We start from the raw sequence: 57,421 nt of genomic DNA on the forward strand, positions 1-57,421 counted from the left end.
GTTGCGTCGGGGGAGGAAAAGTATGGCTGCAAACCCGCCGCTTGGGAAGGGGGTGTGAAAGATTTTTTCACTGCGCCGTCGCAGTTACCTGTTAATGCGAGGCGTATCACTAAACAAGCACGCAGCTCGCAGCACAGGCTCTACGACCAAGAAGCTGTCAGCGCCGGCGGTGGCGGCGCTCAGCCGCCATCCTGCTCAGGCCGAGACCAGGCGCACCCGCGCGAAGGTACGCTTGCCGACCTGCAACACGCCTTCAAATCCGGGCACGAAGCTGTGCTGCGGGTCTTCCACCACTTCGCCTTCCACGCGTACCGCGCGCTCCTTGAGCTTGCGGCTGGCTTCGGAGTTGCTGGCGGTCAGCCCGGCGGCGGTCAGCAGCGCGGCGATGCGCAGCCCTTCCGCCGGCACCGCCACGTCCTGCAGCGGCAATGCACTGGTGTCGCCCTGCCCGGTCACCACCGCATGCCAGCCGACGATGGCCTGCTCGGCCGCCGCGGCGTCGTGGAAGCGCGTGGTCAGCTCGCGCGCCAGGCGCAGCTTCACGTCGCGCGGGTGCAATGCGCCGGCCTGCACCTGTCGCTTCAGTTCCTGCGCCTCGTTCATGCTTATATCGAAGGACAGCAGCTCGATCCAGCGCCACATCAGCTCGTCGCCGATCTTCATGGTCTTGGTGACGATGTCGATCGCCGGCTCGCTGATGCCGATGTAGTTGCCCAGCGACTTGGACATCTTGTTGCCCCCGTCCAGCCCCTCCAGCAGCGGCATGGTCAGCACGATCTGCGCCGGCTGCCCGTAATGCTCCTGCAGGCCACGCCCCATCAGCAGGTTGAATTTTTGGTCGGTGCCGCCCAGCTCGACGTCGGCCTTCAAGGCCACCGAATCGTAGCCCTGCACCAGCGGATACAGGAATTCGTGGATGGCGATGGACTGCTGCGCGGCATAGCGCTTGGCGAAGTCGTCGCGCTCGAGCATGCGCGCCACCGTGTGCTGGCCAGCCAGGCGAATCATGTCCGCCGCGCCCATCTGCCCGAACCACTCGGAGTTGAAGCGTACTTCGGTGCGCTCGCGGTCCAGCACCTTGAACACCTGCTCCTCATAGGTGCGCGCATTGGCGAGCACGTCCTCGCGGGTCAGCGGCTTGCGGGTGACGTTCTTGCCGGTGGGGTCGCCGATCATGCCGGTGAAGTCGCCGATCAGGAAAATCGCCTGGTGGCCCAGCTGCTGGAATTGACGCATCTTGTTCAGCAACACGGTATGGCCAATGTGCAGGTCGGGCGCGGTCGGATCGAAACCGGCCTTGACCCGCAGCGGGCGGCCCGTGCGCAACCGCGCTTCCAGTTCCTCGCGCTTGAGGATTTCGTCGGCACCGCGGCCGATCAGGGCAAGAGACTCTTCAATCGTGGACAAAACGGAACTCCGACGGGTTGCCGCCAGGCAACATGAATGGCGTTAAATGCGAGTTAACCGCGCGTCCGGCGAAAACCTGAGCCGGTTCAATGGTTTGACGCGCTGTAGATCGATGTTTATGGTAGCCGAGTTTTGAGCTCGCGCTTCGAGCTCATGAGGAAGCATTGATGCAGAACAGCGAAACCGAACAGGAACGCGCGCGCAAGCAGCGCTTCCAGCAGCGTCTCCATGTGCTTCACGACACCGCACTGCATCGGCAGCTGACGCAACATTTCCCCGCCGGGCGCTGGACCCGCCGCCACTGGATCCACGCCAGCCTGTTCGCCACCATCGGCGCGCTGGTGTCCACGATCGTGCCCGGCTTCTCCAGTGCCATCGACGTGCCGCTGCAGACCACGCACGCGACCCTGGCGCTGCCGTTGCCGCCGATCTCGCTGGCCCAGCAGCAGGGCGTGGCCGGCGACAGCTGGCAAGTGGTGCGGATCCAACCCGGGCAGACCCTGGGCGCGGCGTTCGAACAGCTCGACATCCCGGCCACGGTGATGCAGCAGGTACTGGATCACCCCGGCACGCGCGAGGCGCTGACCAAGCTGCGCCCCGGCGCCGAGATCGGCTTCGACCTGCCGGTAGCCGGCAGCCTACGCGGGATCCGCTTCGACCGCGACGCCACCCACCGCGTGGAACTGTCGCTGCTTGGCGACGGTATCCGCGAGAAGGTGACCGAGCGCGAGACCAGCACCCGCACCGCGGTCATCAGCGGCGAAATCACCAGCTCGCTGTACGTGGCCGCGCGCAAGGCCGGGCTGTCGCCGGCGGCGATCACGACGATGACCGACGATATCTTCAAGTACGACATCGACTTCGACAAGGATCTGCAGCCGGGCGACCGTTTCAGCGTGGTGATGGACGAAACCTGGCGCGAAGGCGAGCGGATCGACACCAGCAAGATCCTGGCGGCGACCTTCACCACCCGCGGCAAGACCTACAGCGGCTTCCGCTTCGAGCGCGACGGCAGGCCGGCCGAGTACTTCGATGTCAACGGGCGGCCGCTGAAGAAGAGCTTCATCCGCATGCCGGTGTCCTACAGCAGGATCAGCTCGACCTTCGGCGCGCGCAAGCATCCGGTGCTGGGCACCATGCGCATGCACAAGGGCATCGACTACGCGGCGCCGTCGGGCACGCCGATCATGGCCGCAGGCGATGCGCGGGTGCAGTTCGTCGGCACCCAGCGCGGCTACGGCAACGTGGTGATCCTGGATCACGGCAAGGGCTACAGCACGCTGTACGGGCACATGTCGCGCTTCGGCGGGATCAAGCCCGGCCAGCGTATCAACCAGGGCACGGTGATCGGCTTCGTCGGCATGACTGGCATGGCCACCGGCCCGCACCTGCACTACGAATTCCGCGTGGACGGCGTGCAGCGCAATCCGGCGTCGGTGACGATGCCGCCGCCGACGCCGCTGGCCGGCACCGAGCTGGCCGCGTTCCGTGCGCAGACCTCGCCCGCACTGGCGCGGATCCAGCGCGTGGAGAAGCTGATCTACGCCGACGCCGCGCCGGCGAAGAGCGACGCCCCGGCGAAGAAGAAGAAGGCGGTCGCCTCGGCCAAGTGGGCGCAGTCCAACGACGCCGGCTGAGCCGCTTACCGGCCCCGGCCCCGCCACGGCGGCGCGGATTGACGCGCCGCCGCCCCTCGCCCACGCTGCGACACTGACGCTGCCTGGTGCTCCGCAATGCCCGCTCCGATCGCACTCGATGACGAGGCCCTGTTCCTCGGCCTGATGTCCGGCACCAGCGCCGATGGCATCGATGCCGCGCTGGTGCGCTTCGACGCCGATGGTCAGGCGCAGCTGCGCATCGGCCGCACCTACGCCTGGGCGCCACGCCAGCGCGAGGCGCTGATCGCGCTGGGCGAAGGCGGCGAGATCGATTCGCTGGATGCGCTGGGCCGGCTCGATGCGGAGGTGGCGATCGCCTTCGCCGCGGCCGCGCTGCGCCTGCTCGAGGAAGCGGGCGTCGCGCCTGCGCAGGTCCGCGCGATCGGGTCGCACGGGCAGACCGTGCGCCACCGGCCGCTGGCCGACCCCGCCTTCACCTGGCAACTGGGCGACGGCAACCGCATCGCCGAGCTGACCGGCATCGCCACGGTGTGCGACTTCCGCCGCCGCGATGTCGCCGCTGGCGGCCATGGCGCGCCGCTGATGCCGGCCTTCCATGCGGCGATGCTGGGCGCGGCGCACGAGGACCGCGCGGTGCTGAACCTGGGCGGGATCGGCAACCTGACCTTGCTGCCGGCGCACGGCGACGTGCGCGGATTTGACACCGGCCCGGCCAACGCGCTGCTCGATGCCTGGTGCCAGCGCCATCTGGGCCAGCCCTACGATGCCGGCGGCGCCTTCGCCGCAAGCGGCCAGGTTGACGAAGGCCTGCTGCGGCGCTTGCTGGCCGACCCCTGGTTCGCGCTGACCCCACCCAAGAGTACCGGCCGCGAGCAGTTCCACCTACGCTGGGTGGATGCGCTGCTGGAGCCGGCCGCGCATCCGGCCGCGGCGGTACAGGCAACCTTGCTGGAGCTGACCGCGGCCACCGTGGCCGACGCGCTGCTGGCGCAGCAGCCGGCGACACGGCAACTGCTGGTCTGCGGCGGCGGCGTGCACAACCCGCTGTTGCTGGCACGGCTGCGGGCGCGGCTGCCGGGCGTGCAAGTGCTGTCCACGCAGTCGCTGGGCCTGGATCCGGACTACGTGGAAGCGATGGGCTTCGCCTGGCTGGCGCGGCAGACCCTGGCCGGATTGCCCGGCAACCTGCCTTCGGTCAGCGGCGCGCGCGGGCCGCGCATCCTGGGCGCGATCCACCCGGCCTGACGGCGGCGGCACCGCTCAGCGCCATGGGCGCCGATGCGCGGCTCAGAAGCCGGCGCCGGCCGGCAGTTCGCGCAACGCGGCGATCGCCTCGGACAAGGCATCCACTTCCGGATTCTCGAAGCCGCTGCGCACTTCGTACTCGCTGGAGAACAGGCCCTTCTCGATCAGGTTGAGCACGGTCTGGTGCTGGGTCCAGCCGCGGGCCACGGCGATGCGGCGAATCCGGTCGACCAGGATCGGGTCGATGTCGCGCAGCAGCAGATCAGTCATGCGTACTCCCCAACGGACGGCGGCGCACCTCTGCGCCGCCGAGCATCATCCGCAAGTCAGCGCGGGCTTTCAATCCGCCTGCGGCGCGGCGGGCGCCGATTGTTCGCGGATCCGCGGCCACAGCCAGGCCAGCAGCAGCATGGTCGGGATCACCGTGAACGCGCTGAGCACGAAGAAGGTGCTGTAGGAGGTGGCCTCGACGATGTAGCCGGAGGCGCCGCCGACGAACTTGCCGGGCAGATTGGCCAGCGACACCAGCAGCGCGTACTGGGTGGCGGTGAAGTTGCGGTCGGTGAGCGACGACATGAACGCGACCAGCACGGTGCCGGCGAAGCCCTGGAACAGGTTGTCGGCGCTGAGCGCGGCGTAGAACGACCACAGCTGCCCGGGATGGTGGGCCATCAGCAGGAACGCCAGGTTGGACAGCGCCACGCCCAGCGCGGCGACGAACAGCATGCGCCGGAAGCCGAACGCCGCCACCGCCAGGCCGCCGGCAAAGGCGCCGGCAATGCCCATCCACACCCCGAACAGCTTGGACACGGTGGCGATGTCGGCCTTGCTGAAACCCGAATCCAGATAGAACGGCCCGGACATCACCCCGATCACCTGGTCGGGAAACTTGAACAGGCCCACGAACAACAGCAGCCCCAGGCCCAGCGCCAGGCCGTTGCTGCTGAAGAAGCTGGAGATCGGCTGCCAGAACGCGCCGACCACATCGATCTTGCGCACCACCGTGGCCACCGGCACCTCCGGTTCGCGGCACAGCAAGGTGGTGGCGATCGGCAGCAGCATCAGCCCGGCCATGACCAGATAGGCCAGGGTCCAGTCGCCGAACTGGGCCAGGTACAGCGCACCGGCGCCGGACAGGATCAGGCCGATGCGGTAGCCGAAGGTGTAGGTCGCGGCGAGCGCGGCCTGTGCGGAGGCCGGGGCGATCTCGATCCGGTACGCATCGACCACAGAATCCTGGGTAGCCCCGGCGAAGGAGGCGATCAGCACCCACAGCACCAGGCCACCGATGCTCAGCTCCGGGCGCATCAAGGCCAGCGCGGCCAGGCCGATCGTGACCCCCAGCTGCGACACCAGCAGCCACGAGCGGCGCCGGCCCAGGAAGGCGACCAGCGGGAACGGATAGCGGTCCAGCAGCGGCGCCCACAGGAACTTGAGCAGGTAGAAGAAGCTGGCCAGGCTGATCAGGCCGATGCTGCCCAGGTCCAGGCCGACGTCGCGCAGGCGCGTGGACAGGGTCTGCGAGGCGATCAGCAGGAACGGCAGGCCGCTGCCGAAGCCGAGCAGCGCCATCGTCGCCGCCGACGGCGTGGCGAAGGCGCGCCTGATCCCGGCCCAGCCCTTGTAGGACGCCGGCGCGGACGCGGTTCCGCTCATTCGCGGTAGTCCACCACGAACGGCGCGTGGTCGGAGAAGCGCTGCGCGGTGTAGATCGCGCAGCCCTGCAGGCGCTCGCGCAGCGACGGCGTGAAGAACTGGTAGTCGATACGCCAACCCACGTCGTTGGCGCGCGCGGCGCCGCGGTTGCTCCACCAGGTGTAGTCCTGGCCATCTGGGTGCAGCGCGCGGTAGGCGTCGACCCAGCCGCGGCCGCTGGCCGGGTCGGCGTCTTCGGCGCGGTCGGCGCACAGGCCGTTGAGCCAGTCGCGCTCGGCCGGCAGGCAGCCGGAATTCTTCTGGTTGGACTTCCAGTTCTTGATGTCCAGCGCCGAGCGCACGATGTTCCAGTCGCCGCACAGCACGTAGTCGCGGCCGCTGGCCAGCCATTCGGCCAGGATCGGCCGCAGCCAGTCCATGACCTGGAATTTGTAGCCCTGGCGCAGTTCGCCGGACGAGCCGGAGGGGATGTAGAACGAGACCACGCTGAGGTTGCCGAAGCGCGCTTCCAGGTAGCGGCCCTCCTCGTCGAACTCGGGCCAGCCCAGCGCGGTACGCACCTCGTCGGGCTTGCGCTTGCTGTAGATGGCCACGCCGCTGTAGCCCTTCTTGGTGCTGGCATCGCGGAACCAGACCCGATACCCCTGCGGCAGGAACGCCGGCCCGGCCAGCTGATGTTCCTGCGCCTTGGTTTCCTGCACGCACAGCACGTCGGCGTGCTGGCTGGAGAACCACTCGAAGAAGCCCTTGGTGGCGGCCGAACGCAGGCCGTTGGCGTTGAAACTGATGATGCGCATGGAGAGCCGGGAATGGAAAAGGGGAATAGGGAATCGGCAAAGCGTACCCCAGCAAGGCCGCGAAGACGGAACAACCGGCTATGCTTTTGACCATTCCCTATTCCCCATTCGCTACTCCCAGCCCCCCATGACCGACTACCGGCAACGTTTCCTGCAATTGGCCCTGGATGCGCAGGCGCTGCGCTTCGGCGAGTTCACGCTGAAGTCCGGGCGCATCAGCCCCTATTTCTTCAATGCCGGGCGCTTCGATTCCGGGAGCACGGTGGCGCGCCTGACGGCGTGCTACGCCGATGCGGCCGACGCCGCCGGGCTCGACTTCGACCTGCTGTTCGGCCCGGCCTACAAAGGCATCCCGCTGGCGACTGCGCTGGCCTGCGAGTACGCGCAGCGCGACCGCAACCTGCCGCTGGCGTTCAACCGCAAGGAAACCAAGACCCATGGCGAAGGCGGCAGCCTGATCGGCGCGCCGCTGGCCGGGCGCCGGGTGCTGATCGTGGACGACGTGATCACCGCCGGCACCGCGATCCGCGAGGCGCTGACGACCATCCGCGCGGCCGGCGGCATCCCGGCGGCGATCCTGGTCGCGCTGGACCGCCAGGAGATCGCCGGCGAGCACGACCGGCGCTCGGCGGCGCAGGCGGTGGCGGCGGAGGCCGGGGTTCCTGTGGTGTCGGTCGCGCACCTGGGCGATCTGCTTGCATTCATCGATGGAAACGCGGACCTTGTCGGCTTCCGCGAACCGCTGCTGGCCTACCGGGCACGCTACGGCTGCGATCCATCAGGCTGACAGCAGGGGGCTGCCATGATGCCGATCCAACCACCATGGGCCCGGGCCGCGTTGCCGGTCCTGCTCGCACTGATTGCGCTACCGGCCGCAGCGCAGCCGGCGTCATCCAAGAAACTGTACTGCTGGAACCAAGGCGGGCAGCGCGTGTGCAGCGATGCGCTGCCGCAGGAAGCGGTGAACCAGGCGCGCGACGAATTCAATGCCAGGAGCGGGATGCGCAGCGGCGCGGTCGGCCGCGCGCTGAATGCCGAGGAGCGCGCCGCGGCCGCCGCCGATGCCGCGCAGCAACGTGCCGATCAGGCGGCACTGGAGACGCGCAAGCGCACCGACCAGGCGATGCTGCTGTCGTTCCAGACCGAAGAGGAACTGCGCCGGGTGTTCTCCGAGCGCATCGGTATTGTCGACAACAACATCAACACTGCGCGCTACAACGTCAACAGCCTGCGCGAGAGCCTGGTCGGCCTGCTCGCCAGCGGCGGCGCGCGCGAGCTGGCCGGGCAGAAGGTGACAGGCAAGATCGTCGAGGACGTGCAGCAGCGGCATCGCGCGCTGCTGTGGCAGCTGCGCATGCAGAAGAATTTCGAGCAGCAGCGGCTCGGCCTGAACCAGGAAATCGACGACGCCCTGCAACGCTATCGTGCGGCGAAGCGGCCAGACACCGGAACGGCGCCGGCTGCGCCGACGAACAGCGGTTGAGCGCAGCGCGCGGCCAGCGACGGTCACCAGAGTGCCGCGGCAGGGGGGATGTCGGGACTGAAGTCCCTCCCACAGTGCACCCAGTGAGTACGCCGCGCGTCCCTTGTGGGAGCGACTTCAGTCGCGACGAGCGAAGCGCGGATGGCTGGCGGTTTCGGATGCTGTCGGGGCTGAAGCCCCTCCTACAGTGCAGACCGCGCTTCCTGTAGGAGCGGTTTCAACCGCGACGAGCGCCGCCCGGAATCGCTGCGCGCTCGGCAACTCTGTCGCGGGCTGACGCCCCTCCATCACTCCGCGTGCCGGCGGCGCTACGTCGCCTTGCCCGGCGCCGCCGGACGCATACGGCGCGCGCCTCAGAATCCCGCCGCCAGCGACGGCGACAGGGCCTGCAGCTGGCTGCGGAACAGGTCCTTGATCCGCTCCAGCGCGGCACTGGTGTCGGCCTCGAAACGCAGCACCAGCACCGGCGTGGTGTTGGACGCGCGCAGCAGACCCCAGCCATCGGCGAAGTCGGCGCGCAGGCCATCGAGGGTGAGCAGGCGTGCGCCGGCGAACGCCGAATCTTCCTGCTGCGCGGCGGCGACCAACTGCGCGACCAGCGCATGCGCGTCCTGGCCGTCGGCCAGCGGCAGCTTGATCTCCGGCGTGGACACGCTGTCGGGCAACTCGGCCAAGACCTCGGACGGACTCTCCTGGCGCTGCGCCAGGATCTCCAGCAGCCGCGCCGCCGCGTACAGGCCGTCGTCGAAGCCGTACCAGCGTTCCTTGAAGAAGAAGTGGCCGCTCATCTCGCCGGCCAGCTCGGCATCGGTCTCGCGCATCTTCGCCTTGATCAGCGAATGCCCGGTCTTCCACACCATCGGGCTGCCGCCGTTGCGCAGCACGTAGTCCGACAGCTTGCCGGTGCACTTGACGTCGTAGATCACCAGCGCGCCGGGATTGCGTTGCAGCACATCGGCGGCGAACAACATCAGCAAGCGATCTGGGTAGATCACCGCGCCTTCCTTGGTGACCACGCCGAGCCGGTCGGCATCGCCGTCGAAGGCGATGCCCAGGTCGGCGTCGAAACGCTTCACGGTCTGGATCAGGTCTTGCAGGTTGTGCGGTTCGCTGGGATCGGGGTGGTGGTTGGGGAAGGTGCCGTCGACATCGCAGTACAGCGGGACGACTTCCGCGCCGATCGCCTCCAGCAGCCGCGGCGCCAGTTCGCCGCCGACGCCGTTGCCAGCATCGGCCACCACCTTGAGCGGGCGGTCCAGCTGCACGTCGTCGGCGATGCGCTGGATGTAGTCGTTGCCGACGTCGCGCTGCTCCAGCCGCCCCGGTTCGGCGGCGCTCGGCAGGCGGCCTTCGCTGATGCGGGCGTACAGGTCGGCGATCGCCGCGCCGGACAGCGTCTCGCCGCCGACCACGATCTTGAAGCCGTTGTAGTCCGGCGGGTTGTGGCTGCCGGTGACCGCCACGCAGCTGCCGGCACGCAGGTGGAAGCTGGCGAAGTACACCACCGGGGTCGGCGCCAGGCCGATGTCGGTGACGTGGCAGCCGGCGCGGCGCAGGCCTTCGATCAGCGCCGCCGACAATTCCGGACCGGACAGGCGGCCGTCGCGGCCGACCACCACGTCGTTCAGCCCCTGCTCCTGCATCACCGCGCCGATCGCCTGGCCGATCAGCGTGGCGACCTGCGGGCTGAGGTCGCGGCCGACCACACCGCGGATGTCGTAGGCGCGGAAGATGGCGGCAGGCACCGTCTGTGCCGGCACCGTCCTGGCCGGCGCGGACTCGCCCTCGGGCGACGGCGGCGACGGCGGCGGCGGCTCCTGGTGTTGCAGGCTCTGCCGCAGGGTGAGTTCGTGCTCGGTGCCGGCGGTGCCGGCGGTAGCGGCCTTGGCGCGACGCGGCCGCGGCAGGCGGCCGCGCGCGGCCAGCAGCACCACCAGGGCCAGGACGCCGAGCAGGCCGGCGACGATCAGGCACGGCAACGCGCCCAGACCGAGCGGTCCGACATCGGCATCGGGCAACGCCGCGACCAAACGCAGCCCGGACGTGCCGATCGGGCGCGACAACGCATCGCCATGGTCGGCCAGGCCGGTATCGCCGGCGCCGATCACGTCGTAGCCGCCCTGACGCAGCGCCAGGTAGCCGCTGGCCGGGACCGCGGCCTGCGCCACCGGCGCGGTCAGCACGCGCAACGGCAAGCGCAGGTAAGCCACCCCGACGCCGGTGTCCAGGGTCACCGGCGCCGCCAATCCCAACCGCGGCCCGCCGCCGTCGCGCACCACCGCGCTGGCGACCGCGTTCGTCAGCAAGGCCTTTTCCAGCAGCGCCAGGCGCCCGTAGCCGAAGCCGCCCACATCGGCATAGCCGGCGCCCAGGTCGCCGGGCAGCACCTGCGCGTCTTCCGCCTCCTTCCAGCCCTCGCGCAACGCCTGCGCGGCCGTCGCCGCGTCACCGCGCGCCAATGCGGCCTGCACCGCGGGCTGCTGCAACTGCGCAGCCAAGCGCCTGGCGGCAGCGGCCAGCGCCTGCGAGGTCTGCGCCACCGCCGCGTCGCGCGCCTGCTCCAGCGCGGTGGCGCTATCTGCGTGGCGCCATTGCTGCGCGCCGCTCCAGCCGAACCACGCGGCCAGCACCACCAGCAGCAACGCCAGCAGCGGCGCCGCCTTGCGCAAACCTTCCGGCGCAGGCCGCCGTTGTATTGCCTCGCTCATGCACACAATCCCCTGTCAGCGCACTCCGGTATGGCCGAATCCACCCGTTCCCCTGGCGCTGTCGGCGAAAGTATCCACCACCTGCAGGGCAACGCGCACGACCGGCATCACCACCAGCTGCGCGATGCGGTCGCCGGGGGCGATGGTGAACGGCTCGCGGCCGCGGTTCCAGACGCTGATCAGCAGCGGCCCCTGATAGTCGGCGTCGATCAGGCCGGTGCCGTTGCCGAGCACGATGCCGTGGCGATGGCCCAGCCCGGAACGCGGCAGCACCACTGCGCACAACTGCGGATCGGCAATGTAGATGGACAGCCCGCTGGGGATCAGCGCGGTATCGCCCGGCGCCAAGGTCAGCGGCGCCTCGGTGGCCGCGCGCAGATCGAGTCCGGCGCTGGCGTCGGTGGCGTAGTCCGGCAGCGGCCAGCTGTCGCCGAAGCGCGGGTCGAGCAGTTTGACCTGCAGCGGGTACGGGGTCGGGATGGTCATGCGTGCAGTCGCTCCGCGATCAGGGCCAGCAATTGTTCGGCCAGTTGCGTCTTGGACACGGCCGGGAAGCTCCGTGCACCCTGCTGCCAGTAGGCAGTGGCGGCGTTCTCGTCGCTCTCGAAGCCGTTGCCGGCCACCCCCACCTGATTGGCGATGATCAGGTCCAGATGCTTGTCGGTGAGTTTGCCACGCGCGTAGCGCTCGATGTCGTGGGTCTCGGCGGCGAAACCGACCACCAGCTTCAGCGCCTGGGTCTGGGCAGCGACCTCGGACAGGATGTCCGGAGTCCGCACCAGCTCCAGGGTCAGCACCTCGCCGCTCTTCTTGATCTTCTGCGCGGCGACCTGCCTGGGCGTGTAGTCGGCGACCGCGGCGGTGCCGATGTAGATGTCGGCCGGCAACGCGCCCAGCACCGCGTCGCGCATCTGCGCCGCCGAGCGCACGTCGATGCGCTGCACGCCGTCGGGCGTGGGCAGGTGCACCGGACCGCTGACCAGCACCACCGCCGCGCCCTGCCGCGCGGCCGCGGCAGCCAGGGCGTAACCCATCTTGCCGCTGCTGCGGTTGCCGAGGTAGCGCACCGGATCCAGATCCTCGTAGGTCGGGCCGGCGCTGATCAGCAGGCGCAGGCCGCTGAGCGCGGCGGCCGCGGTGCCGGCGGCGAGCGTTGCCGGCGCGGCGGCCGCCGCGGGCGTGGCCGCGGCGCGGACCCCGGCCAGCGCGGCGACGATCTGCTCCGGCTCAGCCAGGCGCCCGGGACCGGACTCGCCTTCGGCCAGCGGGCCGTCGTTCGGCCCGACCACGCTGGCGCCGCGCTGGCGCAGCGTGGCGACATTGGCCTGGGTGGCCGGGTGCAACCACATGCGGTGGTTCATCGCCGGGCACACGGTCAGCGGCGCGGTGGTGGCCAGGCACAGCGTGCTCACCAAGTCGTCGGCCAGGCCGTGGGCGAGGCGCGCCAGCAGGTCGGCGGTGGCCGGCGCCACCACCACGCAGTCGGCCCAACGCGCCAGTTCCAGATGCCCCATCGCCTGCTCGGCGGCGCTGTCCCACAAGCTGGTGCGGGCCGGGTGCGCGGACAGCGCCTGGAAGCTCAGCGGCGTGACGAACTGCTGCGCGCCGGCGGTCATCGCCACCTGCACCTCGGCGCCTGCATCGCGCAACCGACGCACCAGTTCCAGCGCTTTGTAGACGGCGATGCCGCCGCCCGCACACAACAGCACACGCCGCCCCTGCAGGGGCCCCTCGAAAGTACCGGTCACGTCGGGAATGTCCTACCCATGCAAGAACGATTAGCTTACCCGATGGCCCTTTGCGGCCCTGATACCGTTGCGCCATATCGTCCGCCAATCTGGCGATATGCACATATCCAAATGGCCCCGCGACGAACGCCCCCGAGAAAAGCTGCTGGCACGCGGCGCCCGGGCCCTCTCCGACGCCGAACTGCTGGCGATCTTCCTGGGTTCCGGCTTGCCCGGCAGCGACGCGGTACGCACCTCGCGCGACCTGCTGCAGCGGCACGGTCCGCTGCGCACGCTGCTCGACCGCCCGCCCCGCGACCTGGTTCGCCTGCCCGGACTCGGCCTGGCACGGGCCTGCAGACTATCGGCCGCGCTGGAGTTGGGCCAACGCCATCTGGCCGCCGAACTGGAACGGGGCACGACCCTGAACGACCCGGGCGCGGCCGGCCGCTACTTCGCGCAGCGCTTGCGGGCGCGGCCGCACGAGGTGTTCGCTGTGCTGTTCCTGGACACGAAGCACCGCTCGCTGGCGTTCGAGGAGCTGTTCCAGGGCACCCTGGACGGCGCCGAGGTATATCCGCGCGAAGTGCTGCGGCGCGCGCTGGCGCACAACGCGGCGGCGGTGATCATCGGCCATAACCACCCGTCCGGGAACCCGGAGCCCTCCTCCGCCGACCGCGCTGTCACCCATCGCCTGAAACAGGCACTGGGGCTGGTGGATATCCGCTTGCTCGACCATTTCATCGTCGGCGACGGCGTGCCGGTGTCGATGGCCGCGCGCGGCTGGGCCTGAACCGCCGGCCGTGGGTCGCGCGCCAGGCGCCATGCAAGCGCCTGCTGGCGTGTGCGCGGATCGCGAATGCACAATCCCGGGTCACCGATCCCGGATCCCGCCATCGTCGGACGGCCTGAGGTCGCGCTGAACCCGGCACGGGCCGGGAGGCGGCGGGTCGGGTAAAATCGCCTGTTCCGCGCTTCAAGCAGATGATCACGTGAAATCCCAACTCCGCGCCCTGATCGGTCAAGGCATCGAAGCCTTGCGCGCCAACGGCACCCTGCCGGCCGACACCTTGCCGCCGGACTTCGTGGTCGAGCGGCCCAAGACCCGCGAGCACGGCGACTTCGCCACCAATGCCGCGATGCTGCTGGCCAAGGCCGCGCGCGGCAATCCGCGCGCGCTGGCGCAGCAGTTGGTCGCCGCGCTGCCGGCCAGCGACGAGGTGACCCGGGTCGAGATCGCCGGCCCCGGCTTCATCAACTTCCACATCAGTCCCAGCGGCTATCAACGCGAAGTGCTGGCGGTACTAAAGCAGGGCGAGGACTACGGCCGCAGCCTGGTCGGCAACGGCCGCACCGTGGGCGTGGAATACGTCTCGGCCAATCCGACCGGCCCGCTGCACGTGGGCCACGGCCGCGCCGCGGCGATCGGCGACTGCCTGGCGCGGCTGCTCGAGGCCAATGGCTGGAACGCCAAGCGCGAGTTCTACTACAACGACGGCGGCGGCCAGATCGAGAACCTGGCGCGCTCGGTGCAGGCGCGCGCGCTGGGCAAGACCCCCGACAGCCCCGACTGGCCGGAAGAAGGCTACCGCGGCGACTACATCCAGGACGTGGCCAACGCCTACCTGGCCGGCGACTCGGTGGACCTGGAAGGCAATCTGGTCACCGGTTCCAAGGATCCGAACGATCTGGAAGCGATCCGCCGCTTCGCCGTGGCCTACCTGCGCAACGAGCAGAACCACGACCTGGCCGCGTTCGGCGTGGACTTCGACATCTACTTCCTGGAAAGCTCGCTGTACCGCGACGGCAAGGTCGAAGAGGCGGTGCAGAAGCTGGTTGCGTCCGGCCATACCTACGAGGAAGGCGGCGCGCTGTGGCTGAAATCGACCGATTTCGGCGACGACAAGGACCGCGTGATGCGCAAGTCCGACGGCAGCTACACCTATTTCGTGCCGGACGTGGCCTATCACCTGAGCAAGTGGCAGCGCGGCTACCTGCGCGCGATCACCGAACTGGGCGCCGACCACCACGGCTCGCTGGCGCGGGTGCGCGCCGGCCTGCAAGCGATGGACCTGGGCATCCCCAAGGGCTGGCCCGAGTACGTGCTGCACCAGATGGTCACGGTGATGCGCGGTGGCGAGGAAGTGAAGCTGTCCAAGCGCGCCGGCAGCTACCTGACCCTGCGCGACCTGATCGAGGAAGCCGGCCGCGACGCCACGCGCTGGTTCCTGATCGCGCGCAAGCCCGATTCGCAGCTGACCTTCGACATCGACCTGGCACGCCAGCAGAGCAACGACAATCCGGTGTTCTACGTGCAGTACGCGCATGCCCGCGTATGCAGCCTGCTGCGCCAGGCGCAGGAGAAGAAGCTGGACTACGACCAGGCCGACGGCCTGGGACAGCTGAACCGGCTGAACGATACGACCTCGCTGGAACTGATGCTGGAACTCTCGCGCTACCCGGAAGTGGTGGAGAATGCGGGACACCTGCTGGAACCGCACCTGATCGCGCAATACCTGCGCGAACTGGCGACCGCGTTCCACACCTGGTACCACGGCACCCCAGTGCTGGTGGACGATGCGAGCGAGCGCAACGCCAAGTTGACCCTGGCCGTGGCGGCGCAGCAAGTGCTGGCGAACGGCTTGAACCTCCTGGGTGTTTCCGCCCCGGAAAAAATGTGAGTGGAGAAGCAGTAGATGGCAGCAAGACGCGGTAAGACCCAGGCGCGACGCAACAGCGGCAACGGCACGCCCGGTTGGGTGTGGCTGATCGCCGGCGTGGCGATCGCGGCGGTGGTGTTCCTGGCAGCACCCGGCCTGTTCAAGAAAGGCGGCGACGGCTTCCTGCGCGTGGGCGGCCCGCGCGCCAACCCCGACGCGCAGCCGGCGCCGGTGGCCGATGCCGATGTGGACGCGGCGCCGGAACTGCCCAAGCCGACGATGGCGGCGGCCGGCAGCAGCAAGCCCGACGCCAAGAATCCCAAGAAGGACGCGCAGACCCAGTACGACTTCTACACCTTGCTGCCCGGCAAGGAAGTGCAGATGTCCGACGCCGAACTGGCCGCCAGCGCGCGCGCCGAGACCGCCCGGCAGGCGCGCGCGCCGCAGCCGACGGCAGCTCCCCCGGCGACCGCGGCCGCCACCGCTCCGGCAACGACGGCGGCGCTGTCCAATCCGACGCCGATAGCGGAAACAGCCGCAACCAGCGCGCCCGCCAACACGGCGGCCATCGCGACCAGGCCGGCGGCGACGGCGACCACGCCTGCCGCTGCCACGGCCGCCGCGGTAGCGGCGGACAACGCCCGCTACATCCTGCAGGCCGGTTCGTTCGGCGCCTCCGGCGATGCCGAATCGACCAAGGCCAAGCTGGCGATGCTGGGGCTGTCGGCGCGCGTGGAATCGGCGCAGATCAGCGGCAAGACCGTGTACCGCGTGCGCATGGGCCCGTACGGCACCGCCAGCGAACTGGCCGCGGCCAAGCAGAAACTGACCGGCAGCGGCCTGCCGGCGATCGCGATCAAGGCGCAGTGAGGCGGGGAGCGGGGAATCGGGAAACTCGATTGGGGAGAAGCGGCGTCTCCCGCATTCCCTACGACCGGCCTGCGTAGGCCAGTCGTTTCATTGCCTCGCCAGTCGCGCGAGCAAGCTGCTGGCAACCTAGCTGCAGTGACCTGTAGCAGGTGGAGAACGTCGACGCCTGCTTTCGCTGTTCCTACTGCCGATTCCCCACTCCCTATTCCCGGCTTCTAGCCACCTGGAAGCCGGCGAAGGACTGCGTCACCGGCATGATTTCCAGCCGATTGATGTTCAGATGCGGCGGCAGCGTGGCAACCCAGAAGATCTGCTCGGCGATGTCCTCGGCGGTCATCGGCTGCGCGCCGTGGTACAGCATGTCCGATGCGCCCTGGTCGCCGTGGGTGCGGACCAGGGTGAACTCGGTCTCGGCCATGCCCGGCTCGATCGCGGTCACGCGCACGCCGGTGCCGTGCAGGTCAGCGCGCAGGCCCAGCGAGAACTGGCTGACGAAGGCCTTGGTGCCGCCGTAGGCATTGCCGCCCGGATACGGGTACAGCGCGGCTACCGAACTGATATTGACGATCGCGCCACGGCGCTGGATCAGCGTCGGCAGCAGGCGATGGGTCAGGGTCACCAGCGCGGTGATGTTGGTGTCGATCATCGTGCGCCAGTCGTCCAGCGACGCGGCCTGCGCCGGGGCCGTGCCCTGCGCCAGGCCGGCGTTGTTGACCAGTAGGTCGATGCCGCGGAACGCGTCCGGCAGCGCGGCCAGCATCGCATCGAGCGCGGCGGCGTCGCGGATGTCGAACGCCGCCACGTGCACACGCTCGGCGCCGAACTCGGCCAGCAGCGGCTGCAGCCGTTCGGCGCGGCGGCCGGTGGCGATCACGCGCCAGCCGGCGTTGACGAAGCGGCGCACGGCGGCGGCGCCGAAACCGGAGGTGGCACCGGTGATCAGGGCGGTCTGAGTCATTGAGAGGCCGGGAATGGGGAATGGGGAATGGTAAAAGCAAACAGGCGAAGCCGGGGTGCTGTTGCCTCAACCGCCGCTTGTCGGCATGGATACGTGGCCGACGGCATAGGCTTGACCGACGTCCGGTGACGGCGGCGGCAGATCGCGCCAAAGCCGCAGGCGTAGCCGGTTCCAGCCATGCGGCTCGTAGGCGCCCACTGCGGCGAGTGCGCCTGCGGCGACAGCGTCCCGCGCCCGCTTGGCCTCGCGTTCGCCCAGCGTTTCGAGCGGGTCGGCATCGGCGATCGCGGCGATCTCGCGGCGGGCGTAGCGGGCACCGCGCAGGTCCGCGCGCAGCTGCGCAGCGCACACCGCCCACAGTTGTACCGCAGGCCGTCCGAAGGACTCAGTGAGCGCGCGGAACGCGGCGCCGGCGAGGAAATCGCGCATCGCCTCGGCGTCGCGCCACAGATAGAACGGCGCATACAGGTTGCTGCGGCTGGACAGCGCGCGATCGCCGCAATCGGCGCTGAGATAGGCCTTGAACACCAGGCCCGGCAGATCGTCCAGCAACGGTCCCTTGTCGGCGATACGGCGCTGGATGATGGCCATGTCGTAGTCGGCCGGCAACACGATGCTGTACTGCATGGCGATCATGCCTGGGCCTGCGCTGCCACGATCCCGGCGCGGCCACCGCCGAAAGACCAGTCCTGCGCCGCGGTGGTGACGATGTTCACCATCACGTCTTCCGGCGCGATGCCCGGCGCGATCGCCAGCAGCTCCACCAGGCGCCGGTAGAACGCCTGCTTGCAGGCATCGCTGCGCGCCCGCCCGGCGGTGATCGCGATCAGCACGAAGGCGTCCGAGCGCGGTCCGCCGAGATAGTGGCGATCGAGCACCAGTTCCCCCGGATCGTGCTGGTGGATGACCTGGAAGCAATCGCCGGCAGGCACCTCGAAGGCCTCGTGCATGGCCTGGTAGACGCTGGCAGACAAGGCGCGCAGGTAGTCAGGAGTAACGCCGCGCTGCAGCGAGATGCGGGCATAGAGCATGGTTATGTCTCCTGCTGGGTGAATCAGGCGGCCGACGCGGTCGCGGCACGCAGCAACGGCAGCGCCGAGGCGGCGCACGGCCAGCCGGCGTAGAACGCCAGATGGGTAATCGCCTCGGCCAGTTCGTCGTGGCGCAAGCCGTTGTCCAGCGCGCGGCTCAAGTGGAACGGCAGCTGCTGCGGCCGGTACAGCGCCACCAGCGCCGCCACCGTGACCAGGCTGCGTTCGCGCGGCGACAGCCCGGGACGCTGCCACAGGTCGGCGAACAGCACCTCGGCGGTCAGTTGCGCGAAGTTCGGCGCGATATCGCCGCACAAGGATGCATCGGGCTGAGGCAGGTCGGACATGGGCGTCTCGCGCTGGAGATTGACTGCGCACAGCCTAGCCAACGAAGATGTTCCTGAAAATCAGGAAATTTAGCATCCAATCTTCGATAAAACAGGATCGATAACATGCGTCGCGTCAGCTTCGACCTCGATGCGCTGCGCAGCTTCGTCGCCGGCATCGAACTGGGCAGCTTCGCCAAGGCGGCGGACCGGCACGGGCGTTCCACGTCGGCGATCAGCGCGCAGCTCAAGAAACTGGAGGCGCAGGCCGGCCAGGCGCTGCTGCGCCGCAGTGGCCGCGGGCTGGCGCTGACCGAGGCCGGCGAGGTGCTGCTGGCCTACGCACGGCGCCTGCTCGACCTCAACGACGCCGCCGCCGCCGCGCTGCGCGAACCCGCCCTGCAAGGCTGGGTACGGCTCGGGCTGCAGGAGGATTTCGGCGAGCACATGTTGCCCGACGTGCTTGGACGCTTCGCCCGCGCTCATCCCAGGGTGCGCATCGAAGCGCGCATCGCGCGCCATCAGGACTTGTTGGCGCGGATCGAAACCGGCCAGCTGGACCTGGCGCTGGTCTGGGAGGCAGGAACCGCGACGGCGCATCGCCAGCCCCAGGCCGCCTGGCCGATGCGCTGGATCGCCGCGGCCGATGCGCCGCCGCCTGAGCCGGCCGGCTGGAAAAGTGAGACGCCCTTGCCGCTGGTGATGCTGGACGCGCCGTGCCTGCTGCGCACGGCGGCGACCACGGCACTGGACCGCGCCGGCATCCCATGGCGCATCGCCTTCACCAGCGCCAGCCTGGGCGGGGTCTGGGCCGCGGTCCGCGCCGGCCTGGGGCTGACCTTGCGCACGCCGGCCGGCCTGCCCGCATCGCTGGCACTGTTACCGCTGGCGACCGGCGGCCTGCCGACGCTGCCGGCGCTGGGCTTGAACCTGCATCGTGCCGACGCAGCGCCGGCACCGGCGGTGGCACGCCTGGCGGAGATCCTGCAACAGCGCCTGCACGAAGCGCGCGTGGCCTACGCCGATCCGGCGTAAAGCCGTTGCGTGGAGAACCGCGCACGTCCGGCAATCACCGCGCCGATGCGCTCCGGCAGTGGCGGCCTAGGCAGCCACCGGCACGTCGGCGGACGTGCGCCGCAGGCGCTCGCGCAGCTGCAGGAACGGCCGTTCCACCGCGTAGTGCAGCAGCGCGGCGGCCAGCAGCGCCATCGCCGCATAGACCGCGAATGCGAGCAACCCACGTCCGTCGAGCGCGGCGCCCAACCAGCGCTGGGTGAGATGGAACACCGCCTTGTGGGTCAGATAAAAACTGTAGGAGATCGCCGCCAGCCACCCCGCTCCAGGCAGCGCACGCCGGCCGATCCAGCTGCGCGTGGACGCGCCGGCAATCACCAGTAATGCCAGCCCCAGCGACAACAGCGGCCAGCCGATCGCGTTGCCGAGCAGGCCGGTGCGTTCGCGGAACAGCCACAGCGCCAGCGCACACACCGCCAATCCGGCCAGCAGCAGCGAATTCGCATGCGCCTGCAGCCACTGCCAGCGCTGCGGCCGGAACACCTTGAGCACGGCCAGCACCACGCCGGCGAGCAGGCCGTCGAGCCGGTTCCAGGTCGGGTAGTAGATGTCCTCGATGAACCAGTTGCGTTGCAGCCCGTCGCCGATGCGCTCGAGCGCGCTGTCGTGCAGCCATGTCGCCGTGCGCAACGCGATGCCGGCCAGCACCACCGCGCCGCACAGCGCGACGAAGCGCGGCGCCGACGGCCGCCGCAGCGACAGCGCCGCCAGCAGTGGGAACACCAGGTAGAAATGCTCCTCCACGCACAACGACCAGGCATGCGAGAACGCCTGCTGGTTGGCGTAGTCGATGCCCAGATTCAAGCTGAAGCTGGCGAACATCCACCACGGCGCGATGCCCGGCGCTTCGCGGAAACCGGGCCAGGCCAGGTACAGCGCCAGCACCACGACGAAGGCCGGCAGGATGCGCAACGCACGGCGCAGGTAGAAATCGCCAAAACGCAGCGGCTCGCCACGCGCCAGCGGCGCCAGCACCTGGCTGCCGATCAGCAAACCGCTGAGCACGAAGAACAGATCCACGCCCATCCAGCCATAGCGCGACAGCCAGGCCCAGTCCTGCCCCAGGCCGCCAACCACGAACGAATGGAACAGCATCACCCAGCAGATCGCCAGCGCGCGCAACACATCCAATCCGGGGTAGCGCATGCGGCCGGCATCCTTTCACGGCAAGGAACGTGGCCGCCATTCTAGGCAGCGCAGGTCGGCCGCTCAATGCGCGCTGGATCCGTCCACCTCTGCGTGCCGCATCGCGCGACGAACACAGTGCAACGCGGCGATGCGGGCTAACGTCTTCCCGCCCCCAGGGCCTGCGGCGGCAGCGCGCGATCGGGTTCACCACGCCCGAGCCGCGGCAACACGCCCCAGCGTTCCAGCCACGCCAGCGCCGTCCCCACGCCATCCTCGGCGCGGATGCGCGCGCCCAGGTGCGCCGCGGCCTGCACCATCGCCGGTTGCGCCGCCTGGTCGAGCGCGGCGGCCAGGGTCTGCGCCTGCAGGCCGGCGCAGGCCAGCGCCGGCGGCGCCACGCCCTGCAGCGCCAGACAGTGCGCCCAGAACGGCTGGTCGCCGTAGAACGGCACCACCACCGAGGGCACGCCCGCCGCCGCTGCCGCACCGGTGGTGCCGGCGCCGCCGTGATGCACGATCGCGGCCATGCGCGGGAACAGCCAGGCATGCGGCGCCTGACGCAGGTGGAAGATCTGCGCATCGGCGTGCGCATGCGCGGCGTCCAGCGCGCCCCAGCCACTGGCCAGCACCGCGCGCCGGCCGCTGCGCCGCACCGCCTCCACCAGCGTCGCGGCGAATGCCTGGGGGTCGGCGCTGACCATGCTACCGAAGCCGATATAGACCGGCGCCGGACCGGCATCGAGAAACGCCTGCAACGCCGCAGGCGGCTGCCATTGCGGTTCCTGCAACATCCAATAGCCGCAGACCTGCGCCGACTCGGGCCAGTCGGACGGACGCGGCAGCACCTGGGTGCTGAACCCATACAGCACCCGCACCTGCGCCGAATCGCGATAGAAATATGGCCCATACCATGGATAAGGACGCAGCCCGAGCTGCGCGCGCACGCACTGATTGATTGCCGGCCGCATCACCCGCCACACGCCCAGGCACAACAGCTGATAGGCCGCCATGCTCAGAGGCCCCGGCACGTTGCGCCCGGCCAGCAGCATCGGCGGCAACTGTCGCGACGCGGTCAAGGGTTGCAGCTGCGCGAACACCACCGGAATCGCGCAGACCTCGCCCAGCGCCGCGGCGAGCAGGCTGACGCTGCCGACGCCGATCAACAGGTCCGCGCCCGTGCACGCCAATTGCCCTTGCGCCGCCCAGTCCCTGGCCCAGAACGCCATGCGTTCGCGGAACAGCGTGGCCATCGCCCGCCACTGCAATCCGCGATCGGCGATGCTGAGGTCGTTTTCGAGCAGGGCCTGGAAGTCGCCGCTGAGCGCGAAGAAGCTCAGCCCGGCAGCGCGGATCTGCTCGGCGAAGTTGGCGCTGGTGACGATGCGGACCGCGTGGTCGCGCTGCTGCAGTTCGCGCCCCAGCGCCAGCATCGGCTGGATGTCGCCACGCGTGCCGATCGTGAAGATCGCCACCGTCGCGCCGCGCATCGACGCGGCATGCTGTTGCTCAGGCATCGACCAGCACCTCCGTGGCCGGCCACGGCTGCGCCAGCCGCGGCGCGGCCGCAGGGGCGCGCTGTCCGGACTGGCGTGGATGCAGGCGCGCATCCACGATCTGCGCGATCTGCGCCGCTGGTGCCGACTGCAGCATCGACTGGTGGTCGCTGTCGACCGGGCGCACGTCCAGTTCGGCGACGAAATCGCGCCAGGCCTCAGGTCGCTGCTGCAACAGCTGCGACAGGTCCGGCGCCGGCTTGATCGCCGCCTCGAAGAACAGCAGATCCACGTCCACGCGTTGCGGCTGGTAATTGCCGGCCAGCGCCAGCTGATGCTCGGTCAGCGCGGCGATGCGATCCATCAGCTGCGGATCGTCCTGCAGCAACTGCTGCACCAACGGCAGCGACAGCAAGCCGTAGTGGTCGCACAGCAGCGTCGACAGATCGGCCAAGTCGGCAGGCGCAGGCTGCTCCGGATCCAGCCGCAAGCCGAGGAAGCTCACCGCGGCGCGCATCCTGGCCGCATCGTCGCCCAGCGCGGCGATGCGGTCGGCATGGGCATAGGGATAGGCGTCGAGCATGACCAGCAATTCCACCTCGTGGCCACCGGCACGCAGTTCGGCGGCCATCGCATGCACGATCAAACCGCCTAGTGACCAGCCCAGCAACCGGTATGGCCCCTGCGGCTGCACGCAGCGGATCCGCCGCAGATAATCGGCGGCGATCGTCTCAATGCTGTCCGGCAACGCCGCGCCGCTGCACAAGGCCGGCGACTGCAGGGCGTACACCGGGCAGCCTGGGCCGAGATACGACCAGCCCAGCCCAACCACCGGATGGATACAGAACAGCGGCCGGTTGCCGTGATCGCCCCGGCGAAGCCGCAGCAACGGCGCCAGCGGATCGTTCTGCGACTCCTCGGCGTTTTCCATCAGCGTGGCCAAGCCAGCTACGGTCGATGCATCGAACAAGCTGCCCAGCGGCAGTTCGATACCGAAATGGCTGGGAAACCCCGCCAGCAGTTCGGCAGCGGTCAACGAGTCGCCGCCCAGTTCGAAGAAGTTGTCGTGCACGCCGATCCGCTCCACCCCCAGCAAGCGCTGCCACAGCGCGACCAGGCGCTGCTCCAGCGCAGTGCGCGGGGCCACGTAGCGCGGAGCCTCCGCTCTGCCCGGAACCGGCAGCGCCTTGCGGTCAAGCTTGCCGTTGGGGGTCAGCGGCAGTGCCGGCAACGCCATGCACACGGTCGGCAGCATGTGCTCGGGCAAACGCGCCTGCAGTTGCTGGCGCAGCGCATCAAGCGTCGGCAGCATCGCATCGCCGGCCGCCACAAGATAGGCGACCAGTTGCATCGCGCTATCGCCGTCGCGGTGGCCGACGACCGCGGCCGCGGCGATTGCCGGATGCAGCAGCAGTGCGGCCTCCACTTCGCCCGGTTCGACCCGGTGTCCGCGGATCTTCAGTTGCGCGTCGGCGCGGCCGAGGAATTCCAGCACCCCGTCCTCGCGCCAACGCGCCAGATCGCCGGTGCGGTACATGCGCCCGCCATCGGCGACGAACGGATCGGGCAGGAAGGACGCATCGTTGAGCTGCTGCCGCTTCCTGTAGCCCTTGGTCACGCCGGCACCGCCGATGTAGAGCTCGCCACTGGCGCCGGTAGGGACCGGCTGCTGCTGGCCGTCGAGTACATAGACGCGCGTATTGCGCAGCGGCCGACCGATCGGTACCGATGCCGTCTCGGCCGGGGTCAGGCGCATCACCGTGGACCACACCGTGGTTTCGGTAGGGCCGTACAGGTGGGTCAGCCGTGCGCTACGCTGCAGCAGCCGGGTCGCCAGCTCGCCGCTGAGCGTTTCGCCGCCGACCAGGGCGTGCACCTGCTGCAATGGCAGATCCTCGTTGGCCAGCAGGATGCGCCACAGCGAGGGCGTGGCCTGCATCAGGCTGATGCGCTCGCGCGCGATCAGCCGCGACAGGCCGTGCGGATCGTGCAGCAAACCATCGCCGGCCACGACCGCGCTGGCGCCGCAGATCAGCGGCAAATACAGCTCCAGCGCGGCGATATCGAAACTGATCGTGGTCAGCGCCAGCACCCGGTCGCTGGCCTGCAACTGCAGTTCCTCCTGCATGGCGAACAGGAAGCTGGCCAGATTGCGGTGGCTGACCTCCACCCCCTTGGGCGTTCCGGTGGAACCGGAGGTGTAGAGCAGATAGGCGATGCCATCGGCCGTGGCGCGCGGCGCGGGCAACGCCGCCCGATCGGTCCCTGCCTGCGGATCGAGCCACACGATGCCGCCCAGCGCATGCTGCTCCCACTGCGCCGGTTCGCACACTAGCGCGATCGCGCCGGAGTCTTTCAGTATCGTCGCGTTGCGCTCCGCCGGACCCAGCGGGTCCAGCGGCAAATACGTGGCGCCGCTCCACATCACCGCCAACAGCACCACCAGCAACTGCGCGCTGCGCGGCAACGCCACCGCGATCACGTCGCCCGGCGACATCCCCTCCTCGACCCACTGCGCCGCCAGCTGCGCGCTGCGCTGCTGCAGGCTGCGGTAGTCCAGCGCCTGGCTAGCGCAACGCACCGCGACCGCATCGGGCGTGGCGGCAGCCTGCTAAGCGAACCAGTGCGGCAGGCTGCTCGGCTCGGGCAACGCGGCGTCGTTGCGATTCCAGTCGTAGAGCAGGCGTGCGCGCTCCTGCGCACCAAGCATGTCCACCTGCCCCAACGCCTGGGTTGGATCGTCCAGCACCGAATCGACCAGTTGCAGCAGGCGCCGGCGGTGTTCGTCCAGTTCTTCGCGGGTGTACAGGCCAGGATTGGCATCGAAATCGAAGCGCACGTCGGCACCATTGCCGCGTTCGTAGAAGAAACGGGTCAGATCCTCGAACGAGCCGTTGGACAGATTGTGCGGAATCGCCTGCACGCCGCCGAAATCCAGCGCGTAGTCGAACGCCTCGATGTTCACCGCCAGCCATGCCAGCTGCTGGTCGTTGCGGACCAGACCCAGGGCGCGGCGAAGATCTTCGTAGCGATATTGCTGATGCCGCAGTGCCGATCTGACCACCGACGCCACCTGCGCGAACAGGCTATGGAACGGCGCCTGCGGCGCCATTGCCAGGCGGATCGACACCGCATTGGCGACCATGCCCGGCGTGCTGCGATACTGGCGGTTGACCCGTCCGGTCACCGGCATGCCGAAGATCAGATCCTCCGCGCCGGTATTGCGGTGGTAGAACGCGGCGACCAACGCGATCAGCAACTGCGGCAGCGTGGCGCCGTACAGGGCGCCGAGTTCGCGCAGACGCGCGATCTGCGCACTGGACAGGTAGCCCGTACTGCGCAAAGAGCCGCACTGCAACGCGCCGGGTCGGCGCGTTAGTCTCACCGCCGGCGGGGGGTTGGCCAGCTGCTGCATCCAGTAGTCGCGATCGCGACGGCAACGTTCGGACTCGCGGTACGACGCTTCCAGCTCGACCAGCCCGGCCAGGACACCCGCCGTGCTCGCCGGCGGCTCGACGCCCGCGGCATAGGCGCTGTAGAGCTCGGCCAGCCGCTGCGCGGCCATGCCGCCGCTGTAGCCGTCCATCATAATATGGTGCGCGTATTGCACCCACAGATAGTGGTCTTCGCCCAGCCGGAACAGCACGCAACTCCACAGCGGATCGCGCGCGATGTCCCACTGCCGCTCAATCGCCTGCGCGATCCAGCGCTCGGCCGCCTGCCGTGGCGCCGCTTTGCCGCTCAGATCGAGATACGGAAAATCGCCAAGGTATTCGGCCTCCACCCGCTGTCGCGGCATGCCGTTCTCTTCGACGATGCGCGTCCGGATAGGCTCGAATTCGCACACCACCTGCCGCGATGCGCGCAGGATCAGTTGCGGCTGGATCGGACCGCACAGCTCCAGCACCTCGGGCAAAATCAGCGAAGCCTTCGGATTGATTTTCTGTGCGACCCACAGTCCGCGCTGGGCGATGGTCAAAGGCATGGAATCGCAGGAGAGCTGTTTCATGGCATGCTCCTTATTGGACCCGCTCGCAAGGCGTTGCCATCGGCGCCGAAATCGGCGTCGAGAAAGCACGACCCACAAGGAGTCGGATTGAGATCGAGTTAATATGATCCCCGGTCCGGAAACCGGAAAAATCCGGAGAACCGCGCAAACACTAACCCCACGTCAAGCAACGGCTTGATGACGGCAGATCATTGCCCTGATTGAACAATTACAAGCAAGCAGCCGCTACAGCCCAATAAAAACGACAGTTAATCATTGGATTCGATGCAAAAAGTTTCCGTACGCGTTTGCGCACTGTCCACCGACATCTTTTGGAGCAAATCACAATCCCATGTCCGCCACCGTAGACATACCGATAAAACAGGGATTCGAACCACTGTCGCTTTCGATCTGTATCAGTCGCGGCATCTGCGCGCACGCAGACCACGCAGATGTTGAGCACCATAAGCCGCCATGCGCGGCCAAGGCAGCACTGTCACCACGCTTCAACCTGCATGCTCATCGACACGCGTGGGCGGGCAAACCCGCAGCGACATCCTGGTCAGGCGATGCCCGCAGCACAGGGGCATGCGCGCAGTGCTGCTTGCTTAGCATGGCGAAGCCGCCGGATAGCACCGACATGCAGCGTCGACGATGACAGGTGCGCTGCCGCAATCGCCAGCCGTAGCAGCGGCGGTGTACCCGCCGCCCACGGTGCGGGCCGGCGGCGCGCGCTGGCGGCTAGCGCATGTCGGGTCGATCAGCCCAACGGCTCGTCCGACAGATAGGTGTAGCCGGTCAGCCCCGCCTCCAGCTCCGCCGACAAGGCCTGCGCCTGCGCCGCCGGCAGCTGCGCGGCGGCCACGCGCTTGGCGTAGGCCGCGCGCAGGTCGGCCAGTGCATAGCCCACGTAGTCCAGCATCACTTCGGTGGTGTCGCCGCGGCGCTGCTGGGCGATGCGGTAGCCGTCGCCATCGGCGCTGACCTCGATCGCATCGGTGTCGCCGAACAGGTTGTGGATGTCGCCGAGGATCTCCTGGTAGGCGCCGACCAGGAAAAAGCCGAGCCGGTAGCTCTCGCCCGGGTGCAGTTCGTGCAGCGGCAGCGAGCTGTCCAGGCTCTCGTTCTCGACGTAGGTCTTGACCATGCCGTCGGAGTCGCAGGTCATGTCGCAGATCACCCCGCGCCGCGCCGGCGCCTCGTTCAGGCGCTCGATCGGCACGATCGGGAACACCTGGTCGATCGCCCACACGTCGGGAATCGATTCGAACACGCTGAAGTTGACGAAATACTTGTCCACCAGCCGCTCGTTGAGTTCGTCCAGCACCGGGCGGTGGCTCTTTTCCTCGTGGCTCAGGCGCGCGCGCACGCCGTGCGCAATGGCGTAGAACAGGTCGTCGATGCGTGCGCGCTGCGGCAGGTCGATCTGGCCCAGCGCGTAGCTGGACAGGCCTTCGGCATGGAAATGCTGCGCTTCCTGGAACAGCTCCACCGCCGGGCGCACGTCCAGCTCGTCGTGGATCTCGCGCAGGTGGCGGATCGCCGTCGGCTCGTCGGCATGCGCGTCGGGGACGCGCCCTTCCGGTGCCTGCTCCACTTCCGAGACGTTAGCGATCAGCACCGCGTGGTGCGCGGTCATCGCGCGGCCGCACTCGGTGAGGATCCGCGGCGGCGCCAGGCCGTGTTCCTCGCAGGCGTTGGCCAGCGGCTGCACGATGTTGCTGGCGTAGGAATGCAGGCCGTAGTTGATGGAGCAATAGCTGCGCGAACGGGTACCTTCGTAATCGATGCCCAGACCGCCGCCGACGTCGACGTGGCTAATCCTGGCGCCCAGCTTGGACAGCTCCACGAAATAGCGCGTGGCCTCGCGCATGCCGTTGGCGATGTCGCGCACGTTGGAGATCTGCGAACCCATGTGGAAGTGCAGCAGATTCAGCGACTCGGCGTACTCGGTGTCGCGCAGCGCCTTCCACAGGTCCAGCACCTGCCGCGGCGACAAGCCGAACTTGGCCTTGTCGCCGCCGCTGTTCTGCCACTTGCCCGCGCCCAGCGAGGCCAGGCGCATGCGAACGCCCAGGCCCGGCTTGACGTCCAGCGCGCGCGCTTCCTCCAGCACCAGCTTCAGTTCCGACGGCTTCTCGATGACGATGAAGGTCTGCAAGCCCAGTTTGCGCCCGATCAGCGCCAGGCGGATGTATTCGCGGTCCTTGTAGCCGTTGCAGACGATCAGCCCGCCCGGCCGCGACAGCGCCAGCACCGCCATCAATTCCGGCTTGCTGCCCGCTTCCAGGCCGAAACCCTCGCCGTGGTGGCTGGCCAGGGTGCCGGCCACGCCGCGGTGCTGGTTGACCTTGATCGGGTACACCGCGGTGTAGCCGCCGGCGTAGTCCCAGTCGGCCTGGGCCTGGGCGAAGGCCGACTGCAGCTTGCCCAGGCGCTCGCCCAGGATGTCCGGAAAGCGCACCAGCATCGGCAGCTTGGCGCCGGCCGCGCGCGCGGCGTCCACCACCTCGGGCAACGCGATCGCCACGCCATCGGCGCCTTGCGGGCGCACCACCATCCGGCCGGCCGCATCCACGTCGAAATACCCATCGGCCCAATGCGGGATCGAATAGGTCTTGCGGGCCTGGTCGAGGGACCAATCGCTCATCGTGGCGGCTCGGCGGAGAAAGGGGGCGTGGATTGTAACGCCTGCTACGCGTGGGCTCCGTTACAATCCGCGCCGACCTGACGCCCCTGCCGTAGTGGGAGCTGGGTGGGTTTGGGTTCGGGTGCCGTGTCGTGTGGTCTGACTGCACGAGGCTGCGCCCTACCCTCATCCGGCGCTGCGCGCCACCTTCTCTCGGTGGGAGAAGGAATAGCCTGCATTCTTTCCGCTTTCTTAGGACATCGCATGAGCGCCAACGACAACTGGTACATCGAACACTTCCAGCCCACCGGCTCGGCCATCGGCTATCGCATCACCGGCAAGCTGGACGAGGTGCAGTCGCCGTTCCAGAAGATCGAGATCTACGACACCACCGACTGGGGCAAGTTGATGGTGATCGACGGCGCGGTGATGCTGACCACGCGCGACAACTTCTTTTACCACGAGATGATCAGCCACCCGGCGCTGTTCACCCACGCCGCGCCCAAGCGCGTGGTGATCATCGGCGGCGGCGACTGTGGCACCCTGCGCGAAGTGCTCAAGCACCCCGGCGTGGAGCGCGCCACCCAGTGCGACATCGACGAGCAGGTCACGCACATGGCCGAGAAGTACTTTCCTGAGCTGTGCGAGTCCAACGCCGATCCGCGCGCCGAGCTGCTGTTCGACGACGGCATCGCCTACATGGCCAACTGCCCGGCCGGCAGCGTGGACATCGTCATCGTCGATTCCACCGATCCGGTCGGCCCGGCCGAGGGCCTGTTCAACAAGGCGTTCTACGCCAGTTGCTTCAAGGCGCTGAAGGACGACGGCATCCTGGTGCAGCAGTCCGAATCGCCGCTGGCGCTGCTGGACCTGATCAAGGAAATGCGCACCGAGATGGGCAAGGCCGGCTTCGCCAGCTTCCACACCGTGCCGTTCCCGCAGCCGTGCTACCCGACCGGCTGGTGGAGCGTGACCCTGGCGCGCAAATCCGGCGGTTTCGACTTCCGCGAAGCCGACGCGGCAGCCAAGCCGTTCGTCACCCGTTACTACAGCGCGCACCTGCACACCGGCACCCAGGTGCTGCCGCCGTTCGTGGCCGAGGCGTTGGGCGGTTAAGCGCCGGACCGGCGCCGATCAAGTTGGCGCCGGTCGCGTCACCCTGAGCAGATGCGTTGCTGCCGCTCGGCAACGGCAGCGGACAGCTGGCGGCAGGCAAGCCGCCGCGCCGCGGTGTTCGCCTTCGTCGCCCGTTGCGGGTCCTGCCACCGCCATCCAGCCGGACCGTCATGCTCGCCGGCGCGATCGTCATGCTTGCCTTCTGGCTGACCCTTGGACGCGGCTATACCGCTGCCTGAGAAGGCCTGGTCGAGGTCGCGCATGCCGACCACAACCCGTGGCCTGACTGGCATGGTCGGCATGGTTGCGTCGGCGCTTGCTGGGCGACGATCCTGCCGCCGAAGGTCTGCTCGACAAGACGTTTACGCCACGCTGAAAGCGGCCGCATCGCCTACGCAGGGCGGCGCGCGCCATGCAGGCGCGCGCCTAACCGTCAGCGCGCAGCCGTCGGAGCGGAGTTAGCGGATACTTCTAGCGCGATCAGCGTCGGGGCGTCAGCCACGAAACGATCGAGCACGCCATCGGCAATCTTGACCGGCCCGCCGAAGCGCGTCGCGCCAGGGATCGACTGGATCGCCGCGGCCTCGGCGGCGAGCCGGGTAGCATCGACGAACACGCCCGACGCCGCTGCGTCGCCACCGCTGGCGGCCTGCAGACCGGCTGCCGTCGCCTGCAGCGCGTGCCCCCAGACCTGCATCGCATCCAGCCAGGGGCGCGACTGTTCGGCGAACCCGGGATCGGCCACCCCTGCGCGGATGACGGCGGGCGCGGGCGCGGGCGCGGCCGCGATCGCGTCCGCGCTGCGCGCAAGCTCGGCGAGCGCCTGGCCGCGCGCGTCGGCGTCGCCACCGGCCAGCGCTTCGCGGACCCGGTCGAGCACGGCCTTCAGCCGCGGCGCCTGTTCCTGCCACGGCTGGTTGCCGAAGGTCGGCGCCAGATGCTGGGTATCGAAGAAGGCGAGCAGTGCTGCGGTCACCCGCGCGTCGCCCGCCGCCAGCTCGCACGCCCGTGCCGGGCGACCAGGTCCGCCTGCACCAAGTTGAGCAGGTGCGCCTGCGCGACACCGGCCGCTTCCGCACCCGACGCGCCGAAAGCGGTCTTGTCGCGCGCGCAATTCCACTTGGTGTATTCGATATCGTCGAGCGCGACATAGAAGCTGCGCACGCCCAGCGCGCGAAACGCGTCGAACTTGCGCAGCAGCGCCTTCGCATCGGCTGGATCGGAGAAGCAGACCGACGGCCCGGGCGAGATCGCGTAGACGAAATCGACATGGTTGCGCTGGGCGGTCGCCGCCAACTTGCCCAGCGCCTTCAGCGTGGCCGCCGGATAGGCCTCGCGCCAGCGGTCGCGCGCATGCGGATCGTCCTTCGGACTGTAGATGGAGGTGTTCGCCTTGGTGCGGGCGAGAAACTCGATGTGCTTGGCGCGATCGGCCATCGACCATGGCGCCCCGTAGAACCCCTCGATCGTGCCGCGGATGGGCATCGCGGGGTAATCCTGGATAACCAGGGTCGGGATGGCCGCGCGTTCGGCGAGCTGGCGCAAGGTCTGCGCGGCATGGAACAGGCCGTCGGCGTCGTGGCCGGCGAGCGTGATCAGGCTACCCTTGCCGGCCGCGACGCTGGCGAGGGTATAGCCCTCCTTGCGCGTCTCCTGCACGGCCTTGCTGCGCGCCAGCGCGTCGCGGACGACCGCCGACTCGCCGGTGCCGACGACGATGTGCGTTTGCGCGAGCGTGGCCGGCAGGCGCGATGCGCTCGCGATGCGCTCGACGCCTGCCGACAGCAGGATGCGGCGGACCAGCGCGACCGAGGCGGGATCCGCGCCCGGCGCGGCGACCAGCACCACCTTCCGGCCCAGCGCGAGGGTGCCGGCCTGGAGCCGGACCGACACCGGGCTGGGAAACAGCGCGGGCCGCGTGACCGGCTGCGCCATGGCCGGGACCGCCAGGGCCAGGCCCAGTGCCAGCATCATCGAGCGCAGGCGCAAGCCGGTCGCCGCACCGCGTCGCGTCATCCCCGCTCTCCGGTATTGGAATGGTATTACGACACAGAGTAGGCAAGTCGCCAGGGAGCGGCAAGCCGCGCAGCGACTGCCTGGATGCATCAGCTATTTTGCTGACGTAGATGCGCATCGAACCGGGTCCAGAGCTTGGGTCGCGCCAAGCCACCGATCCCATCTCCGGTATTTAAATGGTATGAGCAGCAGAGGGAGCGCGCATCGCCCCGGCGACGCGCTGTACCAGCGACGCCTCGGTACGGTCGCTCTCTGCACCTGTCGCGGGCGCAACACCAACGGGCCATGCGCGCGCTGCGTCGCCCAAGCAGCGCTTGAGCATTGCAAACGCCTGGCGCGCGCCAGGCGATGCCGAAATCGAAATGGCAGCGGCGCAGGCCGCCGCGCGCGCAGACCCTACAGCGCGTCGGCATCCAGTTCGCCGGTGCGGATCCGCACCACCGTGCCCAGGTCGTACACGAACACCTTGCCGTCGCCGATCTTGCCGGTCCCGGCCGCCTTGACGATTGCATCGAGCACGCGCTCGACCTGGTCCTCGGTGACCGCCACTTCCAGCTTCACCTTGGGCAGGAAATCGACCACGTACTCGGCGCCGCGGTACAGCTCGGTGTGACCCTTCTGCCGGCCGAAGCCCTTGACCTCGGTGACGGTGATGCCGGCCACGCCTTGCGCGGCGAGCGCTTCGCGCACGTCGTCGAGCTTGAACGGCTTGATCACGGCCATGATCATCTTCATGCGGCGTTCTCCAATCACAATGGCATCAGGATAGCGCGGTTGCGCGATGCCCGGCCGCCGGGTTCAAATGGCCGCGCGCCCCATCGCCGGAATTTTCCGACAGCGCGCCGCGCCCGATACCGATGGCCCCGAACCGCAGGGTGCCGCAATCTGGCGTCACCTGCCGGAGCATCGCCATGATCGACCTCAATCACCTCGACGACCTCGCCCGCCGCCTCAGCGACCTGGTACCGCCAGGCCTGCGCGAATCCCGCAACGAACTGCAGAGCACCTTCAAGAGCGCGCTGCAGGCCGGACTGGGCAAACTCGACCTGGTCACCCGCGAGGAATTCGACGTGCAGCGCGCGGTACTGCTGCGTACCCGCGAGAAGCTGGAAGCGCTGGAACGCAGCGTCGCCGCGCTGGAAGCAGCACGCAGCGGCGACGCGCCGTCCGCGCAAGCCTGATCGACCCGCCATCATGAGCCTGGCGCTGGTGCACAGCCGTGCCCGCGCGGGGGTGCTTGCGCCTCCGGTTCGGGTCGAGGTCCATCTGTCCGGCGGACTGCCGGCCACGCAGATCGTCGGCCTGCCAGAAGCGGCGGTGCGCGAATCGCGCGACCGGGTACGCGCCGCCATCCTGTGCGCGCAATACGAATTCCCGGCGCGGCGCATCACCGTCAATCTGGCACCGGCCGACCTGCCCAAGGACGGCGGCCGCTTCGACCTGCCAATCGCGCTGGGCATCCTCGCCGCCGCAGGGCAACTCGACCCGCAGGCGCTGGGCAACTACGAATTCCTCGGCGAACTGGCCTTGACCGGCGAACTGCGCGCCGTGGACGGGGTGCTGCCGGCGGCGCTGGCCGCCGCCCAAGCAGGACGCACGCTGATCGTGCCCGCCGGCAACGGCCCCGAAGCGGCGCTGGCGCAGCACGTGCAGGCGTGCACTGCGCGCACCCTGCTAGAAGTCTGCGCGCTGTTGAACGGCAGCAAGACTCTGCCCGCCGCCGAAGCCCTGCCGGCCGCGGCCACACCGTTTCCCGACCTGAGCGACGTGCGCGGGCAGGCCCAGGCGCGGCGCGCATTGGAGATCGCGGCGGCCGGTCATCACCATCTGTTGTTGATCGGCAGCCCGGGCTGCGGCAAGACCCTGCTGGCCTCGCGCCTGCCCGGCATCCTGCCCGAGGCCAGCGAGGCCGAGGCGCTGGAAGCGGCGGCGATCGCCTCGGTCAGCGGCCGCGGCCTGGACCCGGCGCGCTGGCGGCAACGCCCCTACCGATCCCCGCACCACACCGCCAGCGCGGTGTCGCTGGTCGGCGGCGGTACCCATCCGCGCCCCGGCGAAATCTCGCTGGCGCATCGCGGCGTGTTGTTCCTCGACGAGTTGCCCGAATGGAACCGGCACGCCCTGGAAGTGCTGCGCGAGCCGCTGGAATCGGGCACGGTCACCGTCTCGCGCGCAGCACGCAGCGCCGAATTCCCGGCCCGCTTCCAGCTGGTCGCGGCGATGAACCCCTGCCCCTGCGGCTGGGCCGGCGATGCCAGCGGCCGTTGCCGCTGCAGCGACGACAGCATCCGCCGCTATCGCGCGCGCATCTCCGGCCCGTTGCTGGACCGCATCGACCTGCATGTGGACGTACCGCGCCTGCCGCCGCAGGCATTGCGCGCCGATGCCGCTCCCGGCGAAAGCAGCGCCGCCGTACGCGTGCGGGTGGAGCAGGCGCGGCAACGCCAGCTGGCGCGCGCCGGCTGCCCCAACGGCCAGCTCGGCCACAGCGAAACCCTGCGCGACTGCCGCCTGCAGCCGCGCGACGAAGCGCTGCTGGAACACGCCATCGACCGCCTGCGCCTGTCGGCGCGCTCGCTGCACCGCATCCTGCGCGTGGCCCGCACCATTGCCGACCTGGCCGGCAGCGACGCGATCGCCACCGCGCACCTGACCGAGGCGATCGGTTACCGGCACCTGGACCGCGGCGAGGCACCATTGGCGCGCAGCGCCTGACTGCGCAACCGCCAGGAGCAGACGGCGAGCATTCCGCCAACGCCGGCCAGACGGGTCCGGCACCGCACCGCACCGCATATTGCCAGTGCCACAAACGCGACTGGCCCAGGCGAACGTCTCCGCCTGGACCAGAGGTCGCCATGCTGCATTTTTCAGGGAAGCGAGGTGTACGGCTGCCTCCACGGGTTGACTTCGACGTAGCTTCGGCCGGTCACGTCATTGCCGTTGAGGGTGCCGACCACCTGCGACGATCCTTCCCAGTAGGTGCGGTGGCCGCTCCACAGCATCTCCTGATCGTCGACCAACGGGGTGATGGTCAGCGATCCTTCCGGCAGGATCACGTTCCACTTCGATTCGTAGGTGTAGCCGGAATTGGGACTGGTCCAGGTCGAAAGCGCCTTCAGATCCATCTGGCTGCCGGCCACCGCCGTCGCCACACCCTTGGACACGCGCGTGCCGAACTTGTTGATGATGGCACCGGTGTTCGGATCCTGCAGGTAGTACAGCATGTACTGCGTATCGTCATCGAGCTGGATGGCGAACCAGTTCCAGCCGCCGCCCAACAGAGATCCGTTTTCATCGAATGCCATGCTTTTCACGAACCACTGTCGGTCCTGCCACGAGGTGCCGATGATCTTGATCGGGACGCCGTTGTCGTAGACCGTCCCTTCCGTATCCAGCGCAGTGGAAGAATAATAGGCCGAGGTCTTGGCGATGGGCCGATAATCCACCACGCCGTTGCCATTATGAAGGACGAAGGGCATGTCGCTGCTGGTCTTGAGATCGATTGCAAAGCGCCCATCGCCGAGGGCACCCTTGATCGCGTAATTCTGCTGCGACCCGCTGATCGACCAATCCTGGTTGGTGAATTTGAAACCGCCCTTCTGATCCGGGATCTGATCGGAGACGACGCGCTCCTCCACCTTGTGCAGCTTGTTGTTCACATCGGTGACCGCGAAATGCCAGGAGTAGGTGGCAGGCCCGGACCCGATCGGCCACAATTGGAACACGGTGACCTCGTACCCGAATTCGCGCTTGGCGCCACTGGGATCGACGCCGTACAGATGGCCGACGAAATACCACCATTCCAACTGACTGTGGTGCGGACCTTCGTCGCGCGGCAATTGTACCGGTGCGGGTTGTTCGAAAACTTGCGCAACCGCGGGTGCGGACGAAAACCCGCACGCGATGACCATGGCGGCGGCGAGCCAGCCACGAAAGCGCCCTGATGGTGCTGTCGAGATACTCATTGTGACCCCCTTGAGATGATGATGGATGTCGTACTGGTTGGATGCGATGTTTGACGTCAAGGCAGGACGCGTGCACCCCAATCCACGCCCCACGGATTCATTTCTGCGAACGCCTTGCCGGTAATCGATTTTCCGGCCAAGGTGCCCACCACCGTGGCAGGACCCTCGAAATAGAACTTCTGCGTGGCCGGCGCATACAGCTCGGCGTTCTGCAGCATTGGAGTGATGGTGATCGCGCCGTCTGGCAAGGTGACCGTCCACTGCGCCGGATACTCGTAACCTGTATTGGGACTCTTCCAGCTGCCGATACGTTCGAGCTTGATGGCGTCTGGAGCGATCGGCGTGTAGCGACCGTCGGCGGTCTTGACGGCAAGCGCCTGATCTACCGTGCCGTCGCCCTTCATGAAGAAACTGATGTTGTACTGGCTGTTGTCGTCCAGCGAAACGCCGAACCAGGTCCATCCGCTGTTGGCGTCCCCAGGAATGCCGTTGGCCCATTCGTGGTCGTACCAGGAGGTTCCGGTGACCTTGACCGGCACGCCGTGGTCCCACACCGTGCCGCTGGTTGCGTTGACGTTGAAGGAATAATACGGCGAGATGAATCCGCCATAGGTTTCCACACCATTGGTCCCGTTCAACGTCGGCTTTTGCAATGCCTGCGTGGCGAGATCAATCGCATAGTCCAGATCTGGCGGCGAGGCCTTCGCGTAGTACGTGCCCATCGACCCGCCCATCTGGAAACCGGCGACATCCAGATCGAAACGGTCGGTCGAATTGGTCAACGGCCCGACGATCACCTGCTTTTTGAAGCGGAAGTCGCCGCGATCCAGGTCCGAGATTGCGAAGTGCGCATCGTAGACCGGCTGCGTATTGGCAATGCCGACGATCTGGAAGACGACCATTTCGTAGGCGTAGGAGTGCTTTCCACCGGACGGATCGGTCCCGTCCAGAAAGCCGGTCATGTACCACCATTCGGCGGGTTGACGATGTGCTGCTTCATCGTGCGGAAGCGTAATACTGGTTTCGATTGGCGCAAACGTCCCTACTGCCTGCGCCATCGCATCGGATGCAAGCATCACGACAGAAAGCGTAAGGGCAGAGACCGCTAGCGCATGCACGAGCTTGTGCATCCGGATGATTTTCACGGAAGAATCCCCTGACTGTTTTTTGACGGAGTGAAACTGCGGCTGCGGTTGCGTGGAACGCGGTGACGGCCGGTACAACAGAGGCGATATCGCGTTCGATTCAAACCTCATCCAACCGGCTACGGCTGTCAATGCTTCAACTTCAAATAATTCACATCTGTAACGGCCGTCTCATTGCGACAGTGCGTGATGCTGCACTCGAAGAGGCGCGAGGCGCGATATATAACCGTTATCTGACAGCCACCACAGAACTTTGCGCAAAACGCGCTGCATTTTAACAGCGGAGCCGTGCCTGCGCATCGGCGCACGCGGCCGGATAATGGTTCGCCAGCACACAGTTCTGGTATAGATAATCGTCCGCCACGACTGTTCCACGCTGCGGCGGCGCCCTGCGCAGCGCTTTCAACCCAGCCTGCCGGCGATGGCGACTGCTTCGGCGATCAGCGCGTTGCAACGCCGCGCATGGGTGAAGGTCATGCCGTGCGAGGCGCCAGCGAGGACGTGGTGGTGCGCGTCGGGCAACCACTCGGCCAGCGCGGAAGCGTTGTCGCGGTACTGCGCCGGGCTCAGCTCGCCGCTGACCAGCAGCACAGGCAGCGCCAGCGTCGCGGCCTGTTCGCGGTCGTAGGCCGGCAGCGCATCGCCGATCTGCGGCGCCAGGGTCTGCGCGTTGTCGCGCACCATCTGCCGGAATGACGCGCTGCTGCGCGCCCAGGCGCCCGGCTGGCTGACCGAATCGACGAAACATTCCAGGCCGGCCTCGACCTGGCCCTCGCCCAGCAAGGCGATCGCCTGCGCGCGGATCGCCAGCACGTCCTCGGGCAGGCCCTGGGGCGGCGACCCGCCCGGATCGAACAGGCTCAGGCTGGCGATCGCGGCCGGCCGCTGCAGCGCGACCTGCCAGGCCACCGCAGCGCCGCGCGAGTGACCGACCAGATGCACCGGTTGTCCGTAGCTGGCGAGGAACGCGGCGACCTGCTGCGCGTGCCAACGCCAGCCGAAGGAATGCCGCAGCGACGATGGCAACTGCGGGAAATACTGGCCCAGGCTCAGCGCGGCGACCTCGAAGCCCTCGGACAGGCCGCGCAGTTGCGGCGCCCAATAGCGGTAGTCGCACAGCGCGCCGTGTACCAGCACCACCGGGGCGCCGTCGCCGAGCCGCAGGTAGGCCAGCGCATCGTCGTCGCCCAGCAAGTGGACCGCAGGCTTGCCTAGCGGGGTACGCGGACCGATCACCGGTGGCCTCCGGCAAGGCGCCGCGGTAACGAAGCCCGCGCCACACCATTCATAGCGATCTCGATGACACGGCGCCACAGAGGATGCGAAGGAGTTGCCCCGCACTGGAGCGCAGCAACCGCGGCCACGCGCGTCCAAGCGGCGGCGCCGGCACGACCCAGGGCGCCGTGTTGTACGGGCCGCACGCGCTGGCGATGCAGCCCGGCGCAATCCAGCGCGGCATCGCGGGGAGCGGCGGCGGCGTCACGCATCCCATACCGCCGGTCGCCGAAACGCCGAAGGCGATGCGGGCCAGCGGCGGAAGGAATTCCATGAACGATGCACGATGATGCGGCGCGCACGAAGAGACACGCAGGACGCGCCGACCTTTCAACGCAGAAGGTCGCAGCGCGGCATCCCGAGCCGTACGGGCAGCGGCGGCATACGCCACAGGCCGTCGCTCGCGGCAGCGCCGAAGGCCGTGTCCACCACCGACAGGTTCGCGCTCGAAGAGGCCATACAGGCTGGGGAGGATGTGGTGCGCCCGGAGGGATTCGAACCCCCGACCAATGGCTTCGGAAGCCACTACTCTATCCGGCTGAGCTACGGGCGCAACGGACGCGCATTCTAACGGCAAACGGCGCGCCGCGTCTGCCCCATGCCGATCGCATGCCGCAGCGACCGGCCCCGGCATTCGCCAGGGCGCGCGGCGGCCGCTGGTGGCGACCCGCCGACGGGGGCGGCTTGCGCGAGGCCGGCCGGGGTTCAGCCGCCACGCACCCGATGCGTTTCACGGTTCGCGCGCCTGGTTCGCCGCGACTGTGCACAGACGCAAGCTGCTTGCGGCAGTCGCGGGCGGCACCTTGCTGCCGCCTGGCAGGCCCGGCTGCTACCCTTGCGCGATGGGTTACGAACGCTACGAAACGCCCGCCGCGCTACCGCCGCGCGCGCGCCTGGGCCAGTACTGGAAACTGCTGCGCGGCGACCGTCCGATCGGCGCGCTGCTGCTGCTGTGGCCGACTTGGTGGGCGCTGTGGCTGGCCGCCGACGGGGTGCCGCCGCTGTGGACGCTGTTCGTGTTCAGCGCCGGGGTCTGGCTGACCCGCTCGGCTGGCTGCGTGATCAACGACTACGCCGACCGGTGGCTGGACCCGCAGGTCGAGCGTACCCGCAGCCGGCCGCTGGCTACCGGTGCGGTCGGCGGCCGCGAGGCGCTGGCGGTGTTCGCGCTGCTGATGATCGTCGCCTTCGCGCTGGTGCTGACGATGAATCCGCTGACCATCGGCCTGAGCGTGGTCGGGCTGTTCCTGGCCGCCAGCTATCCTTATCTGAAGCGCTACACCTACCTCCCGCAGGTCTATCTGGGCATGGCCTTCGGCTGGGGCATCCCGATGGCGTTCGCCGCGATCCGCGGCGAGGTGCCGGCGCTGGGCTGGTTGCTGTACGCGGCCAACATCCTGTGGGCGACCGCCTACGACACCTGGTACGCGATGGTCGACCGCGAGGACGACCTGCGCGCCGGTTCCAAGTCCACCGCGATCCTGTTCGGGGACCTGGACCTGGTCGCGCAGGGCATTCTGTATGCGCTGATGTTCGTCGCGCTGGGCTTCGTCGGCAGCCGTGGCGCGCTGAGGATCTGGTACTGGGTGGGCCTGGGCGTGGCCGCGCTGCTGGTCGCCTACGAATTCCGCATCGCGCGAACCCGCGAACGCGCGCCCTGCTTCCGTGCCTTCCTGCACAACAACTGGGTGGGCCTGGCGATCTTCGCCGGCATCGCCGCGGCGTTGGCGTTGCGCGCGAGGTAGGTGCGAACCAGGAAGCCACGCACTGGCAACGGCGCCCGAGCACATTGCCAAGCCAATCGGCGTCCTCGGCCGCTGGCGGCAATGCCGCAGGGCGCACTTGGTCCGGGCGTTGCCGGTAAAGCGTCGGGACTGAAGTCCCTCCTACAAAACCGTCGATCGAATCCTGTAGAGCGGCTTCAGCCGCAACGCCACCGTGAAAACGTCACCCATCCCGATCGCGCCAGCCAGCGCTAACGCGTCCCGTCCGTCGTCGGCGCATGCGTCAGCAGCGCAAACACCCGCTGCTGTTCCTGCACATCCTGCAGACCGCTGACCCGCAGGCTGTCGCCGGGGAGCGGGGACATGACCGTCGCCACGGTGAGCACCTGACCGTCGGCCAGCAGCGCGATCGGCTTGCCGATGTTCTGCTCGGTCGCCCGGGTCAGGCGATCGTCGTGCCCAGCGAAACGCAGATCGAGTGCCGGCCGGCCATCGTCGCCGTCCACGCGCGTCACCGTGGCGGCGCCATCGACGGCCAACAGCTGCTGCGGCGCCAGATATACCGGCCGTCCCTGGTACGCGGCCTCGGCATAGCCGGCGCGCGGCGCGTTGCTGGCCAGACGCCATTCCACCCTGGCCCTGACCGCGCTCGCTCCGGCGCTGTCCGGCGCCTTGCCGATCCCGCAGCCGTTCGCACCGAACATGCACAACGCCATCGTCATTGTCCAAGCCATCCAGCGCATCGCCATCTCCTGTCTTCCGTTGACCGGCATCATAGAAGAACGCCGCTGGCGTCTGCTTACGCACACGCAGCATGCGCTGGCAGGTCGGTGCATGCATGGCCCGCCAGCGCATGCGCGCGGCCCATGCGCCTCGCCGCACGTCTGCGTCTGCTCCCGCATTCGCCCGATGCCAAACGCATTTGGCTCGCAATCCCGAATGTCCAGACGCCGGCGACGCCTCTGCAGCGGCGTACGCAACACGCACCGCCATGGCGTGCGCGCGCCGTGCCATGCGGCGCGCTCACGGCACCCGCGCCACCACCCACGCATCGACCCGCGCCACGCCGGCACGGCGCAGTGCCCGTGCCGCGGCATGCAGGGTCGCGCCGGTGGTCATCACGTCGTCGATCAGCGCCACGTGCGCCGGCAGCGGCGCCTGCACCGCGAACGCATGGCGCAGGTTGCGGCGCCGCGCCTGCGCATCGAGTTCGGACTGCGGCGCGGTCGCGCGCACGCGCTGCAGGCCGGCGCACAGCGGCAGGCCCAGCGCACGCGCCAGCGGCCGCGCCAGTTCCAGCGCCTGGTCGTAGCCACGCTGGCGCAGACGCGCGCGATGCAGCGGCACCGGCAACAGCGCCTGTGGCCGCGGCAGGCCGGCGCAACGCGCCTGCAGCACGGCCGCCAGCACGCGCCCGGCGGCCAGGTCCTGATGGAACTTGAAACGACGCAGCAGCCCATCCACCGGCGCGGCGTAGACACAGGCGCTGGCGACCAGGGCCAGCGGCGGCGGTTTGCGTTGGCAGCTGCCGCACAACTGGTCCGCGTCCAGCGCGGGCAACGGCAGCGCACACCCCTGGCAGGCGCTGGCATTCCAGGGCAGCCCGTCGCGGCAGGCTGGGCACAGGTCCAGGCCGGCGGCGCCGGGTTCGGTACAGACCAGGCAGCGCTCCGGCAGCAGCCAGCGCTGCAGCCGCTGCCCGCAGCCGTCAACCCGGCTCGATCCATTGAAGTTGACAGGGATATCCATGCTCACCAGACTGCCCGCTTTCCCAGCCGCTTACCGTCAGGAAACCCCCATGTCCGCTGTCGTCCGACACGACTGGCAACGCCAGGAATTGCTCGCCCTGTTCGATCTGCCGTTCCCGGAGCTGCTGCACCGCGCCGCCGCAGTGCATCGCGAACACTTCGATCCGGCGCAGGTGCAGGTCTCCACGCTGCTGTCGGTGAAGACCGGCGGTTGCCCGGAGGATTGTGCGTACTGCCCGCAGGCGCAGCGCTACGACACCGGCGTGGACGCGCAGAAGCTGATGAGCACCCAGGCGGTGCTGGAGAAAGCGCGCCAGGCCATGGCTGCAGGCGCGTCGCGGTTCTGCATGGGCGCCGCATGGCGCTCGCCGAAGGACCGCGACATCCCCAAGGTGGCCGCGATGATCCGCGAAGTGAAGGCGCTGGGCCTGGAGACCTGCGCCACCCTGGGCATGCTCGACGGCCGCCAGGCGCAGGCGCTGAAGTCGGCCGGGCTGGACTACTACAACCACAATCTCGACACCGCGCCGGACTTCTACGACACGATCATCCACACCCGCCAGTACCAGGACCGCCTGGACACGCTGGCCCACGTGCGCGATGCGGGCATGAAGACCTGCTGCGGCGGCATCGTCGGCATGGGCGAATCGCGCGAGCAGCGTGCCGGCCTGCTGCAGGCGCTGGCCAACCTGCCGGTGCACCCGGATTCGGTGCCGATCAACCGCCTGGTGCAGGTCGCCGGCACCCCGCTGCACGGCACGGTCGAACTGGACCCGTTCGAGTTCGTGCGCACCATCGCCGTGGCCCGTATCGCAATGCCGCAGGCGATGGTACGGCTGTCGGCCGGCCGCGAGAGCATGAGCGACGAACTGCAGGCGCTGTGCTTCTGCGCCGGCGCCAATTCGATCTTCTACGGCGAGAAACTACTGACCACCGGCAACCCCGACACCGAACGCGACCAGGCCCTGTTCGCGCGCCTGGGACTGACGCCGATGCAGGTGCACGTGGACGCCGACGCACACGACCATCCCGGCACCGTGCATGCGGACATCACCGCACCGGCGCCGGCAGCGGACAGGCCGGCGATCGCCGCGGCGCTGGTCTGACCCCAGCGCGCCGCGCCTGCGCGCGCGCGTCCATCCGCCGATCCGGCCGTCCATCGCCGGCGGCGCCCGGCCCGGCCGGGGACGCGCTACGCTAGCCAACCGACCCCATGCCCCGCCGCCCATGGCACGCCCCGACCTGCACGACCGCATCCAGTCCTTGCGCACGCTGCGCCAGGCGCAGGGCCGCATCCGCGTGCGCCGCAGCGTGGGCCGCCGCGACGGCGTACGCCTGGAGCTGGACGGACGCTGGCTGACCGGCTTCTGCAGCAACGACTACCTGGGCCTGGCGCAGCAGTTCGAAGTGCTCGCCGCGCTGCAAGACGCGGCCGCACGCGAGGGCGTCGGCGCCACCGCCTCGCACCTGGTCTGCGGCCACCATGCGCTGCACGAGAGCCTGGAACGCGAGGTCGCCGACTGGCTCGGCTATCCACGCGCGCTGCTGTTCGGCAGCGGTTTCCTCGCCAACCTGGCGGTGCAGCAGGCGCTGCTCAGCGAAGAGGACGACGTGTGCGTGCAGGACCGGCTCAACCACGCCAGCCTGCTCGACGCCACCCGCCTGGCCGGTTGCCGCCTGCGCCGCTACCCGCACCTGGATACCGAAGGCGCGATGCGCCAACTCAGGCACGCCGCCGACGGCGCGGCGATGCTGGCCACCGATGGCGTGTTCAGCATGGATGGCGACATCGCCCCGCTGCGCTCGCTGACCCTGGTGGCGCGCATGCAGCAGGCGCTGATGTACGTGGACGATGCGCACGGCGTCGGCGTGGTCGGTCCGCATGGCCGCGGCTGCGTGGCCGAGGCCGGGCTGGGCGTGGACGACGTGCCGCTGCAACTGGTGACCCTGGGCAAGGCGCTGGGCGGCTACGGCGCACTGGTGGTCGGCGACGAGGCCTTGATCCGGCACCTGGCCGAAACCGCGCGCCCCTACCTGTACACCACCGCGCTGCCGCCGGCGCAGGCCGCCGCCTCGCTGGCCGCGGTGAAACTGGCGCGGCGCGACCAGTGGCGGCGCGAGCGCCTGGCCGAGGCGATCGCCGCGTTCCGCGGCGGCGCGCGCCGCCATGGCCTGGAACTGATGGCCTCGGACACCCCGATCCAGCCGCTGCTGTGCGGCGACGAGGCCAGCGCGCTGGCGCTGTCGGCGGCGCTGGAGCAGGCCGGCTTCCTGGTTTCGGCGATCCGCCCGCCGACCGTGCCGGAAGGCAAGTCGCGGCTGCGGGTGACGCTGTCGGCGCTGCACACGCCGGCGCAGGTGCAGGCGCTGCTGGACGCCCTTGCCCTGGCGCGTGACCGCCTGGTTGCGCACCCGGTCGGCCTGCCGGCCTGAGCGGGCCGATGTGAGCGGAGCGCGGCGTTGCCCTGTTCCCTTTTCCCCATTCGGCACACGAGCGACGATGCATATCGACACCCTGGGGCACGGCCCCGATCTGGTCCTGATCCATGGCTGGGCGCTGCACGGCGGCATCTTCGCGCCGCTGGTGGAGCGTCTGTCGGCGCAGTTCCGCATGCACCTGGTGGACCTGCCCGGGCATGGCCATAGCCGCGGCGACGACACCCCGCTGGCGCTGCCGCACGTGGTCAATGCGATCGCCGCGGCGACGCCGCCGGCCGCATGGTTGGGCTGGTCGCTGGGCGGGCTGTTCGCGCTGCATGCCGCGGCGACCCAGCCGCAGGTGCGTGGCCTGGCGATGCTGGCGGCGACGCCGCGGTTCGTGCGCGGCGGCGACTGGCCGCATGCGGTGGAGCCGCAGGTGTTCGCCCAGTTCGGCCGCGACCTGGCCGACGACTACCGCGGCACCCTGGACCGCTTCCTGGCGCTGGACACGCTGGGCTCGGCGCATGCCCGCACCGAATTGCGCACGCTGCGCGACACGCTGAGCGCGCGCGGCGAACCCGATGCGCAGGCACTGCAGGAGGGGCTGACCCTACTCGAGCGCAGCGACCTGCGCCGTGCATTGCCGGGCCTGCGCGTGCCCAGCCTGTGGATCAGCGGCCAACGCGACCGGCTGGTCTCCGCCGCCGGCATGCAGGCTGCCGCGGCGCTGGCGCCGCAGGCGCAGACGCTGTGCATCGCCGGCGGCGGCCATGCGCCGTTTCTTGGCCATGCCGATGCGGTGGCGGAGGCGTTGCGCGGGTTCATCGCTGGCCTTGCGTAGCGCGCGCGTTGCGGATGGGCTTGCGCTTTTTTTTGTAGGAGCGGCTTCAGCCGCGAACAACGCTACCGGTGACGCCCGGTCGCGGCTGAAGCCGCACCTACCGGCGAGCGGGATTCCCGGGCGCATCGACGCACCGCGCTGGCCGCTGCCACGCCGATGTCCGATCATCGCGGTTCCTTCAATCGATCGGAACGCCGATATGGATCTGGGAATCGCCGGCAAATGGGCGCTGGTCTGCGCCGCGAGCAAGGGCCTTGGCCTGGGGTGCGCGCGGGCGCTGGCCGGCGAAGGCGTCAACGTGGTGATCGTGGCGCGCGGCCAGGCCGCACTGGATGCGGCGGCGGACGGCCTGCGCGCGCTGCCCGGTGCCGGCGTGGTGATCGCGGTCGCCGCCGACATCGCGACCGAAGCCGGACGCGCCGCCGCACTGGCGGCATGCCCGCGGGTCGACATCCTGGTCAACAACGCCGGCGGCCCGCCGCCGGGCGACTTCCGCGATTGGGAACGCGCCGACTGGCTGCGCGCGCTGGACGCCAACATGCTGACGCCGATCGCGTTGATCCGCGCCACCGTCGATGCGATGCAGGCGCGCGGCTTCGGCCGTATCGTCAACATCACCTCGGCGGCGGTGAAGGCGCCGATCGACAGCCTGGGCCTGTCCAACGGCGCGCGCGCCGGCCTGACCGGCTTCGTCGCCGGGTTGGCGCGGCGCACGGTCGCGCACAACGTCACCATCAACAACCTGCTGCCCGGCCAGTTCGACACCGACCGGCTGCGCAGCAACTTCGCCCATGCCGCGCAGCGCAGCGGCACCGACGCGGACACCGTGGCGGCGCACAAGCGCGCGCAGATTCCGGCCGGGCGTTTCGGCACGGCAGAGGAATTCGGCGCGGCCTGCGCGTTCCTGTGCAGCGCGCAGGCCGGTTATCTCAGCGGGCAGAACCTGTTGCTCGATGGCGGGGCGTATCCGGGGACGTTCTGAGGGCCGCGACTCGGGACTCGGGACTCGGGACTCGATCGTTCGCGATCGGCGAATTGGTCGCAATGCCCGGCATGGCGCCGATGATCGCGCACGTCGTGAGCACACGGCTGGCCGCTGCGCACCGCGGCCGGCGATAATGCGCCGATGGATTCCTCTTTGTTCGATGCCCAGCACATCCGCCGCGCGTTCTCGCGCGCCGCCGCCAGCTACGATGCCTCCGCCGCCCTACAGCACGAAGTCGAGAAGCGCCTGCTGGAATCGCTGGACTACCTCGACGAGCGCGTGCCGCAGGTGGTGCTGGACGTGGGCAGCGGCCCGGCGCACGCCGCCGCGACGATGAAGAAGCGCTGGCCGCGCGCGCAGGTGATCGCGCTCGACCAGGCGCTGCCGATGCTGCAGCAGGCCAAGCGCCAGGCCGGCTGGTGGAAGCCGTTCGGCCGCGTCTGCGCCGACGCGCGCGCGTTGCCGCTGGCCGAGCACAGCGTGGATGTGATCTTCAGCAACCTGTGCCTGCAGTGGGTCGAAGACCTGCCGGCGGTGTTCGCCGGCTTCCGCCGCGTACTCAAGCCGGGCGGGCTGCTGCTGTGCTCCAGCTTCGGCCCGGACACGCTGATCGAACTGCGCGAGGCGTTTGCGCAGGCCGACCGCGAAGCGCAGCACGTGAGCCGCTTCGCGGCGATCGCGCAGTTCGGCGATGCGCTGATGCTGTCCGGCTTCCGCGATCCGGTGCTGGACCGCGACCTGTTCACCCTCACCTATCCCGACCTGGCCGCGCTGATGCGCGAACTGCGCGCGATCGGCGCGACCAACGCGCTGCACGCACGCCGCCACACGCTGACCGGACGTGGCCGCTTCGCCGCCGCCAGCGCCGCCTACGAGCCGCTGCGCAACGCCGACGGCAAGTTGCCGAGCAGTTGGGAAGTGATCTATGCGCACGCCTGGGCGCCGCCGCCGGGCGCGCCAATCCGCGAGGGCGGCAGCGAGATCGCGGCGGTGCCGGTGTCGGCGATTCCGATCCGCCGTCGTGGCGATTGAGGCGGCGCTTTGCTTCGGGACTCGGGACTCGCGACAGCCCGGAACCGATGCACTGGCACTCCCTGTAGATACCGTCTTCCCCCCTAACAGACAAGGGTCTTTTGAGGATCGAAGGGCGTGCGTGATTTGAGCACGCCGTAGGCGATGTGCAGCAGCTTGCGCATGGCGGCGCAGATGATCTGCTTGTTGGCCTTGCCACGCTCGCGCATGCGCTGCTTCAGCGCACGGACGACTGGGTTGTGGGTCATGGCGACCAAGGCCGGCAGGAACAGGCCGGCGCGCAGGCGCGGGGAGCCGGTGCGGGAGATGCAGACCTGGCCCTGACGCTTGCCGGACTCCTGCAGCCGGGGGTTGAGCCCGGCAAAGGCGGTCACTGCCGAGGCATGGGCGAAGCGCTCCACATTGCCCAGTTCCGCCAGCATCAACGCCGCGCTGGTGCCGGCGATCCCGTCGATGCTCACCAGCAGTTCGCGCTGCCCACGCAAGGTGGGGTCCTGATCGATCTGGTCGTCGATGGCCCGTTCGATCTGCGCGATGCGCGCCTGCAACTGGCCGATGTTCTCCAGGAGCGAGTCGCGCACCACCAGTGCTGCGACGTCTAAGCGGTTGCGCTCCATCTGCAGCATCTGCAACAGGTCGTCCCGGCGCCGCACCAGCGCCTTGAGCCGCTTGAGCGCCGGCGGATCGGGCTGCCAGGGCCGCAGCTGGGCCGCATGGCGCTGGCCGTAGCTGGCGATCAGCTTGGCATCGCTGCGGTCGGTCTTGACCCGGGTTAGCTGGCTGCGTGCATACAGCGCCATCTGCGCCGGATTGAGCACGCACACGCGGTATCCCAACCCATACACGAACTCGGCCAGGGCCTCGTGGTAGGTGCCGGTGGCTTCCATCACGATCCAGCTGTCCGCCTGCGCATGGGTTTGCAGCCACGTCTGCAGGATCTGAAAGCCCTTCGGATCGTTGGGGAGCTTGGCCTTGGTGCGGTACTTGCTGTTGGCCAGGTCGATAGCCAGGTCGAAACTGCGTTTGGCGACGTCGATGCCGACGACTGGGGACATGAGCGATTCCTCCATCGTGGGGTGAACACGATCATCGCTGCGCCCGGTCCTGCCTTGTGGATGCGAGTTCACGCCAGCGGCGGACTCTGGATACCGTACGGACATCGTGGGCCAGCAAACGGAGGGCGGGAGCCGATCTACAGCACAAGCTCGAAGCTTCAGGAGCGACTGGACTTCCGGCACCTCCTCCGATGATCAGTCGGAAGACATAACGCCGTAGGGGCCCTATGTCCAGATACAAGGAGCGGCTTCAGCCGCGACAGGATTTATCGGTAAGGCCTGTCGCGGCTGAAGCCGCTCCTACACAACAGCTGGACGGCGGGCATGCGACCGCTCAGGCCGATACCTGGTCGATCCAGTCCTGCAGGTTGTAGTAGTTGCTGACCCGGGCGATCTTGCCGTCGCGGATGTCGAAGAACGCCCCGCCCGGCAGCACGTAGGTCTGCCCGCGCGCCGGCGGCAGGCCTTCGTCGGTATGATGGTATTGGCCGTGCACCACGTATTCGGCGGCGGCGCGGCGGCCGTCCTGGCCACCCAGCACCACGATGTCGCGCAGCTGTTCGCGGTAGCTGGCATTCATCCGCTGCAGGAACGCCGCGAAGGTATCCTTGCCGGTTTCGCGCGCGCCCTGGTTGAGATCGTGCGCCACGTCGTCGGTCAGCGTGTCGAGCATCGCCGCCCAGTCGCTGCGGTTGAACGCGTCGTAATAGGACAGCACCAGGTCGATGGCACGGTCTTGCTCGCGGGTTCCGTCGATCTTCATCGCCACCACCTCATGCCATGCGGGCGCCCATGATACGGCGGCCAGGCCCGCTCACGCGCCCGGCAGCAGCAGGTCGCGGTGGAAGAAGTAGACCTCCTGCAGCAGGAAGCGCCAGCGGGTCTGGAAGCTGCGGAAGCGGGTGCTCGGGGTCGAGGACGCCAGCGCCTCGATCTGCAGCTCGCGGCACAGGCGCAGCGCGCGCGCCATGTGCAGCGGATCGCTGACGATAATCGCCCGGTGCAGGCCGTGGCTGCGCATCAACCCGCGCGCCTCCAGCAGGTTCTGGCGGGTGGTACGCGAGACGGTCTCGATCAGGATCGCGTCGGCCGGCACGTCGTGGCGCAGCGCGTAGCGGCGCGCCACCTGCGATTCGGCGAAGCGCGCGCCGTTGCCGCCGAAGCCGCCGGTGAAGATCAGGGTCGGCGCATAGCCGCGTTGGTACAGGTCCAGGCCGTGACGGATGCGCTCTTCGAACACCGGTGAGGGCTTGGCGTCGTAAGCGGCCGCACCGAGCACGATGATCGCGTCGGCCGGCGCCGCCTGGTCGCGGTCGCCGACCCAGACGATGTAGATCGCCACGCCCAGCAGCCACAGGCCCAGCAGCGCGCCCAGCCGACCGAGCCAGCCCAGCCAGCCGCGTCGTCGCTGCGGCTTCACGCCGTGCCCCAGGGCAGGGCGTCGAGATCGACGTTGCCGCCGGGCAGGATCAGCCCGACCCGGCGCCCGGCGAAGCGCGCGGGCTGCGCCAGTACCGCCGCCAGCGCGATCGCCGAGGAGGGTTCCACCACCTGCTTGAGCACCTGCCACAGCAGCCGCATCGCCGCCACGGTGGCGGCGTCCTCGACCACGATGGTCTCGGCCTGGCCGTGCAGCAGCGCGAAGTTGGGCGCACCCAGGGTGCCGCGCAAACCGTCGCAGATCGTGTCTGCAACGAAGTCCACGCGCAGCGCGCCGGCCGCCAGCGAGCGCGCGGTGTCGGCGGCGCCGGCCGGCTCGGCCAGCAGCAGCCGCGCCTGCGGGGCCAGCGCCGACAGCGCCAGGCGGCTGCCGGCGGCCAGGCCGCCGCCGCCAACCGGCACCACCAGCAGATCGAGCGGGCCGCTGGCGCCGAGCAATTCCAGGGTCGCGGTGCCCTGGCCGGCGATCACCGCCGGATCGGTGTACGGATGCACCAGGGTCGCGCCGGTCTGCTGCTGCACCTGCGCACACATCGCCTCACGCGCGGCAATGCCGGCGCCGCAGCGCCACAGGGTGGCGCCGGCGCGGGCGATATTGCTCAGCTTGGCCGCCACCGCGCCTTCCGGTACCACCACGTGGCAGCCGATACCGCGGGTGCGCGCGGCCTGCGCCAGCGCCGCACCGTGGTTGCCCGAGGAGTGGGTGACCACACCGCACGCGGCCTGCGACTGACTCAGCGCCCATACCGCATTGCAGGCGCCGCGGAACTTGAACGCACCGCCGCGCTGCAGGTGTTCGGCCTTGAAGTGCAGGCTGGCGCCGGCCAATGCGTCCAGCGCGTGCGAGCGCAGGACCGGGGTCGCCTGGGCATGCGGCGCGATCCGCGCGGCCGCGGCCGTCACATCCGCGAAAACGGGCAGTGAAGATGAGAACATGCGTGAAAGGTTAACGTATCGTCGCAAGTTCGCGTTGTCGCCGGCTGCCAGGACAACACAGCCGTTGTACGCGACTTAAGCGTTCAATCACCGACGAAGCGGGTTAAGGGGGCATTCAATGCAACACGTCGAACCTGTCGGTCAGCCTCAGGGAGAGGATTCGCCATGAACATGCGCCTGATCTGGGCCGCTGGATTGCTGGCCACGCTGAGCGGCTGCGCCACTTACGACTACGCCGACAGCGGCGGCGGCTATTATCGCGGCGCCCCATCGGTCGAATACCGCTATCCGGACGGCTACTCCGACGGGTACTACGCGCCGTACAGTGCCGTGCCGTATGGCTATGGCGCGGGCTATTACGGTTATGGCTACTACGGCTACGGCGGCCCGTACTACTACCGCGACTATTACGGTCAGCCGCGCTACCGTCCGCCGCCGCGCCCGCGGCCCGACGACAACGGCCGCCCGCCGGACCGCCCACCGCCGATCAGCGGCGGTGGTGGCGGCCGGGTCAAGTCGCCATGGCGCGACCTGGACCGGTTGCGCCGCCCCGATGCCGCCAACGCCGATCCTCGCCCCCAATCGATGCAGCCGCGCCCGCAGTCGATGCAGCCACGTCCGGCCAGCGCGCCCAGGCCGGCCGCCCAGCCGCGTCCGTTTGCGCCCCGGCCTGGCAATCTGGGGCGTAGCAATGGGACGAAGCGCACACTAGAGCCTTAAGAAAAAGCTTGATTTCACGCAGGCACAAGACGCACTCTAGGTCGCACGGGGTGACCGCCTGCGTCGCTTTATGACCCGGAGCGATCGCCCCACTGTCTATGTCGATGTCCGACAGGGAAATCTGGATCCCCCCTGTTCCGGCCCTGTCGGGCGTCGGCGCCTAAAAACGAAAAGCCCCGGCTCGCCGGGGCTTTTCGCGTTCGGGCCTTGCGCTTGCTGGGGCGGGAGCCGAATCGCGCGCATAAAAAAGGGCCGGCAGTCCCCCGACTACCGGCCCCCAGCTCCCCCAACGTGCGCGTGACTGGCCCCTGTTCCAATTCCAGTCGTACGCCCCTGACGCAATGCCACGTTGGGTGCAGTAGGGTTATCTGCAGACCACATGCCAACTTTAGTGCCGAATCCTTAAATTGTGATGCATTCCACGAAAATATCTTGTTCCCGTGCGCGTCGCCCCGCGAACACCCCCACTCCGGTCCGCGCGAGCCGGCCAACGAGTCCCCGATGAGCGATTCCTTCTACCGCTACGACGTCATTGTGATCGGCGGCGGCCATGCCGGCACCGAGGCGGCGCTGGCCGCCGCGCGCGCCGGCGCGCGCACCCTGCTGCTGACCCACAACGTGGAGACGGTGGGCGCGATGAGCTGCAACCCGGCCATCGGCGGCATCGGCAAGGGCCACCTGGTCAAGGAGATCGATGCGCTGGGCGGGGCGATGGCGCATGCCGCCGACCTGGCCGGGATCCAGTGGCGCACGCTCAATGCCTCCAAGGGTCCGGCGGTGCGCGCCACCCGCTGCCAGGCCGACCGCAGCCTGTACCGCAGCGCGATCCGGCGCCTTGTCGAGACGCAGCCGAACCTGAGCCTGTTCCAGGCGGCGGTGGACGCGCTGATCGTGGAAGGCGAGCGCGTGCGCGGCGCCATCACCCAGACCGGCCTGCGCTTCGAGGCGGCGGCGGTGGTGCTGACCGCCGGCACCTTCCTGGCCGGCAAGATCCACATCGGCCAGACCCAGTACGCCGGTGGCCGCGCCGGCGACCCGCCGGCCACCGCGCTGGCGCAGACGCTGCGCGACGGCCGCTTCGGCGTGGACCGGCTCAAGACCGGCACCCCGCCGCGCATCGACGGGCGCAGCCTGGACTATGCGGCGATGGAAGCGCAGCCCGGCGACGATCCGCTGCCGGTGATGTCGTTCATGGGCGAACGCGCCCAGCATCCGCGCCAGGTCTCCTGCTGGATCACCCATACCACCGAGCGCACCCACGCCATCATCCGCGGCGCGCTGGACCGCTCGCCGCTGTACACCGGCCAGATCGAAGGCATCGGCCCGCGCTACTGCCCCTCGATCGAGGACAAGGTGGTGCGCTTCGCCGAAAAGGCCAGCCACCAGATCTTCGTCGAACCCGAAGGCCTGGACGTGGCCGAGATCTATCCCAACGGCATCTCCACCTCGCTGCCGTTCGACGTGCAGCTGGAGCTGGTGCGCTCGATCCGCGGCTTCGAGCGCGCCCACATCACCCGCCCCGGCTATGCGATCGAATACGACTTCTTCGACCCGCGCGGGCTGAAGGCATCGCTGGAGACCAAGGCGATGCCCGGGCTGTTCTTCGCCGGCCAGATCAACGGCACCACCGGCTACGAGGAAGCCGCCGCGCAGGGCCTGATCGCCGGGCTCAACGCCGCGCGCCAGGTGCGCGCGCTGGAACCATGGTCGCCGCGCCGCGACCAGGCCTACATCGGCGTGCTGATCGACGACCTGATCACCCACGGCACCACCGAGCCGTACCGCATGTTCACCAGCCGCGCCGAATACCGGCTGCAGCTGCGCGAGGACAACGCCGACGCGCGCCTGACCGGCATCGGCCGCGAGCTGGGCCTGGTCGGCGAGGCGCGCTGGGCGCGCTTCCAGGCCAAGCAGGAGGCGGTGGCGCAGGAGAACGCGCGGCTGCGTGCGCTGTGGGCCACGCCGGGCAATGCGCTGGGCCGCGAGGTCGCCGCGACGCTGGGGGTGGCGGTGAGCCGCGAGACCACCGTGCTGGACCTGATCAAGCGCCCGGAGCTGGACTACGCCGCATTGATGCGGGTGCCGTCGCTGGGCCCGGGCGTGGACGACGCGCAGGTCGCCGAGCAGGTCGAGATCGGCATCAAGTACGCCGGCTACCTGGACCGCCAGCGCGACGAGATCGCGCGCCAGCAGCGCCACGAGGACACGCCGATCGCCGAGGCGTTCGACTACGCGCAGGTGCGCGGGCTATCGGCCGAGGTGCAGCAAAAGCTGCAACGCGTACGCCCGCAAACCGTGGGCCAGGCGCAGCGCATCCCCGGCATGACCCCGGCGGCGATCTCGCTGCTGCTGGTGCACCTGGAGCGCGCGCGGCGCAGCCGGGTGGCTTAAGCGGCAGCGCGCGGATGCGGCGTGGCGGCTGCCCGGCCATGCCGGCAGCCGCAAATGGTGAGCTCGACTGCACGCGATGGCGTGCCCGCCTGCTGCAGGCCGCGAAACCTCCACTTTTACTCTCTGCATCATCCTCGCCATCGTCTTCATAGTGCGAGATGCTCACGTCGACTTCCTCAAGATCGCTGCAGCCGCCTTGAGCACCTCAGCAGCAGCAACCGCAATCGCGGCGGCACACTCCTCAGTGGTATTGCGGACGCGCCCCGCTACCTGGCCGCAGCATCCAGGCGCGCAACCCGGATTGCGCGCAGCCGGCGCCGCTTTGCCGCCTTGCAACCGGCCCGCTTCTTCGTCACCTTGTCCACGCAGGACTTTCGTTATTGAAGAGCGTGTGCAGGCGCCGACCGAACCGACGCAGATCACATGACGATGCTCAGAAGAACGGGATACATGTGAAAGAAACCGGATTGGGGGCTGGCGGCGACGAATGGGTGGCGCGAAACCTCCCCGACCAGGCGCAATGGCCGCGGGTCCAACGCCTGCTGCGGTTCGGCGGGATCGCCTGCATGGCGCACGGCCTGGCATGGGCGGCGTACTACATCACGCATGGCATGAGCGCATTGGCGCTCGTGCTCTTTTTGGTCATGCTGATGGGCACGGCCTGCGTGTACATGTCGCGCAAGCTCGATCGCGTTTCCCTCGTCGCCATCGCGCATCTGCTGCTGGTCATGACGGTGTTCGCCAGCCTGGCCGATACGCCGACCGCAGCGGCAGCGCGATCGACGCATCTTTTCCTTCTGCCGATCGGTGCAGCCGCCTTTTTCCTGTTCCGTAGCGAAGGGGTCTACCTGCGCTGGGCATTCCCGGCGCTGTGCTTTGCGTTGCTCATCGCGCTGGCCATCATCCCTGGCAGCCTGGGCGTTGCGCTGAGGCTGATGCCGGACGATATCCGCCGGATCGGCCATGGCCTGAACACCGCGACCGCGATGATCCTGACCGCCGGGGTGCTGGCCATCTTCAGCGAGGACATCAAGGTGCGGCTGGACCAGCATGCGGCCCTGGTCCGCGCGCTCGCGCAGGAGGAGTTGTGCGCCTACCTGCAGCCGCAGGTGTCGGCGCACGGACGGCTGGTCGGCGCGGAAGTGCTGCTGCGCTGGAATCGACCGGGCTATGGGCTGCAGTCGCCGGCCGAGTTCATACCCCTGGCCGAAAGTACCGGACTGATCCATCAGATCGGCCTGTGGGTGCTGGAACAGGCCTGTCTGCAGCTGAAAGCGTGGTCGCGGCATCCCGGCACCGCGGAGCTGGTGCTGTCGGTCAACGTCAGCCCCTTGCAACTGGTATCGGCAAGCTTCGTCGAAGACGTGCGCGACGTGGTCGGCCGGATCGGCGCTCCAGCGAACAGACTCCGCTTCGAGATCACCGAGTCGGCGCTGGCGAGCGACCTGCCCTTGGTCACCGCGAGGATGAACGCGCTGCGCGAGGACGGGATGTCGTGGTCGCTGGACGACTTCGGAACGGGTTTCTCCTCGCTGTCGCTGCTGCAGGCGCTGCCGCTGGACGAACTGAAGATCGACCGGTCGTTCGTGCGCGGAATGACCGCAGACGGCAACCAACGCGAGCTGGTGCGCAAGATCATCGAGATCGCCGGCATCCTGGGTATCTCCACCGTCGCCGAGGGCGTGGAGACGGAGCAGCAGCATGCATGGCTGGGCGAGATGGGCTGCACTGCGTACCAGGGCTATCTGTTCGGCCGCCCGGTCGCCGCGGATACGTTTGCGCAGGCCCATCTGGGCACGCTGGTTTCGCCACCGGACGTTTCTCATCGGGATGCCGACAGCGGTCCAGTCCGCGAGTAGGAAGCTGCGCGAGCGTGCTATCACGTCAGCGTGCTACGCGTCTGTGGGAGCGTCTTCAGTCGCGACGCGCGTTATCGAGAAGGCCCGTCGCGACTGAAGTCGCTCCCACATGTTGCATCCGCGTTGGCTGACGCGCACCTGCGCCAGCCGCGCGCTCAGCGGCTCGCCGCGGCAGGCGCTGTCGCGCGCGCATCCGCGCCGCCGCCCAGCACGGTGTACAGCGCGACCCGGTTGCTGTCGTCCTGCAGGCGCAAGGCGATCAGATCCTGCTGCGCGGCATACAGCGAACGCTGCGCGTCCAGCACCTGCAGGTAGCCGTCCACGCCGGCGCGGTAGCGCGCTTCGGCCAGCGTGTGGCTGCGCCGCACCGCCTCCACCAGCGCCCGTTGCGCGCTCAGCTGCGCGTCGAGGTGGTCGCGCTGCGCCAGCGCATCGGCGACGTCGCTGAAGGCGCTCTGGATGGCTTTCTCGTATTGCGCCACGGCGATGTTCTTGCCGATCCTGGAGACGTCCAGCGAGGCCTTCAACGCACCGGCGTGGAAGATCGGCAGCGCGATGCTGGGCACGAACGCCCAGGTGCGCGACCCCGCCGCGAACAGGGTGGACAGCGCGTCGCTGCTGCGCCCGCTGGAAGCGGTCAACGACACGGCAGGGAAGAATGCCGCGCGGGCGGCGCCGATGTCGGCGTTGGCGGCCTTCAGCGCATGCTCGGCGGCGAGCACGTCGGGACGCTGCAGCAGCACTGCGGCATCCAGCTGCGCCGGGACCGGCGCCAGCGCCACGCTGCCGTCGAACGCGTCGGTGCCGGCCAGCAGCGCCGCGTCCACCGGCGCGCCGACCACCAGTTGCAGCGCGTCGCGCGCCTGCGCGAGCTGGGTGGCAGCGCGAGCGACCGCGACCCGCGCCGCTTCCACGCTGCTCTGGATCTGCGCCAGGTCCAGGCCCGAGCCGATGCCGTTGGCGTGCTGGTCGCGGCTGCGCCGCAGCGTCTGCTCCTGGCTGTCCAGGGTCTGCTGCGCCAGGGCCAGCGACTGCTGGTCGGCACCGACCGCGAGCCAGGCGTCGGCGATCTGGCCGATCAGGCTCAAGCGCACGCTGCGCTGGGTTTCGGCGCTGGCCAGCCAGGTTTCCAGGGCTTCGTCCTTCAGGCTGCGCACGCGCCCGAACAGGTCCAGCTCCCAACTGCTGATGCCGACCTGCACGGTGTCGCTGCTGTCGATCTGCGCCTGCCCGCTGTCGCTGGCGCTGGCACTGGTGCGCTGGCGGCCGCTGCTGGCAGTGGCATCCAGCGCCGGCGCCAGCGCGGCGCGCTGGATCCGGTACTGCGCGCGCGCCTTGTCGATCGCGAGCATGGCCACGCGCAGGTCACGGTTGTTGTCCAGGCCCAGCGCGATGACCTGGCGCAGGCGCGGATCCAGGAACACCTCGCGCCAGTCCGGCAGCGCCAGCGCGGCGCCGGCCGCGGACGGGGCGCTGCCCGCGGTGTCGAACCGCAGCGGCACCGGCGCGTCCGGGCGCGTGTAGTGCGGGGCCATGCTGCACGCGGCCAGCGCCGTGCAGCAGGACAGCGCCAGCAGGCGCAACGACCGTGCGCTCATGGCGTGGCCTCCAGCGGATGCTTGCTGCCGGGAAACACGCTGCGCACGATCACGTAGAACAACGGCACGAAGAACAAGCCCAGGGTGATCGAGGCCAGCGTGCCGCCGGTGACGCCGGTGCCCAGCGAATGGCGCGCCGCCGAGCCGGCGCCGTGACTGAACACCAGCGGCAGCACGCCGAGCAGGAACGCCAGCGAGGTCATCAGGATCGGCCGCAGGCGCATCTGCACCGCGTGCAGGGTGGCAGCCAGCAGGGGTTCGCCGCGCTGCTCCAGCTCGCGCGCGAACTCCACGATCAGGATGCCGTTCTTGGCCGCCAGGCCCACCGTGGTCAGCAGGCCGACCTGGAAATACA

The 57,421-nt window shown here is 68.9% G+C and carries 49 protein-coding genes, 1 tRNA gene and 1 pseudogene (1 of these 51 cut by a window edge); 21 read left to right on the forward strand and 30 right to left on the reverse strand.

All coding sequences use genetic code 11. The features are described from left to right. Positions 1-195: 195 nt before the first annotated feature. A complete protein-coding gene (gene tyrS / locus ISN38_RS08250; protein WP_058358735.1) occupies positions 196-1,407 on the reverse strand; it encodes a tyrosine--tRNA ligase in 1,212 nt (403 codons plus the stop codon). A 167-nt stretch (positions 1,408-1,574) separates the two neighbouring features. Here tyrS and ISN38_RS08255 point away from each other — a divergent pair, with 167 nt between their 5' ends. Together ISN38_RS08255 and ISN38_RS08260 are read left to right on the forward strand one after the other, a co-directional pair. Continuing rightward, entirely contained in the window at positions 1,575-3,044 is a 1,470-nt protein-coding gene (locus ISN38_RS08255; protein ID WP_206712159.1) for a M23 family metallopeptidase, read from the forward strand. A gap of 96 nt (positions 3,045-3,140) precedes the next feature. Continuing rightward, the gene (locus ISN38_RS08260) at positions 3,141-4,271 is read left to right on the forward strand and encodes an anhydro-N-acetylmuramic acid kinase (RefSeq protein ID WP_058358733.1); all 1,131 of its coding nucleotides are present in this window, start codon (positions 3,141-3,143) and stop codon (positions 4,269-4,271) included. Positions 4,272-4,313: 42 nt separating this feature from the next. On the opposite strand, the gene ISN38_RS08265 is transcribed toward ISN38_RS08260, so the two are convergent. The 3 genes from ISN38_RS08265 to ISN38_RS08275 form a co-directional block, all read right to left on the reverse strand. Further along, positions 4,314-4,541 carry a hypothetical protein gene (locus ISN38_RS08265; protein ID WP_003470378.1) on the reverse strand — a complete coding sequence of 76 codons (228 nt, stop codon included), beginning with the start codon at positions 4,539-4,541 and terminating at the stop codon, positions 4,314-4,316. A gap of 69 nt (positions 4,542-4,610) precedes the next feature. After that, positions 4,611-5,927, reverse strand: coding sequence for an AmpG family muropeptide MFS transporter (locus tag ISN38_RS08270; protein ID WP_047324466.1), 1,317 nt, complete (start codon positions 5,925-5,927; stop codon positions 4,611-4,613). Then, on the reverse strand, positions 5,924-6,724 hold the full coding sequence (locus tag ISN38_RS08275) for an exodeoxyribonuclease III (protein WP_058358731.1): 801 nt from the start codon (positions 6,722-6,724) through the stop codon (positions 5,924-5,926). The genes ISN38_RS08270 and ISN38_RS08275 overlap by 4 nt, the downstream gene beginning before the upstream one ends. Before the next feature lie 127 nt (positions 6,725-6,851). On the opposite strand from ISN38_RS08275, the gene pyrE reads away from it, so the two are divergent. Both pyrE and ISN38_RS08285 read left to right on the forward strand, forming a co-directional pair. Next, positions 6,852-7,511, forward strand: a complete 660-nt coding sequence (gene pyrE / locus ISN38_RS08280; protein ID WP_003470375.1) for an orotate phosphoribosyltransferase — start codon at positions 6,852-6,854, stop codon at positions 7,509-7,511. 15 nt (positions 7,512-7,526) lie between these two features. Continuing rightward, complete coding sequence (locus ISN38_RS08285) at positions 7,527-8,207, forward strand: hypothetical protein (protein WP_047324463.1); 681 nt, start codon at positions 7,527-7,529, stop codon at positions 8,205-8,207. Positions 8,208-8,560: 353 nt separating this feature from the next. Here the strand turns inward: ISN38_RS08285 and ISN38_RS08290 are convergent, their stop codons facing one another. The 3 genes from ISN38_RS08290 to coaBC are packed head-to-tail and all read right to left on the reverse strand — an operon-like array spanning position 8,561 to position 12,624. After that, positions 8,561-10,915, reverse strand: coding sequence for a phosphomannomutase/phosphoglucomutase (locus tag ISN38_RS08290; protein WP_047324462.1), 2,355 nt, complete (start codon positions 10,913-10,915; stop codon positions 8,561-8,563). A gap of 15 nt (positions 10,916-10,930) precedes the next feature. After that, entirely contained in the window at positions 10,931-11,401 is a 471-nt protein-coding gene (gene dut, locus ISN38_RS08295; protein WP_003470366.1) for a dUTP diphosphatase, read from the reverse strand. After that, positions 11,398-12,624 (reverse strand): bifunctional phosphopantothenoylcysteine decarboxylase/phosphopantothenate--cysteine ligase CoaBC, encoded by a 1,227-nt coding sequence (gene coaBC / locus ISN38_RS08300; RefSeq protein WP_047324461.1) that lies wholly within the window; start codon positions 12,622-12,624, stop codon positions 11,398-11,400. The genes dut and coaBC overlap by 4 nt, the downstream gene beginning before the upstream one ends. Before the next feature lie 136 nt (positions 12,625-12,760). Here coaBC and radC point away from each other — a divergent pair, with 136 nt between their 5' ends. From radC to ISN38_RS08315, 3 genes are all read left to right on the forward strand, one after another. Next, positions 12,761-13,435 (forward strand): RadC family protein, encoded by a 675-nt coding sequence (radC, locus tag ISN38_RS08305; RefSeq protein WP_003470363.1) that lies wholly within the window; start codon positions 12,761-12,763, stop codon positions 13,433-13,435. Positions 13,436-13,634: 199 nt separating this feature from the next. Continuing rightward, positions 13,635-15,323: an arginine--tRNA ligase gene (argS, locus tag ISN38_RS08310; RefSeq protein WP_003470362.1), complete on the forward strand. Its 1,689-nt coding sequence runs from the start codon at positions 13,635-13,637 to the stop codon at positions 15,321-15,323. A 15-nt stretch (positions 15,324-15,338) separates the two neighbouring features. Next, positions 15,339-16,172: an SPOR domain-containing protein gene (locus ISN38_RS08315; protein WP_047324460.1), complete on the forward strand. Its 834-nt coding sequence runs from the start codon at positions 15,339-15,341 to the stop codon at positions 16,170-16,172. A 202-nt stretch (positions 16,173-16,374) separates the two neighbouring features. Here ISN38_RS08315 and ISN38_RS08320 read toward each other — a convergent pair whose 3' ends face one another. From ISN38_RS08320 to ISN38_RS08335, 4 genes are all read right to left on the reverse strand, one after another. Continuing rightward, entirely contained in the window at positions 16,375-17,130 is a 756-nt protein-coding gene (locus ISN38_RS08320; RefSeq protein ID WP_003470359.1) for an SDR family NAD(P)-dependent oxidoreductase, read from the reverse strand. A gap of 66 nt (positions 17,131-17,196) precedes the next feature. Continuing rightward, the gene (locus ISN38_RS08325; protein WP_047324459.1) at positions 17,197-17,766 is read right to left on the reverse strand and encodes a DUF4865 family protein; all 570 of its coding nucleotides are present in this window, start codon (positions 17,764-17,766) and stop codon (positions 17,197-17,199) included. Further along, positions 17,763-18,161, reverse strand: a complete 399-nt coding sequence (locus tag ISN38_RS08330; RefSeq protein WP_047324458.1) for a tautomerase family protein — start codon at positions 18,159-18,161, stop codon at positions 17,763-17,765. The genes ISN38_RS08325 and ISN38_RS08330 overlap by 4 nt, the downstream gene beginning before the upstream one ends. 23 nt (positions 18,162-18,184) lie before the next feature. Then, positions 18,185-18,508 carry a carboxymuconolactone decarboxylase family protein gene (locus tag ISN38_RS08335; protein ID WP_003470355.1) on the reverse strand — a complete coding sequence of 108 codons (324 nt, stop codon included), beginning with the start codon at positions 18,506-18,508 and terminating at the stop codon, positions 18,185-18,187. A gap of 105 nt (positions 18,509-18,613) precedes the next feature. On the opposite strand from ISN38_RS08335, the gene ISN38_RS08340 reads away from it, so the two are divergent. Then, positions 18,614-19,522: a LysR substrate-binding domain-containing protein gene (locus ISN38_RS08340; protein ID WP_003470353.1), complete on the forward strand. Its 909-nt coding sequence runs from the start codon at positions 18,614-18,616 to the stop codon at positions 19,520-19,522. A gap of 66 nt (positions 19,523-19,588) precedes the next feature. Here ISN38_RS08340 and ISN38_RS08345 read toward each other — a convergent pair whose 3' ends face one another. From ISN38_RS08345 to speA, 5 genes are all read right to left on the reverse strand, one after another. Continuing rightward, positions 19,589-20,707, reverse strand: a complete 1,119-nt coding sequence (locus ISN38_RS08345; RefSeq protein ID WP_206712160.1) for an acyltransferase family protein — start codon at positions 20,705-20,707, stop codon at positions 19,589-19,591. A gap of 137 nt (positions 20,708-20,844) precedes the next feature. Further along, the gene (locus tag ISN38_RS08350) at positions 20,845-22,203 is read right to left on the reverse strand and encodes a glycosyltransferase (protein ID WP_081045871.1); all 1,359 of its coding nucleotides are present in this window, start codon (positions 22,201-22,203) and stop codon (positions 20,845-20,847) included. Beyond that, positions 22,196-24,763: an amino acid adenylation domain-containing protein gene (locus ISN38_RS20250; RefSeq protein WP_241753996.1), complete on the reverse strand. Its 2,568-nt coding sequence runs from the start codon at positions 24,761-24,763 to the stop codon at positions 22,196-22,198. The genes ISN38_RS08350 and ISN38_RS20250 overlap by 8 nt, the downstream gene beginning before the upstream one ends. Positions 24,764-24,793: 30 nt before the next feature. Further along, on the reverse strand, positions 24,794-26,191 hold the full coding sequence (locus ISN38_RS20255) for a condensation domain-containing protein (RefSeq protein ID WP_230938136.1): 1,398 nt from the start codon (positions 26,189-26,191) through the stop codon (positions 24,794-24,796). A 739-nt stretch (positions 26,192-26,930) separates the two neighbouring features. After that, positions 26,931-28,820 (reverse strand): arginine decarboxylase, encoded by a 1,890-nt coding sequence (gene speA, locus ISN38_RS08360; protein WP_058362635.1) that lies wholly within the window; start codon positions 28,818-28,820, stop codon positions 26,931-26,933. Positions 28,821-29,063: 243 nt separating this feature from the next. Between speA and speE the strand changes: the two genes are divergently transcribed. Further along, entirely contained in the window at positions 29,064-29,915 is an 852-nt protein-coding gene (gene speE / locus ISN38_RS08365; protein ID WP_003470348.1) for a polyamine aminopropyltransferase, read from the forward strand. A gap of 56 nt (positions 29,916-29,971) precedes the next feature. Next, a complete protein-coding gene (locus ISN38_RS08370; RefSeq protein WP_139115874.1) occupies positions 29,972-30,154 on the forward strand; it encodes a hypothetical protein in 183 nt (60 codons plus the stop codon). A gap of 194 nt (positions 30,155-30,348) precedes the next feature. Here ISN38_RS08370 and ISN38_RS08375 read toward each other — a convergent pair. Continuing rightward, positions 30,349-31,931, reverse strand: a pseudogene (locus ISN38_RS08375) (beta-N-acetylglucosaminidase domain-containing protein). A gap of 396 nt (positions 31,932-32,327) precedes the next feature. Continuing rightward, positions 32,328-32,666, reverse strand: a complete 339-nt coding sequence (locus ISN38_RS08380; protein WP_003470346.1) for a P-II family nitrogen regulator — start codon at positions 32,664-32,666, stop codon at positions 32,328-32,330. A 176-nt stretch (positions 32,667-32,842) separates the two neighbouring features. Between ISN38_RS08380 and ubiK the strand changes: the two genes are divergently transcribed. Together ubiK and ISN38_RS08390 are read left to right on the forward strand one after the other, a co-directional pair. Further along, positions 32,843-33,112, forward strand: a complete 270-nt coding sequence (gene ubiK, locus ISN38_RS08385; RefSeq protein ID WP_003470344.1) for a ubiquinone biosynthesis accessory factor UbiK — start codon at positions 32,843-32,845, stop codon at positions 33,110-33,112. Positions 33,113-33,125: 13 nt separating this feature from the next. Further along, positions 33,126-34,646, forward strand: coding sequence for a YifB family Mg chelatase-like AAA ATPase (locus ISN38_RS08390; protein WP_003470343.1), 1,521 nt, complete (start codon positions 33,126-33,128; stop codon positions 34,644-34,646). 152 nt (positions 34,647-34,798) lie between these two features. Here the strand turns inward: ISN38_RS08390 and ISN38_RS08395 are convergent, their stop codons facing one another. The 4 genes from ISN38_RS08395 to ISN38_RS08410 all read right to left on the reverse strand — a co-directional run bounded on the left by ISN38_RS08395 (position 34,799) and on the right by ISN38_RS08410 (position 38,869). Then, positions 34,799-35,896, reverse strand: coding sequence for a lipocalin-like domain-containing protein (locus ISN38_RS08395; RefSeq protein WP_038238601.1), 1,098 nt, complete (start codon positions 35,894-35,896; stop codon positions 34,799-34,801). A gap of 56 nt (positions 35,897-35,952) precedes the next feature. After that, a complete protein-coding gene (locus ISN38_RS08400) occupies positions 35,953-37,041 on the reverse strand; it encodes a lipocalin family protein (RefSeq protein WP_230811780.1) in 1,089 nt (362 codons plus the stop codon). Positions 37,042-37,443: 402 nt separating this feature from the next. Next, entirely contained in the window at positions 37,444-38,277 is an 834-nt protein-coding gene (locus ISN38_RS08405; protein WP_058361151.1) for an alpha/beta fold hydrolase, read from the reverse strand. Positions 38,278-38,792: 515 nt separating this feature from the next. Next, positions 38,793-38,869: transfer RNA gene (locus ISN38_RS08410), tRNA-Arg, on the reverse strand. Between the two features lie 289 nt (positions 38,870-39,158). On the opposite strand from ISN38_RS08410, the gene ubiA reads away from it, so the two are divergent. Next, a complete protein-coding gene (gene ubiA, locus ISN38_RS08415; protein WP_003470338.1) occupies positions 39,159-40,061 on the forward strand; it encodes a 4-hydroxybenzoate octaprenyltransferase in 903 nt (300 codons plus the stop codon). A gap of 230 nt (positions 40,062-40,291) precedes the next feature. On the opposite strand, the gene ISN38_RS08420 is transcribed toward ubiA, so the two are convergent. Both ISN38_RS08420 and ISN38_RS08425 read right to left on the reverse strand, forming a co-directional pair. After that, entirely contained in the window at positions 40,292-40,816 is a 525-nt protein-coding gene (locus ISN38_RS08420; RefSeq protein ID WP_230811779.1) for a SecDF P1 head subdomain-containing protein, read from the reverse strand. A 247-nt stretch (positions 40,817-41,063) separates the two neighbouring features. Beyond that, positions 41,064-41,789, reverse strand: coding sequence for a ComF family protein (locus tag ISN38_RS08425; protein ID WP_108085287.1), 726 nt, complete (start codon positions 41,787-41,789; stop codon positions 41,064-41,066). Positions 41,790-41,838: 49 nt separating this feature from the next. Between ISN38_RS08425 and bioB the strand changes: the two genes are divergently transcribed. The 5 genes from bioB to bioC all read left to right on the forward strand — a co-directional run bounded on the left by bioB (position 41,839) and on the right by bioC (position 47,067). Next, the gene (bioB, locus tag ISN38_RS08430; protein ID WP_206712161.1) at positions 41,839-42,894 is read left to right on the forward strand and encodes a biotin synthase BioB; all 1,056 of its coding nucleotides are present in this window, start codon (positions 41,839-41,841) and stop codon (positions 42,892-42,894) included. 121 nt (positions 42,895-43,015) lie between these two features. Next, positions 43,016-44,221 (forward strand): 8-amino-7-oxononanoate synthase, encoded by a 1,206-nt coding sequence (gene bioF, locus ISN38_RS08435; protein WP_003470329.1) that lies wholly within the window; start codon positions 43,016-43,018, stop codon positions 44,219-44,221. 67 nt (positions 44,222-44,288) lie between these two features. Further along, positions 44,289-45,050 (forward strand): pimeloyl-ACP methyl ester esterase BioH, encoded by a 762-nt coding sequence (gene bioH / locus ISN38_RS08440; RefSeq protein ID WP_003470327.1) that lies wholly within the window; start codon positions 44,289-44,291, stop codon positions 45,048-45,050. A 199-nt stretch (positions 45,051-45,249) separates the two neighbouring features. After that, a complete protein-coding gene (locus tag ISN38_RS08445) occupies positions 45,250-46,032 on the forward strand; it encodes an SDR family oxidoreductase (protein ID WP_206712162.1) in 783 nt (260 codons plus the stop codon). A gap of 144 nt (positions 46,033-46,176) precedes the next feature. Further along, on the forward strand, positions 46,177-47,067 hold the full coding sequence (gene bioC / locus ISN38_RS08450) for a malonyl-ACP O-methyltransferase BioC (RefSeq protein ID WP_038238595.1): 891 nt from the start codon (positions 46,177-46,179) through the stop codon (positions 47,065-47,067). 83 nt (positions 47,068-47,150) lie between these two features. Here bioC and ISN38_RS08455 read toward each other — a convergent pair whose 3' ends face one another. From ISN38_RS08455 to ISN38_RS08470, 4 genes are all read right to left on the reverse strand, one after another. Next, complete coding sequence (locus ISN38_RS08455) at positions 47,151-48,122, reverse strand: IS110 family RNA-guided transposase (protein WP_047324345.1); 972 nt, start codon at positions 48,120-48,122, stop codon at positions 47,151-47,153. Between the two features lie 334 nt (positions 48,123-48,456). Further along, entirely contained in the window at positions 48,457-48,885 is a 429-nt protein-coding gene (locus tag ISN38_RS08460; protein ID WP_003470323.1) for a ketosteroid isomerase-related protein, read from the reverse strand. Between the two features lie 51 nt (positions 48,886-48,936). After that, a complete protein-coding gene (locus ISN38_RS08465; RefSeq protein WP_047325520.1) occupies positions 48,937-49,554 on the reverse strand; it encodes a YdcF family protein in 618 nt (205 codons plus the stop codon). After that, a complete protein-coding gene (locus ISN38_RS08470; protein WP_206712163.1) occupies positions 49,539-50,498 on the reverse strand; it encodes a pyridoxal-phosphate dependent enzyme in 960 nt (319 codons plus the stop codon). Before ISN38_RS08470 ends, ISN38_RS08465 begins: the two co-directional genes overlap by 16 nt. 165 nt (positions 50,499-50,663) lie before the next feature. Between ISN38_RS08470 and ISN38_RS08475 the strand changes: the two genes are divergently transcribed. From ISN38_RS08475 to ISN38_RS08485, 3 genes are all read left to right on the forward strand, one after another. Then, positions 50,664-51,218: a hypothetical protein gene (locus ISN38_RS08475; protein ID WP_058358726.1), complete on the forward strand. Its 555-nt coding sequence runs from the start codon at positions 50,664-50,666 to the stop codon at positions 51,216-51,218. Positions 51,219-51,719: 501 nt separating this feature from the next. Further along, positions 51,720-53,609 carry a tRNA uridine-5-carboxymethylaminomethyl(34) synthesis enzyme MnmG gene (gene mnmG, locus ISN38_RS08480; protein WP_047324449.1) on the forward strand — a complete coding sequence of 630 codons (1,890 nt, stop codon included), beginning with the start codon at positions 51,720-51,722 and terminating at the stop codon, positions 53,607-53,609. Between the two features lie 452 nt (positions 53,610-54,061). Further along, positions 54,062-55,468, forward strand: a complete 1,407-nt coding sequence (locus ISN38_RS08485) for a putative bifunctional diguanylate cyclase/phosphodiesterase (protein WP_051036353.1) — start codon at positions 54,062-54,064, stop codon at positions 55,466-55,468. A gap of 155 nt (positions 55,469-55,623) precedes the next feature. On the opposite strand, the gene ISN38_RS08490 is transcribed toward ISN38_RS08485, so the two are convergent. Next, positions 55,624-57,066: an efflux transporter outer membrane subunit gene (locus tag ISN38_RS08490; RefSeq protein ID WP_003473095.1), complete on the reverse strand. Its 1,443-nt coding sequence runs from the start codon at positions 57,064-57,066 to the stop codon at positions 55,624-55,626. Then, on the reverse strand, positions 57,063-57,421 hold the 3' portion of the coding sequence (locus ISN38_RS08495; RefSeq protein ID WP_058358725.1) for an efflux RND transporter permease subunit. It continues 2,767 nt past the right edge of the window; the window shows 359 of its 3,126 coding nt (coding positions 2,768-3,126); its start codon lies beyond the right edge, outside the window; its stop codon occupies positions 57,063-57,065. The genes ISN38_RS08490 and ISN38_RS08495 overlap by 4 nt, the downstream gene beginning before the upstream one ends.

It is taken from the genome of Xanthomonas translucens pv. undulosa (assembly GCF_017301775.1).
GTDB lineage: Bacteria > Pseudomonadota > Gammaproteobacteria > Xanthomonadales > Xanthomonadaceae > Xanthomonas_A > Xanthomonas_A translucens.

Coding starts and splice junctions, on each gene's coding strand:
- ISN38_RS08255 (WP_206712159.1), top strand. CDS start 1,575: ATGCAGAACAGCGAAACCGAACAGGAACGCGCGCGCAAGCAGCGCTTC.
- ISN38_RS08260 (WP_058358733.1), top strand. CDS start 3,141: ATGCCCGCTCCGATCGCACTCGATGACGAGGCCCTGTTCCTCGGCCTG.
- ISN38_RS08265 (WP_003470378.1), bottom strand. CDS start 4,541: ATGACTGATCTGCTGCTGCGCGACATCGACCCGATCCTGGTCGACCGG.
- ISN38_RS08270 (WP_047324466.1), bottom strand. CDS start 5,927: ATGAGCGGAACCGCGTCCGCGCCGGCGTCCTACAAGGGCTGGGCCGGG.
- ISN38_RS08275 (WP_058358731.1), bottom strand. CDS start 6,724: ATGCGCATCATCAGTTTCAACGCCAACGGCCTGCGTTCGGCCGCCACC.
- pyrE (WP_003470375.1), top strand. CDS start 6,852: ATGACCGACTACCGGCAACGTTTCCTGCAATTGGCCCTGGATGCGCAG.
- ISN38_RS08285 (WP_047324463.1), top strand. CDS start 7,527: ATGATGCCGATCCAACCACCATGGGCCCGGGCCGCGTTGCCGGTCCTG.
- ISN38_RS08290 (WP_047324462.1), bottom strand. CDS start 10,915: ATGAGCGAGGCAATACAACGGCGGCCTGCGCCGGAAGGTTTGCGCAAG.
- dut (WP_003470366.1), bottom strand. CDS start 11,401: ATGACCATCCCGACCCCGTACCCGCTGCAGGTCAAACTGCTCGACCCG.
- radC (WP_003470363.1), top strand. CDS start 12,761: ATGCACATATCCAAATGGCCCCGCGACGAACGCCCCCGAGAAAAGCTG.
- ISN38_RS08315 (WP_047324460.1), top strand. CDS start 15,339: ATGGCAGCAAGACGCGGTAAGACCCAGGCGCGACGCAACAGCGGCAAC.
- ISN38_RS08320 (WP_003470359.1), bottom strand. CDS start 17,130: ATGACTCAGACCGCCCTGATCACCGGTGCCACCTCCGGTTTCGGCGCC.
- ISN38_RS08325 (WP_047324459.1), bottom strand. CDS start 17,766: ATGATCGCCATGCAGTACAGCATCGTGTTGCCGGCCGACTACGACATG.
- ISN38_RS08330 (WP_047324458.1), bottom strand. CDS start 18,161: ATGCTCTATGCCCGCATCTCGCTGCAGCGCGGCGTTACTCCTGACTAC.
- ISN38_RS08335 (WP_003470355.1), bottom strand. CDS start 18,508: ATGTCCGACCTGCCTCAGCCCGATGCATCCTTGTGCGGCGATATCGCG.
- ISN38_RS08340 (WP_003470353.1), top strand. CDS start 18,614: ATGCGTCGCGTCAGCTTCGACCTCGATGCGCTGCGCAGCTTCGTCGCC.
- ISN38_RS08345 (WP_206712160.1), bottom strand. CDS start 20,707: ATGCGCTACCCCGGATTGGATGTGTTGCGCGCGCTGGCGATCTGCTGG.
- ISN38_RS08350 (WP_081045871.1), bottom strand. CDS start 22,203: ATGCCTGAGCAACAGCATGCCGCGTCGATGCGCGGCGCGACGGTGGCG.
- ISN38_RS20255 (WP_230938136.1), bottom strand. CDS start 26,191: ATGAAACAGCTCTCCTGCGATTCCATGCCTTTGACCATCGCCCAGCGC.
- speA (WP_058362635.1), bottom strand. CDS start 28,820: ATGAGCGATTGGTCCCTCGACCAGGCCCGCAAGACCTATTCGATCCCG.
- speE (WP_003470348.1), top strand. CDS start 29,064: ATGAGCGCCAACGACAACTGGTACATCGAACACTTCCAGCCCACCGGC.
- ISN38_RS08380 (WP_003470346.1), bottom strand. CDS start 32,666: ATGAAGATGATCATGGCCGTGATCAAGCCGTTCAAGCTCGACGACGTG.
- ubiK (WP_003470344.1), top strand. CDS start 32,843: ATGATCGACCTCAATCACCTCGACGACCTCGCCCGCCGCCTCAGCGAC.
- ISN38_RS08390 (WP_003470343.1), top strand. CDS start 33,126: ATGAGCCTGGCGCTGGTGCACAGCCGTGCCCGCGCGGGGGTGCTTGCG.
- ISN38_RS08395 (WP_038238601.1), bottom strand. CDS start 35,896: ATGAGTATCTCGACAGCACCATCAGGGCGCTTTCGTGGCTGGCTCGCC.
- ubiA (WP_003470338.1), top strand. CDS start 39,159: ATGGGTTACGAACGCTACGAAACGCCCGCCGCGCTACCGCCGCGCGCG.
- ISN38_RS08420 (WP_230811779.1), bottom strand. CDS start 40,816: ATGATGCCGGTCAACGGAAGACAGGAGATGGCGATGCGCTGGATGGCT.
- ISN38_RS08425 (WP_108085287.1), bottom strand. CDS start 41,789: ATGGATATCCCTGTCAACTTCAATGGATCGAGCCGGGTTGACGGCTGC.
- bioB (WP_206712161.1), top strand. CDS start 41,839: ATGTCCGCTGTCGTCCGACACGACTGGCAACGCCAGGAATTGCTCGCC.
- bioF (WP_003470329.1), top strand. CDS start 43,016: ATGGCACGCCCCGACCTGCACGACCGCATCCAGTCCTTGCGCACGCTG.
- bioH (WP_003470327.1), top strand. CDS start 44,289: ATGCATATCGACACCCTGGGGCACGGCCCCGATCTGGTCCTGATCCAT.
- ISN38_RS08445 (WP_206712162.1), top strand. CDS start 45,250: ATGGATCTGGGAATCGCCGGCAAATGGGCGCTGGTCTGCGCCGCGAGC.
- bioC (WP_038238595.1), top strand. CDS start 46,177: ATGGATTCCTCTTTGTTCGATGCCCAGCACATCCGCCGCGCGTTCTCG.
- ISN38_RS08455 (WP_047324345.1), bottom strand. CDS start 48,122: ATGTCCCCAGTCGTCGGCATCGACGTCGCCAAACGCAGTTTCGACCTG.
- ISN38_RS08460 (WP_003470323.1), bottom strand. CDS start 48,885: ATGAAGATCGACGGAACCCGCGAGCAAGACCGTGCCATCGACCTGGTG.
- ISN38_RS08470 (WP_206712163.1), bottom strand. CDS start 50,498: ATGTTCTCATCTTCACTGCCCGTTTTCGCGGATGTGACGGCCGCGGCC.
- ISN38_RS08475 (WP_058358726.1), top strand. CDS start 50,664: ATGAACATGCGCCTGATCTGGGCCGCTGGATTGCTGGCCACGCTGAGC.
- mnmG (WP_047324449.1), top strand. CDS start 51,720: ATGAGCGATTCCTTCTACCGCTACGACGTCATTGTGATCGGCGGCGGC.
- ISN38_RS08490 (WP_003473095.1), bottom strand. CDS start 57,066: ATGAGCGCACGGTCGTTGCGCCTGCTGGCGCTGTCCTGCTGCACGGCG.